Below are 57,671 nucleotides of genomic sequence, written 5' to 3' on the forward strand. Positions count from 1 at the left end.
TTTAGTAGTTGATGAGTAAATAAGGGAGAAGTTTGAGTATGAATCAAAATACGATTAATGCATACCAGAGAAATGCTATTCTGACGGCATCGCCGGCAGAACTTACACTGATGCTTTATGATGGGGCGATTAAATTCTGTAACATCGCAATTATGGCGATTGAAAAAAAGGATATGGAAAAGGCGCATGTGAATCTGAAAAAGGCACAGGCGATTATTTCCGAACTCCGTGTGACACTCGATCATAAGTACCCGGTGTGGGAAGATTTTGACCGGGTGTATGATTACATTTACAGACGTCTTGTAGAAGGAAACATGAGCAAGGAGATTGATGTAATTGAAGATGCTCTAAAGTATATTCGTGAGATGCGTGACACTTGGAAGGAAGTAATGAAGAAAGCTGCCGGTGCGAAGTAACCGGCAGGACAGATGTGAGGGGATGCCGATGAATTCAAACAATAGTGTCTATGTGAGAATGATGGTGGATGTGCTGAAAAGAAAAGAAAAAATTTTGCAACAGATTCTGGAACAGACGAAAGAACAGGAAGTAATTCTAAAACAGGAGGACGTCGATTACGACCGTTTTCAAGAACTTTTAGATGAAAAAGGAAGACAAATCGATGAACTGAATCAGATTGATGAAGGTTTTGATGCTCTGTTTAAGAAGGTTGAAAAAGAAATCACGGTTCACAAAAAAAACTATTTGACAGAGATTGTTACGATGCAGAAATTGATTTCTGCGGTATCAGATTTGGGTCTGCGGATTCAGGCACTGGAAGCGCAGAATAGTGAACGTTTCAAAATCTATCTTGCGTCAAAGCGCAAGCAGATACATGATTATCATGTGAACAGTCAGACGGCATCACGTTATTATCAGAATATGGCAAATTCACATCGACCGGAGCAGTCGTATTATTTCAATGAAAAGCAATAAGTTATTAGACAGACTAGGACAGGTCTTATTCACCTGTCCTAGATTGTTTTATGAAGGGAGAAAATAAATGGATATAAAGGGAACCATCCTGCGGGCAAAAGACGGTCATCCGGTTCCGGTTTTAGAAAGAGATGGACTTAAAAGACATCTTGGAAGTATGTATGATGGAGCGGTTGCGGCGTCATGCTGGTGCGAAAAAGTGGTGTCAAAACGGACGGAAAATATCATTTTGTTTGGCATGGGGGACTGCCGGATTGTGTTGGAACTTATCGAAAAGGTGCCGGGGCAGATATTAGTTTATGAGCCGGAAAACTTAGTGTTTTCACAGATGCGAACAAGTAATCTGTATAAAAAAGCGGTGAAATGCCGCCGTGTGAAAATTTTTCAGGCATCGGAGCATGCTAAATTTTCTTGTACTGCGAAAGATTTACTGGATGATGACTGGGTGGAGGAGACAATGCTTGCGGTGCATCCGGGTTATGTGGACTGGTATGAGGAAGAATTTTTGGAAGTGCAGGAAATCTGCCAGAAAATATGTGATGATATTACGTTTATGAGAGCACCGTTAAAGCGTTTTACGGTGGCGATGATACGAAACCAAATTGCGAATTTCCCGAACATGACAAAAGGAGTTCCATTAAGGCGTCTTTACCGAAAGGGAAATGCAGATATTCCGGTTATATTAGTGTCTGCGGGACCATCGTTAGAGAAGAATGTGGAAGATTTAAAAGAGGCGAAGGGACATGCACTGATTTGGTGTGCGGATGCTGCATTGCCGACGCTGCTTTCTCATCAGGTGATACCGGACTTGGTTGCAAGTGTGGATGCCGGAAAAGATTTATTTTGTTTTGAAGATGAGAGAAGTAACCTGATTCCCGTATTAGGGTCTTCCAATACAAGAACTGAATTTTTAAACCGTAATACCGCAAAGAAAATATGGGGATTTGACCATGAGCAGATTTTGATGATGCAGAAACGTGCAGGAATTGAGATATCACAGGTTCCATATTATCTTGGTGTTTCGACGGCGATGTTTTCCTCAGCCGTTGAATTTGGAGCAGAAAATATTATTTTTGTTGGTCAGGATTTAGCATATGCATCCGATGGTTCATCTCATACAAATGGGAAAAAAGAATATTATGTAGACGCGAGCGGAATTGAAACAGACGGTTATTATGGAGATAAAGTGTATTCCCGCATGGACTGGCTGGAATTTAAAGACTGGTTTGAGAAGATGATTGCCCTTTACCCATCGATTACTGTGACGAATGCAACCGAAGGCGGTGTACGGATTGAGGGAACGATTCAGAAACCGCTAAAAGAGGTCTGTCAAGAACTCGGGCAGAAGGCGGTTTGCTTTGAAGATTTTCTGGAGGCTGAGGACAATCAGATTACAGAAAAAGAGGCTGTTCTTATGAAGGAGCAGATGGTGCAGTGTGTCCGCGATTTAGAAGCAGTTCGCTTGTGGGGGTACGATGTGACATTCTTTGAAAAAGATTATCATCAGTTCCCGGTGATGAGCATGATTCTTTCGTATATGAAAATACTGGAAGGAGACCGAAGGGAGCGTTTTGAGACGGCGTTATCCTTTGTGTCGGATGAATTGGAAAAAGGAGGATGGGGCAGATGACGATTTGGCAGCAGATTGCGGTTTGCTTTTATCAGAATGAAATTGCAGACGGCATGGATTTGTTTATGGCAAATGCAGCAAAACTTGGTACAAACAAAAGCGCAGCTCCATTGATCAATCCAATTTTTGATGCAATTGAGCGGGCAGATTATACATATGCAGCGGATCTTTTGTACCATGAAATACAGGGTGAATAAAAAAATAAAAAGAAAAATCAAAAAAATTTAATTTAGGGGTTAAGTATTTTGATGCCTATCCGATATATATAGTGTCAGGAAGATAATACACTTCCAAACAGACGATAGTAACGAGCGGAGTGGGCGAGAAATCATGGCAGGGCCCGCTGTGATGGAAGCCACTCCTCTCGATATTATAACAAAAAATTAAAAACAACCCGTAAAAGGAATTGCGGTGTATTACAAGGAGGTAATCATTATGATCGTACAACACAACATTACATCAATGAACGCTAACAGACAGTTAGGAATCGTAGGAAACAACTTGGCTAAATCTACTGAGAAACTTTCCAGTGGTTACAGAATCAACCGTGCAGCTGATGATGCAGCAGGTCTTGCTATTTCTGAGAAAATGAGAGCTCAGGTTCGTGGCTTGAATCGTGCATCTGACAACGCACAGGATGGTATTTCTCTTATCCAGACAGCTGAGGGTGCTATGGATCAGCAGCATGCAATCTTACAGAGAGCTCGTGAGTTGGTAGTTCAGGCATCTAACTCCGGTGTATTGGATAAAGACAGTGATGACGATTTCCAGAAGATTCAGGACGAGTTGAATGAAATCGGTAAAGAGTTTGAGCGTATCAACTCTGATACTGAGTTCAACAAGAAAAAACTGTTGGATGGTAACTACACAAGCCAGTATTTCCAGGTTGGTGCAAACAAAGAGCAGGGTATCTCTGTTTCTATCGCTAAAACAACTTGGACTAATCCTGATATCACTGGTGGTGATGGTAAAGATAACTCTGCAGTTATCGATACAATCGATGACATGATTAAGAGTGTAACAACTGAGCGTTCTAAACTTGGTGCTGTTCAGAACCGTCTTGAGTACACTGTTAAAGTGGATGACAATACGGCTGAGAACATGCAGTCTGCTGAATCCCGTATCCGTGATACTGATATGGCAGATGAAATGACAAAATTCTCCAAGGAGAGCATCTTGCAGCAGGCAGCTACTTCTATGCTGGCTCAGGCAAACCAGGCAAATCAGGGAGTACTTTCTCTGTTACAGTAATCTCGGCTGGTTTGATGACTGCGTAAAGCAGTATCATAATGAATTGTACGAAAAGGGAGAGACCACTTGGTCTCTCTCTTTTTTTGTAGAAATCTAGTTTGCATTGTGATAAAATAAGACCATAGATTGTGAACTGCTACAAAGAAAAAGGTGTGTGAAAATTAGGATGAATCAGAGGAAAAAAATACTGTTTATTACTGGTACCAGAGCCGACTATGGAAAAATCAAACCGATTATGCAGAAGATGGAAAAAAAGCGTGAGGAATATGAGGTATTTGTCTATGTTTCCGGCATGCATCTTTTGCAGAAATACGGAAGCACTTACCGGGAAGTGCAGAAGGATGGTTATAGAAATACATATGTTGCCTTTGAGCAGGTGATGACGGATAACATGAGTTATAACTTAGGTGTTGTGCTTATGAATCTGGCACGTTATGCGGAACAGATTAAACCGGATATGATTGTTGTGCACGGAGACAGGATTGACGCCCTGGCGGGTGCAATTACCGGGGCACTGAATAATATTTTGGTGGCGCACATTGAGGGGGGCGAGATTTCCGGCACGATCGATGATTCGATCCGGCATGCGATTTCTAAGTTTGCCCATCTGCACTTTGTATGCAATGAGGAAGCAAAAAAAAGACTGCTTCAGATGGGTGAGCAGAAAGAGCGTATTTTTGTGATTGGTTCTCCGGATATTGATATTATGTTAAGTGATACCCTTCCGTCTTTGCAGCAGGCATATGAAAAGTATGAAGTGGAGTTTGATTCTTATTCCATTTTTATGTATCATCCGGTGACGACTGAAGTTGAAAAATTGCCGGAGCATATTGGAGAAGTAGTTGATGCCTTGCTTGCATCGGAGAAAAATTATATTGTGGTATATCCGAACAATGATAATGGAACGGAAATTATTTTAAATGAAATCGGGCGGCTGTACGGAAATAAAAGATTTCGTGTTTTTCCGTCCATTCGTTTTGAATATTTTCTGACTTTTTTGAAAAATGCGGATGCGATTATTGGAAATTCCAGTGCGGGAATACGGGAAAGCGGTATTTATGGAATTCCTGCTATTGATATCGGCAGCAGACAAAAAGGCAGATACAATGAAAAGATGTTAAAAAATATCCAGCATGCCAGAGAGGATAAGGCGGATATTTTAGATAAATTACAAAATATTTCATCCCACCGGATTCCATCGAGTGGATTTGGCGTGGGAAATAGTACCGAATTGTTTTTTGAAGTGTTAAAACGTGAGGATATCTGGAATTTGGATATCCAGAAGATTTTTGTGGACATACGGGGGCTGAAAAGATGAAAAAAACATTTTGCATTGGAGATATTTGCGTTGGAGATGACAAGCGTGCACTTGTGATTCCGGAGATTGGAATTAATCATGAGGGCAGTCTTTTGGTAGCGAAAGAAATGGTGTCGGCGGCATACCGTGCCGGCGCACGGCTGATTAAACACCAGACTCATGTGGTAGAAGATGAGATGTGTCAGGTGGCAAAGCAGGTCATTCCCGGAAACTCTTCGGATTCGATTTATGACATTATGGCGCATTGTGCGCTGAGTGAAGAAGACGAAAAAGAGTTAAAGGAATACACCGAGAGCCTTGGCATGGAATTTCTTAGTACGCCATTTTCCAGAGCAGCGGCGGAGCGGTTAGAGAGAATGGGTGTAAAAGCTTATAAGATTGGTTCCGGTGAATTAAACAATTATCCACTTGTGGAGCATATTGCTGAGTACGGAAAGCCGATGATTGTTTCAACCGGAATGAATGATATTAAAAGTGTGGCAAAAGCAGTGAATATTATGGAGAAGTATGGCGTTCCGTATGCACTGATGCACACGACAAATCTGTATCCGACCAAACCGGAGTGGGTTCGTCTCGGTGCAATGCAGGAGATGATGAGGGAGTTCCCGGATGTGCCGATTGGACTCTCTGACCACACGTTAAATAACAATGCGTGTATTGCGGCGCTGGCGCTTGGTGCGGATTTGGTAGAGCGTCACTTTACGGATGAAATGGCAAGAAGTGGACCGGACATAATATGCTCGATGGACGAGGCAGCTTGTGAGGAACTGATTCAAGCGGCAATTGAAGTTCCTATGATGCGCGGCGGAACGAAAGGGGCACTGCCGGAGGAACAGGTCACAATTGACTTTGCCTTTGCTACTGTGGTTACGATTGCACCGGTTAAAAAAGGTGAAGTTTTCACAAAAGAAAATATTTGGGTAAAGCGTCCGGGAACGGGTGAGATTTTAGCCAAAGATTTTACAAAAATACTTGGGAAAAAAGCGGTGGAGGATATTGCCGCAGATACGCAGTTGAAAAATGATATGGTAGAGTAAAGGAGACGAGGATGAAAAATTATAAGAGTCTTTCAGTGTATAAAGGCCGGGATGTTTATATTTTTGGAGCATCCGGAGGGGGAGAGATTGTAAAAGATTATTTGGAATGTCATGATGTGCCAATTCGTGCATTCGTGGATTCCAATGAGGAGAAGTGGGGCACTTCCTTCTTGGGGTACGAGGTAATTTCACCGAAAAAACTACAGGAAGAAGCGAAGGTAAATAGAAATGTGCTCGTTCAGATTGCAAGCAGTTATGAGAATGAAATCCGGGATGAGTTAAAGAAAATGAATATTACGGAGTATATAAGTTTTAGTGCATTTTTTATGATGAAAAATAGAAAGGTTTTTGAACTTTTTCAGCAGGATAAAGAGTTTTATGAGTATTATTTGGAACATATAGTTTCGTCCTTAAATACGACAAAAAATTTGTGGAATCAGTATTTTGATAAGGTCACAATGAATCAAAAAATAGATTCGGCAGTTGCCTTGTGTATGCCGCCTAAAACAGGTAATTTTACAGTTTCGGGTGCTTTTTCGCAAAATGCGTATGATTCTATGTTGTGTGTTGAAACGTGGCATACGTCCTTTTATCTTCCTAAATTTTTTGAGATGGTGAATGTTTTACACAATAAAATTATTACAGCAGTACGTGAACCAATTTCACAAAATATTTCACTATTATTTCAAATTGGAGATGGTGAGGGATATTTGATTGACCAGCCAGAATATTGGGAAAACGACTATTTTAAATTGTTACAGAAGGTAGAATGTATGGATTCGGGCAGTGTTGTGGCAGATTGTATTTTTCAGCGAACGATTCATTCGGATAACAAAACAATGTTTATTCAGAACTTTTTTGAGGAACAGTTTAAGAAACGTCTGGGAGTTGATTTGCTGGCAGAACCGTTTGATACAAAACGAGGATTTTCGATTGTAGAACAAAATGGTTTAGAAATATTTATTTTTCAATTGGAAAAAATTGATTCTATACAAAAGGAACTATTAGCATTTGCTGGTCTGGATTCGAAAATTGAATTTAAGAGGGCAAATGATGCGGCAGATAAATATTATGCACCGTTGTATCAGCAAGTAAAAGAAACAATTTCGATTACAAGACAGTATTTCGAGGATAGTTTTAATAACCCATATATCAAACATTTTTATTCGGAAGAAGATATTAAAAAATTCCGTATGAAATGGGAAAAACATGTGGTAGAGGAGGAAAAATTATGATTTTAGCAGTAATTCCGGCAAGAGGTGGAAGTAAAGGAATTCCGGGGAAAAATATAAAAGATTTGTATGGACAGCCGTTGATTTCTTATACGATTCAGGCTGCACTTGACTGTAAAAAAATTGACCGTGTGGTAGTGTCAACAGACAGCGAAGAGATTGCCGGCGTGGCAAAAAAGTATGAGGCGGATGTTCCATTTTTACGTCCGGCAGCACTGGCAATGGACACCTCGAAAACGATTGATGCGGTTATAGATGTATTGGAGCGGTTACAGGAAACGTATGAATATGTGGTCTTATTGCAGCCGACAAGCCCGCTTCGTACCGCGGAGGATATTGAAAAGGCAATTGATAAGGCGGTTACATCTGGCAAAGATGTGGCATCTGTTTCTCTAGTAAAAGAGCATCCGGTTTTGATGCGGGAGATTGGTACGGATGGCGTATTAGTGCCGTTACTGTCAGGAGGAAGTACCATCCGCAGACAGGATATGAAAGAAATTTATCGGGTAAATGGTGCGGTATATGTAAATCGTGTAGCAGACTTGACAAAGGATACCAGTTTTAATGACAATCCGGTTGGCTATGTGATGCCTGTGGAGCGCAGCATCGATATTGATGAGGAGAGCGATTTTTTGCTGGCAGAACATTTTATGCCGATACCGACGATTGAACTGTGAGGAGATATAGGAAGGAGGAGACTTTATGAGCGAACTGCAGATTGGAAAAAAGATGATAGGAAACGGCTACCCGGTTTATATTATTGCCGAGGGCTGTGATAATCATATGGGTGATGTGGAAGTGGCAAAGGAAATGTGTCGTCAGGCGAAACTTGCCGGAGCAGACTGCATTAAGTTTCAGCATCATCTGCCGGATGAAGAAATGCTTTCGGATGCTGTAATTGCGGGGAAAAATAATATTCCGCTGTATGAGTTTTTGAAGCGGCATGCACTTACACTGAAGCAGCACCGGGAGCTGATGGAATACTGCAAAAAGATTGGGATTCAATATCTTTGTACGCCATTTAGCCTGAAAGCGGCGTATGAACTGGATGCAATGGGAGTCGATGCCTTTAAGATTGGATCCGGCGAGATGACAGATATTCCAACTCTGGTACGGATTGCAAGACTGGGAAAGCCAATGATTGTATCTACCGGTATGAGTACAATTGAAGAAATTCGGCGAACTTATGATGTGTTGAACCAGACAGGAGTTTCTCTTGCTTTTACAAACTGTATCTCTGAATATCCGCCAAAGTATGAGGATATTAACCTTAAATTTATTCTTCAGATGGAAAAGCATTTTCCGGATGCAATTATCGGGCACTCGGATCACACACCGGATTTGTATACGAGTTTTGGTGCTGTGACTTTGGGAGCACGTATTATTGAGAAACATGTGATTTTGGATAAACGGACACCGGGGCCGGACCAATCGGTATCGATTGATTTTCAGGAGCTTCATCAATTAGTAGACGGTATCCGCAAATTGGAAGATGCTCTTGGTTCTGTCAAAAAAGTGCACCCGGGAGAGGAAGAAACGCGTTCGTGGGCTTTTCGCAGTCTGGTTACGAAGCGTCCGATCAAAAAGGGTCAGCGGATTGAAGAAGATATGATTTGGTCGAAGCGTCCGGGTACCGGAATTCCGGCGTATCGCATGAAGGAAATTATTGGTAAATACGCGGCAACGGATATTGATGAAAATGTGCTGCTAAAGGAAGATGATTTTTGTTAGCAGGTGGATTGGCTTGCACCAGCCAGATGCGATATGATATAATGATGCTTGTTGTGACACACTAAAGAAAAAGAGATATATAGTCGATAATAAATATGGTTGTATGAATAAATATTCCTATTTATCCTATGACCAAGGAGGAAAAAGATGAATTGTAATGCCCTGAAAGATAAAAATATATTAATAACAGGTGCTACTTCTGGTATTGGAAAGACAATAGCAGAGCAGTTTGCGAAGGAAGGCGCCCGTTTGGTTCTTGTGGGACGGCGCGAAGAAATTTTGCATCAATTACAGACGGCTTTTGGGCAGGATACAATAACGATTCCCTGTGATTTGAGTAAAACGGAGGATATTGAGAAAATATTTACCGTCTGCCGAGAGAATGCATGTAAATTAAATGGTCTCGTTCATTGTGCCGGAATTGCTGAAATGTGTGGAATCCGGATGTTTGAAACGGAAGATGCTATGAATATGATGAATGTAAATACATTCTCTTTTGTTGAATTGTGTAAACGTTTTTCGGCAAAAAAGAATTCCTATGATGAGTCTGGGATTGTGGCGATTTCGTCGATTAGTTCGATTCGAAATGATGCCGGGATGATTTTGTATTCCATGTCAAAGGCGGCGTTGAATTCAGCTGTCAAGACAATGTCAAAGGAATTTCTCAAGAGAAAAATCCGAGTAAATGGAATTTTACCTGCAAATGTTAAGACCGATATGTTTGTGAGTGGGGAAGATACCTTTGAAGATTTTATGGAAACGGCTCTTGAAAGGCAGCCGCTTGGTATTATTGATACGGAGCAGGTATCCTATCTGGCTGAATTTTTATTGTCGGATAATGCTAAATATATTACAGGAGAATTAATAGTAATGAGTGGAGGAATGACATATTAAAGATAACATCATTGTTCGAAAGGCAGGTATGGATGATATACCAGCCATTATGCAGTTTGTTGAAAAAAACTGGAAAGAAAATCACATTCTGGCAAGAGATGAGGAATTTTTTTATTGGATGTATACCGATGAAGAAGGCTGTAATGTTGTCCTTGCAGAAGATGAGCACAATGATATTTGTGGCATGATAGGTGTCATTAAATACAACTCCACAAAAAATCCGGATATTGTTGGTACGATGTGGAAAGTGTTACATACGAAAAATCCTCAGTTGGGATTGGATATTGGAAAAAAGATGTATGAAATATATAATCCACGATGTGATATAGGTCCGGGACTTAACAAGAGGGCTTTGAAAATAAATCAGATGTTGGGATACTTTGGTGCGGCAATGGGGCATTTGTATGTTTTAGGCGCCTGTATGGAATACCGGATTGCGAAAGTGATAAAAAAGCAGGAGAGAATTTCATGCATGTCAAAGAAACGTCTGTTTGAAATTCATACAAAGGATAAATTGAGAATGATATATAATGATGCTTTGCAAAGAAGACGGGTTCCTTACAAAGATTTTAATTATGTTGTTCATCGATTTATGCAGCATCCGATTTATACGTATCGTTTTATGGGAATTCAGAATGAAGAAGGTGTGATTAAGGCTTTTTTCGTTGTTCGAGAGGTTGAGCATGACGGTGCGAAAGCTTGTAAAATTGTAGACTATTACGGACCTTATGAAGAAATTATCGATACGGCATCAGAGGTGTACCGGTTTGTGGATGAAAATAACTATGAATATATGGATATTTATTGTTATGGAGTTCCGGAAGAATATTTATTTACTGCTGGTTTTTCATGGTGTACGAATGAGGAAGCAATAATTCCAAACTATTTTGCACCATTTGAACAAAAAAATACAGATATTTATTTTGCTACATCACTTTGGGGCGAATTTGATGTATTCCGTGGTGATGCAGATCAAGATAGACCAAGTTAAGGAGGATAATACAGTGAGTTTAGAAGAAAAACTGGATTTGTTAGAAGAAATTATGGATTATGAGGATTCGTTGGGAGTTGATATGGTACTTTCCGATTTGGAAGAATGGGATTCTTTGTCTACGTTAGCTCTTGCTGCGAAAGTCAAAGAGTTATATGGAGAAAATTTAACGAATGACGAAATACAGAATTTTAAAACGGTAAAAGATATTTGTGACTATTTAAAATAGTATAAAGGAGATTGCGCCATGTATGGTGAATTTGACAATATAAAGATTTGCGGAATTGCTTCTGCGGCTCCGAAAAGAGTTGTGGACAATGAAATTATAGCTGAGAAACTAGGAAACCGAAGAGCAAAAAAACAGGTTGCACTCACAGGAATTAAGCACAGGCATCTTATGGACAAGGGGCAATCGGCAGCAGACCTTAGTTGTGTGTGTGGCGAGAAATTATTAAATGAATTAGGCTGGAACCGTGATGAGATTCGAGTGATCGTAAATGTTACACAATCTCCTGATTTTCATACGCCATCAACGGCGATGCTGATTCAAAAGAGACTACATATTGGGCAGGATTGTCTGGCTTTTGATGTGAACCTTGGGTGTACCGGGTATGTCAGTGGATTGCAGATTATATCAGCACTGCTCCAAAATACCGGTGGAAAAGGCCTTTTGTTTGTAGGTGACGGACGATATCGAGAAATGATGGAGGTGCCAACAACGGATTCATTATTGTTTGGCGATGGCTCAAGTGCAACAGCAGTTGAAATAGAAAAGGGTAACCCATTATTTTATGCACAAAAAACAGATGGTGAGCGTTATCAGTTGATTAGCGTGGGTCTTGATGGTACGCTGACGATGGATGGCAACGCTGTGCTACTTTTTTCCTTAAATGAGGTGTGCCAGAGTATCCGTGATATGAGACAGCATTATTCTATTTTGGAAGATAGCATTGATTTTTATATTTTGCATCAGGCGCAGAAACTGATTTTAGATGGAATTGCCAGAGAGTGTGAAATTGATTTAAACAAAGTTCTTCGGTCATATGAAGAATATGGTAATACATCGACAGCAACCTTGCCATTTACCATATGTAATAATGTGGATGAGATAAAAAAGAAGGAACGGGTTCGTTTTTTTCTGTGTGGCTACGGTGTTGGATTGGCATGGTCAAATGTTGTTTTGGATATGGATACGAAACATATTTATCCGATTGAAGAAACCGACTTTTTCTATGAAGATTGATAGAAGGTGAATTATGCAGGGAAAAAATATATTGGTCACGGGAGCATCCTCAGGAATTGGTAAAGAAACGGCCTTGTACCTTGCCAAACAGGGAGCAACTGTAGTTTTAGTGGCAAGAAATGAGACAAGGCTGAAGGAAGTAAAGAATGCAATTGGTGAACATGTGTATTCCTACATTTGTGATTTGAACCAATTGAAAAGCATAAAAGGTATATTTGAATTTTGCAAAGAAAAAGGTTTGAAGTTAGATGGTATGGTTCATGCCGCAGGTATTTCGAATCCAATACCGGTACGTAGTGTTTCAGTAGAGAGTATGCAGGAGACAATGCGTGTGAACTGCATGTCGTTTGCAGAACTTGGGAAATATTTTTGTGGAAAAAAATACTCCAATGAAAATGCATCGATTGTTGCTATCTCTTCGCTGGCGGCAACACGACCGGTTATGGGGCAGTTGACATATGCAGCTTCAAAATCCGCCTTGAATTCGATGGTTGAAGTAATGGCGAAGGAATTTTTGAAACGAAAAATCCGAGTTAATGCAATTATGCCGTCGTATGTGGATACGCCTATGGTTGCGGAAGGCGGACGATTTGGAATGAATAACGGAATTGACGCAATGCCGTTAGGCGTGATTGAGCCGATTCAGATTGCTTATTTGGTAGAATTTTTGCTGTCTGATAAATCAAAGCACATTACAGGTGCTGCTATCCCGGTATCATCGGGAGTATAAAATAAATAAAGGAGAGAACGAAATGACAAGAGAAGAAAAAATTGAAATTATTGCTGATATTTTAGAGGTTGAACCGGATGAAGTGCAGGAAGATATGGTTTTAGAAGATTTTGAAACCTGGGATTCAGTAGCTGTACTGTCAGTTATTGCAATGATGGATGAACATTTTGGGAAATATCCGCATGCATCGGAAATTCGCTCTTATATTAAAGTGGGCGATTTAATGAAAAATATGGAGAAATAAGTATGATAAATCCAATGGAGTTAACAGGCAAAAGAATTATGGTGACAGGTGCCTCTTCCGGAATCGGCAGGGAGACAGCGATACTGCTTAGTAATCTTGGCGCACAGGTGGTTTTGTTAGGCAGAGATGAGCAGAGACTGGCTGAGACAAAAGATAATCTGAGTGGAGAGGGGCATGTGTCAATCTCTTTAGAATTGAGAGAGTTTGAAAAATATGCAGATGCTTTTAAACAAATAAAGGAAACAGGGAAAAAACTAGATGGTTTTGTTCATTGTGCAGGAATTGCTAAAGTAATACCGTTAAAAGTAGTGTCAGCAAATGTAATTCAGGATATATTTGCAGTCAATTATGTTTCTTTTATGGAGTTAATGAAACATTTTGCAAAAAAAACAAATTCCGATGGTGGAAGTGTGGTATGTTTATCCGCTATTAATGCTCATTACCCCCAGAAATGTATGAGCGTTTATGCGGCAACAAAAGGTGCTCTTGAGATGGCTGTTTCTTCACTGGCAGTGGAATTGTTTGAGAAAAAAATCCGCGTGAATGCAGTGGTTCCTGGACCGATTGCAACGCCGATGGCGGCATCCTTTTCGGAAGTAAGTGGAGAGGAAAGCAATATTGTTGGACAGCAGCTAATGGCACTTGGTGAACCGGCAGATATTGCAAATATGACAGCTTATTTACTGAGTGATGCATCCAAATTTATCACCGGAAGAAAATTTTATGTGGATGGAGGAAGATTGTAAGTGAAACGAGAAGAAAATCTAAAATTATTTCAAGATAGAGAAAAAAACTGGATTACCTATGGTGATTTGGTTCGTGCTATGAAAGAGGTAAAGGCAGATGACTGTGATGCTCTTCTTATCCACACGGATTTGTCTTTTGGTCTTCCGACAAGAGAATTAAAACGGAAGGAACTGGTAGAAGTTTTATATGACGCTATTTGTGAATTAGGGGTAAAAACACTAATTTTTCCTACCTTTACATTTAGTTATGGAAACCGTGAGGATTTTGATGTAAAAAACACAAAATGCAAAATGGGAATGTTGAATGAGTATGTGAGAAAAATGCCGGAGTCTGTGCGCTCAAAGGACCCGTTGATGTCTGTTTGTGTTATTGGAGAAAACAAAGAACTTGCGAAAGTTAGTGGAAATAAATCACTTGGTGAGGGAAGTTTTTTTGACCGCTTTCATCACACGAAAAATGCAAGAATTATGTTCTTTGGGGCACAGCTTCCACAGTGTCATACACAGATGCACTATGTAGAAGAGAAATTGCGTGTTCCATATCGATATGACATGAAGTTTGAAGGAAATATAATTGATGAAAATGGAGTATCCACACCGGATGCGCACATTTTGTATGTAAAATATAGAGATGTTCTGCCGTGTGTACCACCTTCGTTTGAGCAGGAATTAATTGATGAGGGACTGTTCTTAAAAAAGAAGGTTGGTAATTCATCAATTGCATGTTTTACGGAGCAGGCAGCTTACGATAAAGAGGTTGAGTGGCTTACGAGGGATGTGAATTGTTTTTTGGCAGAGCCATATGATACGAAACCACTTGTTAAAGAATATTCTTATGGGAATGTAACGACCGTGCAGTAAAAATACAAGGAGGTATAGTTATGTACAAATCGGTATTAGATTATTTCGAGGAAACGGTACAGCGAGTTCCTGAAAAAATGGCAGTCCGTCATAAGGAGGAAGAATGTACATTTGCCGGATTACAGGAAAAGGCACAAAAACTTGGTAGTTATATTATCAAGTTGGCAGGTTCTGTAAAAAATCGTCCGATTGTTGTTTTACTTCCAAAATCAATTGAAGCGGTTGTTTCTGATTTGGGCATATCATACAGCTGCAATATTTTTAATAATCTGGATATTAAAACGCCGGTTCACAGATTGGAGAATATTATAAAACTACTGAAACCGGTTATGGTGATTACAAAAGATGCCTATAAAGATATCATGGATTGGGAAAAACACGGTGTTACTTTGTTGAATCTTGATTGCATAGATGAATCTCAAATGTGTGTGAATCAGGAGAAATTACAAAAGAGAAGAAACCAATTAATTGACACCGACCCATTTTGTATTATTAATACGTCAGGCTCGACAGGAACGCCAAAAGGTGTTGTGTTAAATTACCGCAGTTTTTTTGATTTTGTCAAATGGGCGGATGAAACTTTTTCCTTTGATGGAGAGGAAATTATTGGTGCCCTGTCACCGATTGTTTTTGATATTTACGATTTTGAATTATGTCTTATGATGTTTAAAGGGGCAACCATTGTTTTACTGGATAGTTCGCTTGGTGTATTTCCGGCAAGATTGCTAGAGGAATTGCAAAACAAAGAAGTGAATTTTATTTTTTGGGTACCGACCATAATGGTAAATATAGCGAATATGGATTTACTGGCAAAACTTCCGCTTCCAAAATTGAAAACCGTATGGTTTGCGGGAGAGGTATTTCCGACAAAGCAGTTTAATTACTGGAAAAAGATGGTTCCACAAGCTGTGTTTGCAAATTTGTATGGTCCAATCGAAATTACGTTAGACTGCATCTACTATATTGTGGATAAAGAATATGCGGATGATGAACCGCTGCCAATTGGCATTCCTTGCAACAACACAGATATTTTGCTGTTAAATGAAGAGGATCAACCATGCGGGATTTCGGAGGAAGGCGAAATCTGTGTCCGAGGAACTTCTCTTGCCATGGGATATTATAATAATCAGGAGAAGACAAATGCAGTTTTTGTTCAAAATCCATTGAATCACTCCTACCCGGAACTTATTTATCGAACCGGTGATATTGCTAGTTTAGAGGAAGATGGATTGATTCATTTCAAAGGGAGAAAAGATAGCCTGATTAAACATCAGGGATATCGGATTGAACTTGGTGAAATTGAGCATGAGATTGTAAATAATTTAAAGCTGGCGCCTAATTGCTGCGTGGTCTATGATAAGGATAATAAGCAAATTGTTTTGTTTTATGAGAACAATGGAATTTCAGAGAAAGAAATTCGGAAGGCATTAGCAGTATCTTTTCCAAGATACATGATTCCAACAGAGTATCATGAGATGGAAGAACTTCCGAGAAACACAAATGGTAAGATTGATCGGCTTAAGTTGTCGACAATGATATAAATAAAGGAGTGAAAAAAATGGAAACAATTAAGAAGATTTTAGCAGATATCAGACCGGAATTTGATTTTGAAAGTAGTACGGATTTTATTGAGGATGGTTATTTGGATTCTTTTGATTTGGTTACTTTAGTAGCAGAATTGGATGAGACATATGGCATCTCCATTGATGGGCTGGATATTATACCGGAAAATTTTATGTCTGTCGAAACAATTGCTGAGGTTGTTAAGAAAAATGGAGGCTCATTATGATTGCTACATTTAAAGGAAAGAAAATTACCGGAATGCTTACGGTAATGCCTGAAAATGAATATGATTATGATGAAGAGACAAAAGAAATTGCTACTTTACAGACCAGACGGTTGAAAAAAATCATGGGATTTGGTAAAAGAAGAGCGGCAAAGGAGACGTCAACGAGTTCTGATTTTTGTGTCTATGGTTTAAATTATATGTTTGAACATGACATGATTAAACGGGAAGAAATTGGCGCTGTTGTTGTAACCGGGTTGACACCGGATTATTTCATTCCTCATATCAGCAATATCATTCATGGCGAATGTAAACTGCCAAAAGATGTGATTTGTATGGATATTCCGCAGGGATGTGTTGGTTTTGTGTTGGGTTCTCTGCAGGCACTCATGCTGCTTGATGTAGTTGGAAATAAAAAAGTGGTAGTTTTCAATACCGATGTTTTGTGCCGAAAAAAAAGAGAGACACCTCTTTCTTCTCCAAGTTTTGGCGGGGATGCCACGGCAATTACAGTATTTGAAAATGATGAAAAAGCAGCTGATATTTATATGAATTTATATAATGACGGAACGGAAAGAGATGCATTGATTATGCATGCGGGTGGTTACAAAATGCCACATAGTGAAGAGACCGTAAAGCTCGTTGATATTGGTGATGGCACAATGAAAAGTTATGAAGATTTGTGGATGGATGGTTCCAGAGTCTTTAATTTTGTGCAGAAAGAAGTACCACCGTTGATTGAAGAAATTTTGGAGTATTCTAAAAAATCAAAGGATGAAATTGAGTGGTATTTATTCCATCAGCCAAATAAGTTTATGCTGCAAAAACTGGCGGATAAAATGAATATTCCATGGGATAAAGTTCCGATGAATGTTGTTGAGAATTTCGGAAATTCCAGTGGCTCAACCATACCGGTGAATATAACATACAATTTAAAGGATAAATTAATCGATCATTCGTATACTTGTTGTTTGTCCGGTTTTGGTGCGGGATTATCCTGGGGATCAATGATTATGGAACTTGGAAATCTTGATTTTTGTGAAATGCTGATATCAAAATATTGAGAGGAGCAGACTTTGAAGATTAGAGAGATTGTAAAAAGGATTTCCGATTTAAGAAAAACGAGGAAACCATTTGTTTCAAATTATTACTTGTCACTGCAAAAGTCTGATAAGGATTTTGTAACATGGACAACGGATTCAAGTATTGTATTCTGTGATCAGGAAGAAAATCTATTGAGATGTTATTTTGCATCGGTAGATTTACAGGATTTAAATACTTTATTTGAAAAGGTTCCATCGGATGCAGTAATGGATTATATTGTGAAAGAGGAACTTTCAGAATTTTCCTGGGTGAATGATACATTGTTTCGTCATTATACAACATTAGCTCGACATACATATCTGGATTTGTGTGGTGAACATGAAAAATCCAAACATGAACTTTTTATGGAGCAGTTTTATGAAGAAAATTTTGGAGAATTTGCTACCGAAAAAGATGCAGTGGAATTGTATCAAATGTTGTACCAAATATTTGATTTTCGTGTAAGCAGGCTTCCGTCTATGGAGGAATTGCTGCAATTAATTCGAAAAAAATGGGTTTTATTATACCGGGAGAAGGGAGAAATTATTGCTTTTCTAATGTATCAGATAGAAGGGAAGAAATACTATGGGTATCAGATATATAACAGCGGTACGGCAGATATAACCTATAATTTGGAGCGAAGAGCCGTTGAGTATGCAAAAGAGCATTATGGAGTGAAGAGCAGCTATTCGTGGACAGAAATTGGAAACCTTGGGGCTAATAAAAGAGCCGGGGAAATCGACGGCACTTTTGATTATATATTTATAAAAAGATAAAAATGCAAGGAGGAACTGAACATGACAGTACAGGAAAAATTGGAAGTCTTAGAAGATATTTTGGAATTAGATGAGGGAACTTTAAAAGTAGAAGATTCACTGGAGGATATTGACGAGTGGGATTCTATGAGTAAATTATATTTAGTGACCTATGTAAAAAAAGAAATGCAGAAAAGACTGACGGTAGATGAAATTAAAAATTTTGAAACAGTACAGGACATTTGCGATTATTTAGATTAAGAGAACAATTTTAGGAGCAGACATGGAAGGATTAATTGAGAATATAAAAATTGCTGGAATTGCAAGCTGTGTCCCAAGACACACAGAAGACAATATGGATTATGGCAATGTGTTAGATGAAAAAAGAGTAAAAAGGCAAGTTAAACTTACTGGGATTCGAAAGAGACATACTAGCAGAATTGAACAGAGAGCATCGGATTTGGCAGTTTGTGCAGCCAATGATTTGCTTACAAAACTAGTTTGGGAAAAAGATGAAATTGGTGTACTTATTTATATGACCCAGAGTCCGGATTACTTAATTCCTTCTACGGCGATTGCATTGCAGGAGCGCATGGGTTTACCGAAAGAGGTAGTTGCTTTTGATGTAAATTTGGGATGTTCTTCTTTTGGATATGGTATTCATATTGCATCTTCTTTGATGAACACGATGCCTGCTTGTAAAAAGGCCCTTTGCTTGGTCGCTGACCGGGTAGAGAATATGGAGTCTAAAAGACTTTTAAATGCAGACACAGTTTCCTTTTCTTTATTGACCGGTTCGGCAGCTTCTGCGGTTGCAATAGAGAAAAAGCAGGGTGCTTGTATCACTTTTTCAGAATCCTGTGATGGTTCACACTATGATGCAATTTTAGCACGAAGTCCATGGACAGGAACATACATGCAGGGAAATATGGTATTTGAATATGCGATAAATGATGTCAGCAACCGAGTCAATCAGTTTATGGAAGAACATAAATTACAGGTAGAAGATATTGACTACTTTATCTTTCATCAGGCACAGAAATTGATTTTGGATAATATTTCTTTTGCCTGCAATATACCAAGTGAAAAGATGCTTACATCTCTTGAAGAATATGGAAATACATCGGGGGCTTCTGTGCCATTGACGTTATGTGCAAACGTAGAATTATTGCATAAAAAGGATTGCATTAAAGTGATTACCTGTGGTTATGGAGTTGGTTTGTCATGCAGTATTGATTATATGGAGTTGTCAACAGATACAATTCTGCCGATAACAGAGTCCGACTGGCATTATGACGAGGATAAAGAGCGCTGTGGTGAGTTATGGCAAAGTAAAATTATTGTAATGGATGCCGACACCTCATTAATGGAGTATGTTTCGGAAATATTGGATATGCAAACCGCTGAATTGATTCTTTGTGGAAAAAACCAGCAGAAATTAGAGAAAATTGCAAATAAGCATTTTTGGAATACCAAAATTGTTGTTGGTGAAAATGAAATGGAAATTGTAAATCAATTAACCGAAGAAGAAAATGTAACTGCAATTGTTGGACAAATATCGGAGGATTATGTAGATAAACTTTTACGGAATCATATTTTGCAGGAAGACGCATCCATTATTATTTTAGATAAAAAAGAATGCGAATTACCAGCAATTCATGAAGTGTATCCGTCAGTACGCATTTGTTCTCTTGTGTACAATGAAAAGTCATTAGATATCATAAATGACAATTGGACCTATGAATTTATGAAACGCAATTTGCCAATTGAGATGATTCGTCCAACGTATTTGGCGTTTGGAATTGGCTGGTGTTTAAGAAAAGAGTCAAAGCTGTTTACAAAAATGACTCTTTATTTAGACGAATCATTAGACAAATTTGTGTTATAATTGAATTGTTTTAAGGAGGTGGATACGATGGAGAATAAGTTGAAGAAGTTAGAGCAGTTATTTGAAATGCAGGAAGGGACGCTTAGACCGGATACATTGTTAAAAGATCTGGAAGAATGGGACTCGATAACCCGCTTGTCTTTTGTTGTGATGATGGAAGATGATTATGGGAAAAAGGTCACAAGAACAGAGGTTATGAACTACAAAACAGTTTCAGATATTCTTGATGGGATGGTGTAAATGTTGGAAAAACCGGAAGTACAGAGTTGTAACTTTTGCGAACTTCAGAAAAGGATTTCAAAAATTGTGAGAGCCGGTAGACCGGTTACCAATTTTTATGGTCAAAAGGAATTAGTAAATCAAAAATTTCAGGTGGTGCAGACGAATCAGACAATTGTATTCTGGTACTTGGATACTGTTGTTTGCCGGGTGTATTTTTATTCGTTCAATGAGCCTGAGATAAAAGAACTTTTGAAAATGGCACCACAGGATGCTGTTCTTGATATTCTTTCAAGAAAGCCTGGAGAAAAGGTTAAATGGGAATCTGTCACTGGATTCCCTGTGTATGCAGTGTATGGCAGAGTAGGGCATTCCATTGTGGGTGCGAAGGAAGAAAGAGAGCGTTTTTCACACAATCCATTGGATCGTTTTTATCGGGAAGAGTATGGGAGGCTTGCCGAAAAGGAACAGTTAGAGGAGATTCAAAAGATTTTGAGAGAACGTTTTGACAGGTATGCGGACCATCTCTATTCCGATGAAGAAATGGAAGAATTGATTGTGAATAACCAGGTGTGGATTCAGTGTGAGGATAACCAAATTACTACGATATTTGTGTATAAGATAGAAGGAAAAAAATTTTATTCCAATATATCGTTTAATGACTCAACTGCTGATGTGTTGTATAGTATACAAAAGAAGGTTTTGTTAAAGGCAGTAGAAGAGTATAACATAGCTTATTATTATGGCTGGATACGCATCAATAACCGGCAGGCTCTCAAGAAAAATCACTATCCGGATTTTGATGCTTACGATTATGTGATGTGTCATAGATGTTAGAGAGGGGAAAATTGATGGAAAACTGGAAAGGCAAACACATTTTAGTTGTTGGTGCGTCAGAGGGAATTGGGAAGGAGACAGCTCTTGAATGTGCCAGACGGGGTGCCAGGCTTTCTTTAGTGGCAAGAAGTGAGAAAGTGAAGGAGATAATACCTATATTAGAGGGGGAGGAACAGGAAGGATTTTGTTTTGATGTGTCTGAGATAAAAAAAATTGATGGGTTTGTCAGTGAACTTGTGAAAACGAGAGGAGCATTGGATGGTTTGGTTTATTGTGTAGGTCCACAGTGTGTGAGACCGCTGAAAATGCTTAAGCCGGAAACCGTAAACGAGACAATGACGGTTGGGTTTTCCGCCTATATTGAGTTTGTGAGAACTGCCACAAAGAAAGGAAATTATAAAAAACCAATGAGTATTGTTTCAATTTCCTCAATTGCTGCAAAGACAGGAAGTCCGGGAAAAACCGTTTATGGTGCAATGAAAGCAGCCGTGGATGCGGCGGTTCGCAGCCTTTCCGTAGAACTGGCACCGAAAGGCATCCGTTTGAACACGGTGACACCGGGGATGGTTGCTACGAAACGGCTGGAGAGGCTGCAACAGATGGTTGGCGGTGATGGGCAGTTAAAAGAGGTAGAGAAAAGACAATATCTTGGGGTGTCGGATGCTGCTGATATTGCAAAGACCATTTGCTTTTTGTTAGGTGAAGAGGCAAAAGCAATAACCGGAACGAGTATGGACGTTTCGGGTGGTTTTTTGACATCATGAGAATATGGAGGAATATACAATGAAACAAAAAATCGGAGAAATTGTTGAGAAAGCATTGGAAGAAGTAAATGAAGATGCAGATGAAAGAGTAGATTATGCAAAAGAGACAAAGTTGTTTGGAAAGGGAGGAGGGCTGGATTCCTTTTCTTTTGTTACTTTGATATCTTCTATTGAAGAGCAGATACAGGAGCAGTTTGGAAAAGAGGTATATTTAGTTTCTGATGAAGTGTATGAAAAGAAATACAATCCGTTTGCAACGATTGCATCTTTAGAAGAATATATCTTGGAACAAGTGCAGGAGGAAGTATAATTGGCATATATTCAACTAAGTGATATCGGCATAACAGGAGTTGTAACGGCTGTACCAAAAAACAAAATAAATAATAATGATTTGACAACAGAGTTTGGTGAAAAACATATTCATAAATTTATTAAGACGACAGGGGTGCAGACCAGAAGAGTCGCAGCAGAACATCAGACGGCAGCTGATCTGGGCGTGGCAGCGGCTTATGAATTGTTACAGCAAAAAGGTATTTCACAAGAGGAGATTGGTGCGCTGGTATTTGCTTCCCATGGTCCGGATTATAAAAGACCGGCAACGGCACATGTGTTGCAGAAGAGACTTTGTCTGCCGGAACATTGTGCCTGCTTTGATATTTCTCTCGGATGTTCTGCATTTGTGTATGGAACACAAATATTAGGTGGTTTGATGCAGACTTCGGATATTCAGAAAGCACTGTTGATAGTAGGCGATACTAATTCAAAACTGGTAAATCCAAAAGATGAATCGATGGTACTTTTGACTGGGGATGCCGGAAGTGCAATTTTACTCGAAAAGAAAAAAGGTTCAAAGATTTCAGCAGAATTAGTGAGCAACGGTGAAAAATATAAAACTGTCATTGTCCCGGCAGGTGGAATGAGAAATTTGCATGCCAAGGATCAAGAGATGACGTTTTCTGATGGATATGACCGAACTTTATACAATTTGTTTATGGATGGATTTGGAGTGTTTGAATATACCATTCGTGAGGTGCCTCGCATTTTAAAAGATTATATTGCCAGAGAAAACAAGAAAATAGGAGAATATGATTATTACGTGATGCACCAGGCAAACCAATATATATTACAGCAATTATCCAAAAGAGTGAAACTGGATCCGAAAAAAATGTTGTATTCCATTCAGGATTATGGGAATACTTCATCAGCCTCGGTTCCATTGACATTGTGCAAGTATTTTGGAAAAGAAGAGGAAGGAGAGGTGTCCGTGCTGATGAGTGGTTTTGGTGTGGGCTTATCTTGCGGTGTGATGAGTACTTGCCTGAATAAAAAGGATATTTTCCCGATTATAGAGTCAGATGATTACTTTAAAGAGGGAATCATAAATGGACCGGAGGACTGGCAGTTAGAACGAGAGGGGTAATGGATTATGTTATTAGGCAAAATTATGGAACGCATCAAAGCAAATAAGGAAAAAACAGCAATTATTACAGATGATAAACCCTTTACCTATGAGGATTTATTGTCTTGTTATGAGGATTATGCAGACATATTGCTTTCTGTGCCGGAAGGAAGCGTAGTGGCAATCCGTGGTGAATTTAACATTGAAACGATAGGTTTTATGATGGCGTTGATGGACAGACGGTGTATCTATGTTCCTATTTCAAAGGCAGTTGTGGATATCGACTATTATCAACAGACAGCACAGGTAGAGTTTTATATGGACATGGAGAATAAACAACTAATCCGGCTGTCAAGAGAAACAGAAAAACATCCGTTATATGAAAAACTACGCGGAATAGGGCATCCGGGAATTGTCTTTTTTTCCTCCGGAACAACGGGAAAACCAAAGGCTGCTGTTCATGATTTAATGCCATATATCCATCGTTTTGAAGAACCGGGAAAGACATTACGTTCAATGGCTTTTTTATTATTTGACCATGCCGGTGGTTTTAATACTGTAATGCATTCTATTTCCAATGCCGGTTTGATGGTTACTTTGTCAAAGAGGACACCGGATGAAGTGTGTCAGGCAATTGAAAGATATGAGCTGGAATTGCTTCCTACATCACCAACTTTTTTACAAATGCTGCTTATCGGACGTTATTATGAAAAGTATAATCTCAGCAGTTTAAAAATTATCTCATATGGAACTGAGCCGATGCCGGCATCAACGCTTGCCAGAATGCACAAGTTATTTCCGGATGTACGGATGAAACAGACATATGGGCTCACAGAATTAGGAGCGATTCGTACCAAATCTAAAGCTTCGGATTCACTCTGGATGAAAATGGGAGGAGATTCTCATCACCAGACCAAAGTAGTTGATGGTATATTATATGTGAAATCGGATATGGCAATGCTTGGTTATCTGAATGCTGAAGCACCTTTTGATGAGGATGGCTGGTATAATACCGGAGATCGCGTAGAAGTCGATGGGGAGTATTATTTAATTCAGGGAAGAGATTGTGAAAGGATTAATGTTGGGGGAGAAAAAGTGTACCCAGCAGAAGTTGAAAGCATTCTCCTTTCTATCGATGGTGTGGCTGATGCTGCAGTAGTCGGAGCTGAGAATTTGATTTTAGGTCAGGTTGTTGAGGCACATATTTATCCAGATGAAAACCAAGATAAGGCAGCTCTGACGAAACGGATTAAAGCAGTATGTAAAGAAAAATTGGAAAAATACAAGAGGCCTATGAAAATTGTGTATTCGGAGACTTCATTTCGTAGTGAGAGATTTAAGAAAAAAAGGAGTTGAATGAAAGTATGAACATAAAAAGTTATAGTTTTTATCCGATTGATGCAAAAATGTATCTTTTGGTGGAAAATCATAGAGCTGTTATTTTAGACCCTTGTGTATCAGAGGAGGCAAAGGAATATTTACAGTCGGAGAATGTAGAAGAAATTATTGTTTTACTGACACATGAACATTACGATCATATATCGGGAATTAACTGGCTGCGGGAGTCTTTCAAAAGAACGAAAGTAATTTGCTCTGAGGCATGTGGAGCAGCGCTTGGAAACCCCCATAAAAATTTGTCTGAATATTATGAGATTTTATTTTCGGGTAAGGATGAAAAAACACAGGAGTATGTAAAAAATATGAATATTCAGCCGTATTCCTGTGAAGCAGATGAGATTTTTAACGGAAAGAAAGAATGGAATTTTGAATCGCATAAAATTGTTATGCAGGAAACGCCCGGACACTCAAAGGGGAGTATTTGCATTTTAGTGGATGAAAAGATTCTCTTTTCCGGTGATACGCTGGTGACAGGCCACGAAACGATTCTTCGCCTGCCGGGTGGCAGTAAAAAAGATTTTGCCGGTATTACACTACCGTATCTGGAGTCACTTGACAGAGAAATTATGGTTTATCCCGGACATGGAGAACCGCAGAAATTAGCAGAGTTTATGAAATAGTAAAAGGGGAGAAGGTACAGTGTCCTACAAACTTGATTTTTTTGATTCTTTTGTCTGTTCTGGTTCAGCGTGCCAAAATACCTGCTGCAGTGGCTGGGATATTGCGTTAGACAAAGAAACCTATGATTTTTACGAGGCTTCTCATGGGGCATTTAGTAAATATGTAAAGAAGAATATCGGGCAGACGGATGGAAATTATTTTATAAAAATGACGGAAAAAAAAGAGTGTCCGTTTTTAGATGAAATGGGTCTTTGTAAGATTTATCAAGAATATGGTCCGGAGCACATGGGAAATACGTGTAAACTTTTTCCGAGGACCTGCCTGAATATTGAAGGAAAGACTGTTTTTTCTATGCTGAATCATTCGTGTGAAGAGGTACTTAAGAGAATTTTTGAGCATGAAGGTCCACTTTATCTGGTTGAGGAAGGAGAGAAAGAAACTCTTCCTTTTGAGGAGAAAATGGCTGAATTTATGAGTGTTAGTATGGATATTTTACAGGAAGAATCCATTCCGCTTGGAATTGGTCTGGGAGTAGTTTTATATCTATACATGGATGCGTTTTCTGAGGAAAAGAAAAAGGCTGGAGGTATTGAAATTCCGAATGAGGGGACGATTTCTTCTCTTTTACAGGAATTTGAATTGGTGAAAAACAGTATGTCAAAGGAAGACTTGGAAAATTCGGCATGGGAAGTGATTTCTTCTGTTGTGGATACGTTCTGTCATATTATCCGTCAGACAAATCTTCGGGTGAAAAATCGTATCCTATGGAATGAGGCGGTGTATGGATTGAGTGATGCCAAGCGGAAAAGGTATGTGCGTCTGCTTTGGGAGAAAAATAAAAATTGTTCGGATCAACAGTTTTCTGCAAAACGAAAGTTGTATGCCAGCTATCTTGCGAAATGTTTGTATCTTTGTAATGAAGCAGATTTTTTGCAGGTTTTGCTTAGTAGTGCATGTAATTATATAATCCTTTCGGAGGTTCTGCCGTGTATTTGGAAAGAGGATGGAAAAGATGATTATTTTCCACTTATGGCTGAGTTAGGGCGGATTTTTGAGCATACCAAGGTTATGGAAAAACATGTGTACCCGGCCATAGAAGAGTCGATTCATCCAGATGTATTGACTTATGCACTTGCGTTTATGGTGCTGTTTTAGATATATTTTTGTGTTGCAATCTATATTTAGTTGTGTTAAGATATGCACAAGCAGAAAGTCCAAACATTTTCAGAAAAAGTCAAATAGTATAGAGTATCGAGAAAAAACTTCACTGCTAAATCATAAAAAACAAAATTGAAAAAGCAGGGAGGTTAGCACATGGGACATCTCCCTGAGAGGGAGGCATGTCACATGAGAAGACACATTGATTTTGACAAAATCGGCATCACCGATGATGTAATGTTTTGCACAGTTTTAAGCAATTCTGAGGATTGCAGGGAATTTTTACAGAGAATTCTTGGAATTGAGATTGAGGAAATTGTCGTCGTGGGAACCCAGGTGAGCATGAAATCGAATTTTCATGCGAAGGGTGTCCGTCTTGATGTTTATGCAAAGGACAAAAAGGGAAACGCCTATGACATTGAGATGCAGACGACGAAGATGAGAGAACTGCCGCTGCGGAGCCGGTATTACCACAGCGAGATGGACAGTTACCAGATTGCCGAGGGAGAGAAGTATGGAAACTTAAAACATTCGATTGTTATTTTTGTTTGTAATTTTGACTTGTTTGCCAAAAATCGGAGTGTATATACATTTGAATCGATTTGCCGTGAGGATACAGAGATTCATTTGCAGGATAAAAGGAAAACGATTTTTATTAACATAAACGGAAGCAGAGAAGGTGTGCCGAAGGAACTTGCGCATCTTCTTGATTACCTGAAAACAAAGACTCCGACGGATGGGTTTACGGAGCGGCTGGAACAGCGCGTGCTGGAAATCCGGCGAGATACGGAATGGAGGGATGATTATATGACGCTGGAAATGAAGATGGATGAGAAGTATGAACAGGGGCGTGAGCAAGGATTGAAAGAAGGGATTACAAAGGGAATCGAGCAAGGGATTGAGCAGGGAATCGAATTAGGAATTGGTCAAGGTCTGCGTGTACAAATTCAGAAGAAATTAAATAAAGGAAAGTCAATTTCACAAATTGCTGACGAGTGTGAAGAATCGGAAGAAGAAATTTGGAAAATAATTAGAGAAAATGGTTGGAATGTGTAGAAAATTTATTAGCGGTTGGCATAGTGCCATTTAAAACCAGATGGTTAAAATTTGGAAAAATCAACAATAATTGACTAGTATAATAGATAAGCGTATAATACATACGGATGTGAAAAAAAACAGAAAGAAGAGTTTAAGAGATGAATCAAAAGAAACGAGTTGTTTTGACGGTATGCGCAGCAGCTATTGTTAGCATTGTGCCATTTCGGTCATTGCCGAGTGCTACGATGGTGAAGGGACAGGAGATGGCGACAGCATTGCCTGAGGTGACACCGGACGCAGGGGCAACGAGTACACCGGTGCCGACTGAAATTCCGGCAACACCGGCCGTACCGGTAAAGAAATTACCTTGTGTAAAAAAAGTAAAGGTAGTTCGTTTTTCTACCCATAGTGTAAAGCTGACATGGAAGAAACAAAAGAAGACAAAGTATTATCATGTTTTTGTTTCAACAAAGAAAGATGGAAAATATCGAAAGAAGCTTTCAACAAAAAATAATGTCTGCCTTGTGAAAAAACTGAAAAACAAAAAGAAATATTATTTTTACATAACGGCAGGAGAGAAAAAGCAGCTGTCGGAGACCGATAGCAATCCTTCTAAAGTTGTTTCTAAGAAGATGAAAACTTATGTGAGGACAACAGTGTTTGCCGGCGATTCGATTACGGAAGGCTTGACATACGAAGGTGGTTTCGCCCATATGCCGATTGGTGGTAAAAAGAGGACGATTGCATACCGGGGACTGAATACGGTGACATTCCATACAAAGAGAGTGTTTCATGGAAGAACCGGACTTCAGAAGCTGATTGCTGCCAAACCATACCGCGTGTATATGATGCTTGGTATGAACGAGATTCATTATCAGAAGATTAGTAATATGTTAAGTGAGTACCGTGACATGTTAGAGGCAATTAAGCAGTCTTGTCCGGATACGGATATTATTGTGTGTGCAATTTCACCGGTGACGCGTGCAGAAAAAGCAAGACATCCGGGATTCTGGCAGCGACCGGTCTTTAATCGAAAGTTAAAGAAACTGGCGAAGAAGATGAGCGTTACCTATTTGGATTATACCGATTTTTTGAAAGATTCAAAAGGGTATTTGAAGGCGGCTTATGCAACAGGAGATGGATATCACTGGAAACCGCCGGCATATGCTAAGTTCGGAAAGATACTGGCAAAATACGACAGACAGAGAGATGGTCGAGGAGGAAAATAAAGATGAAAAAATACGGCATGAGAATAGTAGCAGTTGTATGCATGGTAATTATGTGTATCAGTCTGTTTCCACAGATGGGACAGGCGGCAAAGAAAAAGGGAAGCTGCAAGACACTTTGCGGTTATGCTTTAAAAGCAACCGGTGGTGCAAAGAAATTGAAATATTCTTCGGCGGCTACACTGGACTTTGGAGCGCTTACTCACTCAGTTCGCAGCCAGGTGAAAACGATTCAGTATGTATGTGATTCAAAAGAGGCGTACAGCCTTTGTGTGATGGAAGCAAAAAATGGAAAAGGTGCGAAAAAATTATATAATGCTTTGAAAAAGTACCAGAAGGCAAATAGCAAGAGTGATTATTTAAGTGATTATTCTAAAACTGAGCAGAAAGTATTTAAGAATGCAATTTATGGGAAAAAAGGAACTTTTGTCTGGTATATTGCAATGTCTCCGTCAAAAGCTGTCAACAAAAAAGGACAGGCGGCATTGAAGAAGAAATTGTAGGAGAGGCTGCCTCATGGTATTTAGTAGTTTATTGTTTTTGTTTCGGTTTTTGCCGATTATGTTAGTTGTTTATTACTGCACCCCAAGGAGATTCCGCAATGCGGTTCTTTTTGGGGGCAGTTTGGTTTTCTATGCATGGGGAGAGCCGGTTTATATTGTCTTGATTCTGTTCTCTACACTTGTAGCATATTGCGCCGGACTTCGTCTTTCTTATTATCAGAAAAGAGAAAATAAACGAGGACAGATTTGTTCCTTAACAATTGCCTGCGTAGTCAGTCTGCTTTTGTTAGGGTTCTTTAAGTATGCGGACTTTTTTTTGCGGATGGCCGGATATATGGCAGGTGTAGAAATGCCGCAGTTAAATCTTCCTCTGCCGATTGGTATTTCTTTTTACACTTTTCAGACGATGTCCTATGTGATTGATGTGTACCGGAAAGAAGTGAAGGTGCAGAAAAACTTTGTGACGTTTGGAACCTATGTTGCGTTGTTCCCACAATTGATTGCCGGACCGATTATCCGCTATCAGACAGTGGAAGAACAGATGGTAAAACGGAAAGAAACAATTGATTTATTTAGTAAGGGAATTGTTCGATTTATGATAGGTCTCGGGAAAAAAGTGTTGATTGCCAATCCGATTGGCGATCTCTTTCGTGAAATTGCCGGCATGGGGGCGGCGGATTTGACAACGGTTTCTGCATGGCTTGGTGTGATTGCATTTACGTTACAAATATATTTTGATTTCTCCGGTTATTCAGATATGGCAATCGGACTTGGCTCGATGTTTGGATTTTCTTTTCCTGAAAACTTTAAGCATCCGTATGAATCGAGAAGTATTACCGAGTTTTGGCGCAGATGGCACATTTCTCTTGGTACATGGTTTAAGGAATATGTTTATATCCCGTTAGGTGGCAATCGAAAGGGATTTGGCAGACAAATTTTAAATATTTCTATTGTATGGCTTTTGACCGGATTGTGGCATGGGGCTTATGGAAACTTTGTTGTATGGGGAATTTACTACGGAATTCTTCTTATGATTGAAAAATTGTTGTGGAAGCCGGTATTTAGCCGTCTGCCATCTTTTTTCATGCATTTATATACGATGTTTTTTGTGATTCTTGGCTGGGGAATTTTTTCGTGGCAGGATATGGCAGATGGAACAAATTATTTCAAAACATTATTTGGTATGAGTGGAACTTTTGTTAATCGAGAGGCAATGTATCTGCTTTCCTCTTACCTGATTTTACTTGTGATTGCCATTATTGGTTCGGTTTCGCTGCTTCGCACCTGTATAAACCGATTCTTTTTGCCGGAGAAGACCATGCGTCGAGAAGTGTGTGGTATGTTGTTTGTCGTTGTTGTTTTTATACTGAGTGTTGCACTGTTAGTCAATTCCTCGTATAATCCTTTTTTATATTTTCGATTTTAGGAGGTGTGGTGGATGAGAAAAATGAAACTGGCAATGCTCATTGTTTTTTGTGTCATGCTTTTTGGTGGTACGGTGGTTTCTTTTGTTCTGCCGGACCGGGAGTTTTCGGATGTGGAGAATCGTGAACTGGCTAAGAAACCAAAAATCACGGCAAAGCGTATTTTATCGGGAGAATATCAAAAGGAATATGATACATATTTAAGTGACCAGTTTTTTTTCCGTGACAAATGGGTGGATTTGGCGGTGCGAGAGCAGATTGCCCTTGGAAAAAAAGACTTTAATGGCGTTTATCTTGGAAAAAATAATTACCTGCTTGAAAAATACGAAAAGGCGGATTTTGATTCAGGGCAGATAAAGGAAAATGAAACATATCTGACAACGTTTCTCAATGAAACGGAAAAAAGATATGGCAGGAAGCATGTGAGGGCAATGTTTGTTCCATCGAAAACGACAGCGCTTACAAATGTTTTGCCGGCTTACGCAGACACGATAGACTGGCAGTCTATGATTCGGGATTTGCAGACAAAAGTTGATGAGCCTAACTTGATATACGATTTAACGAAAACGATGCAGTCGCATAATGAGGAATATATTTACTATCGGACGGATCATCATTGGACAAGTCTTGGGGCTTATTATGCATATCGTGCATGGGCACTTCAAACCGGACGGAAAGCAAAAGATTTATCCGATTTCAAGCGCGTATCTGTATTTGATGATTTTTATGGGACTACCTATAATAAGATTCATGCCGGTGGCGCGGCGGATGTGGGGGAAAAATTTGAAAGCAAAAATCCGGTGAAAACAAAAGTAGTGTTTGATGATGAAGAGAAAACCTATTCTTCTTTATATTTCCCTAATGAGGCGAAAAAAGGGTTTAATCGTTATCAGTATTTTATGAAGAAAAATTCGTTTCAAGTGGAAATTACGACGAAAGCCCATACGGGTAAAACGCTTCTTTTGGTAAAAGATTCATTCGCTAACTGCTTTGTTCCATTTTTGACGGAACATTTTGATAAGATAATTATGATTGATTATCGTTACGGGAAAATGGCAATGGGAAATCTTTTGTTGTCAAATTCGGATATTACGGATGTGCTTGTTTTATATAATACAGAAAAATTTTTGCAAAATAAAAAACTGGAAAAACTTGCGGATATCCGTAAAGGAGAAAGTACCATGAAAGAATTTGACATGAATGACTTACTTGGATAGGAGGCAATTAAAGTGGAAAAAACAGTACATTTTATTATGTATCATTACGTGCGTGATTTAAAAAACAGCGAGTATCCGACCATTAAGGGACTTGACAAAGAATTGTTTGAGAAACAGCTTGCATATCTTTTGGAGCATTATACACCGGTGCGAATGGATGAGATTCTTGCAGCATATCAGAAAAATGATTTTTCAGACATTCCGGAAAATGGTTTTGTTCTGACGTTTGATGATGGGTATATTGATCATTATGAGGTTGTTTATCCGATTTTGAAAAAGGTCGGAGTGCAGGGAGTTTTCTTTCCAAATACAATGGCATGGAAGGAAAACAAATTATTGACGGTAAACCGGATTCATTTTATTCTGGCGGCTGTAGAGTTGAAGGGGAGCTTGGCAATGAAACAGCTGGTAGCCGATTGTTTTGAAGAGATGGATTTTTATCGAAATCAGGGTGTAACTCTTTTGTCCAATGAGGAATTATATCAAAATCTTGCGGTTGCTAATCGCTGGGATCCGGGTGAGGTTATTTTTGTAAAGCGGCTATTGCAAAATGCTCTGCCTGAAGAAATCCGGACGGAAATCGCAAAGCACCTGTTTCAAAAATATGTGGGATGTGAGGAGAGCACTTTTGCAGAGAAATTATATATGAATTTTTCACAGATGAAAGAAATGAAGAAAAATGGCATGTTCTTTGGAATTCATGGTTATGACCATTACTGGCTTGCCAAACTTCCGAAAGAGCAGATGGAAAAAGATATTGATATGGCATTGGAGGCAATGGACGAAATTATCGATAAAGAGTGTTTTGTTATGAATTATCCATATGGAAATTACAGTGAGGAAGTGATTTCTTATGTGAAACAAAAGGGCTGTGGCCTGGGTGTTTCAGTTGAAGTAAGGGGGGCACAATTAGGCGTTGATAACCGGTTTGCACTTCCACGCTGGGATTGCAATGATGTGTATCCGAAGGGGGAGAAAGTGTAATAATAGCTGCCTCGTAAAGGGGCAGCTATTATTTTAGAATTCGCTTGGTTTTATCTATTATCACAGAAATATGACTGAAACGGGAATAAACACCGATAAAATGGTGGATAATACCGAACAGATATATGCGATTTATTGCTATCATTTAAGAAAAGAGCAAAGGAGCATATTTATGAGTGATATCAGCCGTGAAGACGAGATTATTGGGGCGAATGTGAAAAAGTTTCGTGAATCACAGGGGATTAGCCGCAAGGATTTGGCACATATCTTTCACATTTCAGAAGATGGAGTATATCGTATTGAACGTGGTGAGACAGGGTTATCCAGCGCATATGCCTATATACTGGCAAACCAGTTACATTGTGATATGAATTTTATTTATGGTTTGACAACAGACCCGATATGTTTGAATATGGAGTGCATGGATAAAGAACAATTGACACCGGAAAATGCAATTAGCAAGATTCGGTGGTATACGGATATGCTGGAAAAAGTGTTGAAGGGATGATGAGATAGGTTATGCTGACGGCGATAAATACCATATTGGAAATGGCGGCTACACTTATTTGTGTGAATTATTTATTTGGAAAGAGGTATTATTTTAGCATCTATGATGCGGTTTTTATGGTAGCAGAGGTTACTTTAATTGAATCGGCAAATTATTTTGGGCTGTCCAAGGGGATGGCTTTATTTGGGTATGTGGGAATTTACATATATGAATTACTGAAATTTAAGTGTTCGATACGAAAAGCAAATGTGAATTTAGTGCTTGTAGCAATTTATTGTATATTTGCACAAGTGATTTGTTCCATGCCGGTATTTGCATTAGAAAATTGGGTATCGGTTGACTGGGTGATGTTAGGAATTAATTTTTTAGTATTAGTCCTTAGCGTGGTAATTAGCAAGACCGGATATTTTTATAAGGTATCACAAGGAATTGATAACTACACAATGTTAAGCAAAATTGCCGCCGGAATATGTCTCATTGGGGGAATCTATCTTTTAATTATCTATAAAATGGAGGAGTATTTAAGGAGAACGGATTATATAATATTTGGTATTTGGACGATACTGATTGGTGTTTTGATTTTTAGTTGGCAGAGGGAGCGGTATGAAAAGATAGCGAAGGAGAAAGAACTGGAACTTGAGCAAGCTTATGAGGTTGTTTATGAGCAATTACTAGAGTCTATTCGGCGTAAACAACATGATTTTCATAATCAGATAAATGCAATTTATAGTCATCATTTAATTGCAAAGGACTACGATACACTTGTTTCCCTGCAAAAGGAATACTGCTCTGAAATATTAAATGAGAACCGATATGCACGTTTAGTATCGAATGGTTCGCCAACAATTATTGCCTTTTTGTATTCCAAATTTGTTGAGGCGGAGACAAAAGGGTGTCATATTGCATATGACATAAAAATAGATGATATGCAGGGTTATCTTCCAAAGTATAAAATGATAGAAATTTTAGGTGTTCTTTTGGATAATGCAATGGAAGCAGTTGAACAAAGAGATTCAAAGAATATTACAGTGAAAATGTTGGAACAGCCAGAACAATTGAGTGTTGCCATTAAAAATGATTCCATGCACTATGAGAGAGAAGAAATAATGCGATTTTTTGAACCTGGTTACTCAAAAAAAGGTGAGGGAAGAGGTATTGGATTATCGAAAGTTCGAGAGATATTATTGAAATACCATGCAGGAATAAAAGTTTCCTGTGAAAAGGAAGAGTTTGTATTTGGATTTATCCTTCCAAAAATAAAGGACAGCCATGCTGCTGTCCTCTAATAGAAAATGGTAAAAGGATATGTGTTATTTGCTAGAATCTTCTGGATAAGGCTGTTCGCCAAATAACCACAAACTCATCTTTGTCCAATGAAGGATTCCTGCAAAGGCAATGCAAAAATTACAAGCCTTAAATATCCATGATTTCGATAGACGCTTCATGAGGCACCTCCTTTCTCACAATTTTTGCTGCAAGCAGTTGAAAAGATTGCAGCATAATTATCCAAAAACCAGTGATGATATACTGGTTTGGCGGAACGATGTACATGATAAGCGCGTAGATGGTAATGATGTGAAAAGCCTGACGTTTGGCTTTTCGTATCTGAATACCGTTTGGAATAGGACGGTACGAAGAGACAATTGGTGCAAACAAATAATTGATGAGTATACATAGTAAAAGCAGGACAAAGTAGAGGGGACGGGGAAGCAATATTTTTGGGAGTTGGCATATGCCTATATATAAAAGAAAAAAAGACAATGCCAAACAACTGAAGTAATGCTTAAAATGCAGTCCACCGGTACATGTCCGAAGTACAAGTAAAGTAGCAATGGCTGCCAGATATTGAAAAAAGTAATCGGTCAGAATAAAGAAAATACCCATTATGATAAGTTTACTTACGTCTGAAAGAATACTAATTATCGTATAGCGTATTTGTCCGATTTGAAAATCAGAATAACCGTAATTATTTTTTAAGTAGTCATGTATTTTCATTGCTTCGCCCCCTCGCGAATAGTATAAGGGCAAACTTAAGACGAAACGGATATATTTACCGAACTAGGTGATTTCATAAACAAAATACCAAAAGACGAAACAAAGGAGAGGATGAAAATGAAAGAGGTACTGATTTTAGAAGACAAAAGTGAGACCAGAAAGGTGCTTGCCGGTCTGGTAAAGGAAGTGCATTCGGATGCCGTAATTTATGAGGCTGCAGATGAAAAGACGGCGTATGATATTGCAATGAAGAGAACAATTGACTTGTTTTTGGTAGATATTATTTTACATCCACAACAGCACGATGATGTATCCGGTGGGGAATTTGCTCAGAATATAAGAAAAGTTGATAAATATTTGTTTACGCCAATTCTTATCATTACTTCCATGTATGATCCGAAAATGTGTATGTATTCGTCTGTTCACTGTTACCAATTTATCGAAAAACCGTTTGATTTTGAAAAAGTAAAGCAAACAATTCAAGAGGCAATTCGCTATGAAACGGTACAGGAAAAGGACCGGTCACTGATGTTTCGGACAGAAGGAATGTTAGAAATGATTGCCGTTTCGGAAATTGTATATGTAGAAAGTGTAAACCATCGTTTAGAGATTGTAACAACGTCGGGTCGGATTGAGATTCCGTATAAAACTTGCAACAGTCTGTTAAAGGAGTTAGACAGCGATAATTTTGTATTGTGCAAGCGTGGCGTGATTGTGAATTTGGAATTCGTGAAAAAAGTGGATACGGTAAACCGTTACATATTGTTAGCAGATGATTTTGGCAGTTTGGAAATTGGACCGATTTTGAAAAATGACTTTATAAAGAAAATGAAAGCGCGGGGAATCTTTTGAGTAAGAAAAAAATGCTGTTTGGTAAATTGGGCAAAATCTTTTCTCCAAACATTGAAAATCTTTCCTATTCATGGTATAATAACACGAATATATTGAAAACATGTTAGGAGGATGAACAATGAAAAAGTTAATAGCAATGGGTCTTACCGTAATTATGACGGCGGTGGCTGTATGCGGATGTGGCAGTTCCGATAGCGGAAATGATGCAAAGAAGAGCGACAACCAGACAAAACAGCAGGCTGTTAAGGTGATTGATGTAGACTTGACTAGTGAAGAGTATGCGTTTGGTGTAGATAAAAACAAACCGGAACTTTTGACACAGGTCAATGATTTTATCAAAGAGATTAAAGATAATGGAACGTTTGATGAAATCTGTAACAAATATTTTGGTGGCGGAAATCCAACACCGGTAAAATCCGAGAAACTTGATACATCGAAAGACCAGCTTTTGGTTGCAACGAATGCTTCTTTTGAGCCATTTGAATACATGAAGGGCGACAGTTACTATGGTATTGATATGGAAATTGCGGCAGCACTTGCAAAAAAATTGAACAAAGAACTGGTAATCCAGAACATGGAATTTGATTCCGTCTGCTTGTCAGTTGGACAGCATAAGAGTGATATTGCCATGACAGGTCTTACGATTAAAGAAGACAGAAAGAAATATGTAAACTTTACGGATCCTTATTATAATGCAGCACAGAGACTGATTGTCAAAGGTGACAGCACAGAGTTTGATAACTGTAAAGATAAGGCAGCAATTGAAAAGATTTTGAAAACAAAAGATAAGAGTGTAACGATTGGTGTGCAGAACGGTACAACCGGTCAGTTCTACTGCGAGGGCGACAAGAGCTGGGGCTTTGAAGGTTACAAAGTAACTACAACCGGTTATAAAAATGGTTCTTTAGCAGTACAGGATTTGATTAATGGTAACATCAATTATGTAGTCATCGATTCTGCACCGGCTAAGTGCATTACAGAAGCAATTAACAAAATGCAGTAATAGTCAGCAGGTTCGTGACCTACACGGACCTGCTTTTTACGAGGTAGATATGGATAATTTTGGATTAAAAATAGAAGCGTTTAAGCAAATTTTCTTTGAGCAGAACGGATATCAGAAGGTAATAGAAGGCTTGCAGAATACATTGATTATTGCAATTGCCGGTCTTTTGATTGGTATTATTATAGGTATTTTGATTGCGACTGTACGTGTTGTGCCAAAATACAAGTTACTGCCAAGAATTTTGAATGGTTTTTGTTCTTTTTATGTTGGCTTGTTCCGTGGAACACCGATGGTAGTGCAGTTGCTTGTGTGCTATTATGTATTGCTTCCGATTATCGGAGTAAAACTTACGGGTGTGCAGGTGTCTGTGCTTGTGTTTGGTTTGAATAGTGGTGCCTATATTTCAGAAATGATGCGTGCCGGTATTTTGTCCGTAGACGGCGGACAGATGGAGGCTGGACGTGCGATGGGACTTAGTTTTGCGACGACAATGCGTAAAATTGTGATTCCACAGGCAGTAAAAAATATTCTGCCAACACTCGGAAATGAGTTTATTGCCTTGATTAAAGAGACTTCCGTTGTAAGTTTTGTTGGTGCGGCTGACCTTTATGTGGCATTTAACTATATTGGCAGTAACAGCTATGAGTTTATGGTTCCTTATCTGGTGATGGCAGTGATTTACATTGCACTAGTACTGCTTATTTCACTCGGAATCAAATGCATGGAAAGGAGCCTGAGAAAAAGTGATAGACGTAATTAATTTGAAAAAAAGTTTTGGCAGTCATGATGTATTAAACGGAATTGATATTACCATCAACAAGGGCGATATCGTGGTTGTCATCGGACCAAGTGGTTCAGGAAAAAGTACGTTTCTTCGATGCTTAAACTGTATGGAAGACCCTACAGGTGGGCAGATTATTTTTAATGATGTAGATATTGCAGATCCGCATGTAGATATTAATGTGCATCGACGCCATATGGGTATGGTTTTCCAGCATTTTAATCTGTTTAATAATAAAACGGTGTTAGAAAATATTATGCTGGCGCCGGTTCATGTCCGCTGCAAGGGACTGCACGGTGCAAAGCGCAAAGAAGAGGTTAAAAAGATTCGCGAGCAGGCGATGGCACTTCTTGCACGTATCAATATGCAGGACAAAGCAGATGTGTATCCTTCTACCTTATCCGGTGGACAAAAGCAGCGTGTAGCGATTGTACGTTCACTGGCAATGAATCCGGATGTGATTTTGTTTGATGAACCAACAAGTGCACTGGACCCGGAGATGGTTGGTGAAGTTTTGGATTTGATGAAGAGTCTTGCAGATGAAGGAATGACAATGGTGATTGTCACTCATGAGATGGGATTTGCCAAGGAAGTAGCAAACCGGGTAATCTTTATTGACGATGGAAAAATCTTAGAGGAAGCTACGCCGGAGGAGTTTTTTAATCATCCAAAGAATCCGAGACTGAAAGATTTTCTTTCAAAAGTGTTGGTATAGATTTTATAAGATTGCATAAAGAAAAAGTAGAAATCTTCTTGTGTCAGAGAAGATTTCTACTTTTTTGTTTTTATAAGTTAGCAAGTGTTGGCCAGTTTTCGTCGCGTTCTAAGATGTTTAACGGTGTGCCATCACTCATGTGGTAACCGGAAGAAGAGCCATTGCCCGGATATTCTCCTGTGACGTCCGGCCATGTGATACCGATTGCAGGATCATTCCAAACAAGTCCGCCATCATCCCCCGGATGATAGAAGTCGGTACATTTATAACAAAATTCAGCCCATTCACTAAGAACGAGATAACCATGGGCAAATCCCTTTGGAATATAAAACTGTTTTTTGTTTTCCTCTGATAATTCAAGTCCATACCATTTGCCGTAGGTTTCACTGCCTTTTCGTAAATCGACGGCAACATCGAATACCGAGCCACGGATAACACGGACGAGTTTTCCCTGTGGAAAATTTTTCTGATAATGAAGTCCGCGCAGAACACCCTTGCCGGAACTTGACTGATTATCCTGAACAAAGTCCAAATCAAGTCCTGCCTCTTTCATATCATTTAAGTTATAGGTTTCCATGAAATATCCGCGGTCATCACCGTGTACAGTTGGTGTGATGACACAGAGTCCCTCGATTCCACCTGCATTTTTTTCTACTTGTATCTGTCCCATGAGAAGACCTCCTAAATATTTGTTTGTTTTAAGTATCTATTAAGTGCATCTTTCCAATCCGGAAGCGGCACAAAACCATGTGCAGCAAGTTTGCTTTTGTCAAGACGGCTGTTGAATGGACGGACTGCTTTCGATATACCGTATTCTTTGGTTGTCACCGGTTTTACAGTCAGATGATTTTCATCATAGCAGTCATATCCAAGTGCAGAAGCCTGACGAAAGATTTCACATGCAAAATCATACCAGCTGATATAGCCGCCCTCATTTGTTGCGTGATAAATTCCGTATTCTCTGGTTTCTATCATATCAACAAGGAGCCTTGCCAAGTCAAAGGTGTAAGTTGGCGTACCAATCTGGTCGTCTACTACGGTTAGTGTGTCATGTGTTTTGCCGACATTCAACATAGTTTTAATGAAATTGTTTCCATGAGTGCCAAAAACCCATGCAATGCGGACAATGAAATAATCGGAGAGGAGTTCTTTTACTGCCTGTTCACCGGCAAGTTTTGATGCACCGTATACATTTAACGGTGCGTAATTTTGCTGGTCTGGTGTCCAAGGTGTTTTGCCTTGTCCATCAAAGATATAATCGGTGGAAATATACATTATAGGGATGGCTAAATCTTTGCATACTTCTGCGATATAGCGTGTGCCGGATGCATTGACTGCCATGACTTTTTCTTTGTTTTCTTCCTCTTCGGCAGCATCCACCGCAGTCCAGGCAGCGCAGTGAATCACGCCGTCCGGGTTTGCACTATGGATTACGGTATTTACACTTTTCTTATTGGTAATATCCATTTCTTCAATGTCAACGCCGATGGCAGTGTGTCCTCTTTTTTCTAACTCATTTATGACATCAAAGCCAAGTTGTCCTTTTACTCCCGTGACAAGAATTTTCATTGAAAAACCTCCTATCGATTGCCATACATTTTTTCATAATAATTCTGGTATTCGCCGGAAATAATTTCTTCCCACCAGTCTTTGTTATCAAGATACCACTGAATGGTCTTTTTAATTCCATCGGCAAATTTTGTTTCCGGAAGCCAGCCAAGTTCGTTGTGTATTTTTGTCGGGTCGATGGCGTAGCGCATGTCGTGTCCTTTGCGGTCCGTGACATAGGTAATCAGACTTTCCGGCTTGTGTAACTCTTTGCATATAATTTTTACAATGTCAATATTTTTCATTTCATTGTGGCCGCCAATGTTATAAACCTCACCAACTCTTCCTTTGTGGATAATCAAATCGATGGCTTTGCAGTGGTCCTCCACATAGAGCCAGTCACGGACATTTTCGCCTTTGCCATAAACCGGGAGAGGTTTGTCGTTTAGCGCATTGGCAATCATAAGAGGAATCAGCTTTTCCGGGAAATGATAAGGTCCATAGTTGTTCGAGCAGCGGCTGATGGTAACCGGCAAATCGTAGGTGCGGTGGTAAGCTAAAACCAAAAGGTCAGCGGCTGCTTTTGAGGAACTGTACGGACTGCTCGTGTGAATAGGAGTTTCCTCCGTGAAAAATAAGTCCGGTCTGTCGAGTGGTAAATCACCGTAAACCTCATCGGTGGAAACCTGATGATATCGGGTAATGCCATATTTGCGACAGGCATCCATTAAAACGGCGGTTCCTTTGATGTTGGTATCCAAAAAGACCTCCGGATTTTCAATGGAGCGGTCCACATGGCTTTCTGCAGCAAAGTTTACGACAATATCTGGTTTTTCTTCCTCAAATAACCGATAAACACCCTCGCGGTTTGTAATATCCTCTTTTACAAAACGAAAATTTTTGTTATCCATTACAGGGGCGAGTGTGGAAAGATTTCCCGCATAAGTCAAGCAGTCTAAACAGATGATGCGGTAATCCGGGTACTTCTTTAGCATATGAAAAATAAAATTGCTTCCAATAAATCCGGCACCGCCGGTAACGATAATAGTCATAATGTTCTCCTTTTCTCTAGCGCAGTACATCAAGATATTTTCCGTCTAATACATCTTTTAAATACTGTCCATATTGATTTTTCTTTAATACTTCATAGACTGCCATTACATCTTCTTTGCTTATCCAGCCGTTTAAGTATGCAATTTCTTCCAGACATGCAATTTTTCTGTGCTGGTGGGTTTCTACGGTTTTTACAAAATTTGTTGCATCTACAAGACTTTCGTGGGTTCCCGTATCAAGCCAGGTAAAGCCCTGTCCGAGTAATTCCACATTCAAAGCATTGTTTTCCAGATAAATGCGGTTTAAGTCTGTGATTTCAAGTTCGCCTCTGGCACTTGGTGTTAGACCTTTTGCGTATTCCACAACTTTATTATCGTAGAAATAAAGTCCGGTTACACAGTAATTGCTTTTAGGCACTTCCGGTTTTTCTTCAATCGAAACAGCTTTTCCATCTTTGTCAAATTCCACAATACCAAAACGCTCCGGATCATCTACATAATAGCCGAATACGGTTGCACCTTTTCCGGTTTCCGCATTTTCTACGGCTGCCGTTAACCGCTTTTTCAAACCATGTCCGGCAAAAATATTATCACCGAGAACCATAGCTACGCTGTCATCGCCAATGAAATCTGCTCCGATGATAAAAGCTTGTGCAAGACCATCCGGACTTGGCTGTACGGCATAGGATAAATGGATGCCAAAGGAGGAACCATCCTTTAAGAGTTCTTCAAATCGCGGTGTATCCTGTGGCGTGGAAATAATGAGAATATCCCGGATGCCGGCGTTCATAAGCACGGAAAGCGGGTAATAAATCATTGGTTTATCATAAATTGGTAAAAGCTGTTTGCTTGTTACAGTTGTGAGAGGATAGAGGCGAGTGCCGGAACCTCCTGCTAAAATAATCCCTTTCATAGTAACCTCCGTTTTATTTGATATCTATATCATATAACATGACGTAACGTCACCTGCAAGAACTTTTTTGAAAAAAATGAAAAAAATAGATAAATCAGCAGTCTGAATCCATTTTTACGGCACGAAACAGACCGGCATCTTTAGTAATTGAGAATCCACCAGCAACCTGTTTTTCAATATAAGAGGCGAAATCACGGTAACGCGATGCCAAATACCGGTTCTGGTTTCCGTGGCAGGATAATATATAAGAAATCAAAGGAGCTGCCTCTGTGACAAACAGAGAATCTTCATAGTTAGTCCATGTTACATTTTGAAAGCAGGAAGATAGAATTGCGGCACCATTTTCCTTTCCAAAATGAAGGTATAAATTGTCCGCAGACAGGGTGATTCTTTCGTCAAATCCTCTGGCAAGGCTTGTGACTTCTTCCATATGATGTTCGCCGTATGTGCTGGCAATAAGCACGCCGTTTGGTTTTAAGACGCGTTTGATTTCTTTTAGTGCATCCATCGGATTGTCTAAATAGAATAACACATGGTTGGCAAGTATGAGATCAAACCGGCTGTCAGCAAATGGCAGATGGGCAGCATCTGCCACAACATAGGTAAAATCTCTGTTGGAGCATGATTTGAGATTTCTTCTGGCGTCGCGGAGCATTCCCTCTGAAATATCGGTAAGGGTAACTGAAAGCCGACGGGGAAGTTTATCCTCGTTGGTTGTCCAGAAAGTGCCATCGCCGCAGCCAATTTCTAAAATACTCATATCGTTTTTAATATGACATTGTTCAAAAATCCAAGGGAACCATCCTTTTTTATTCGTGCTGTATAATTCATGCAGATGAATTCTGGCGTTAATGTTCGAGGCATCCATATATTGGTTTTTTAAACTTTTTTCCATGGAGGTCATATGAATCAAATCCATCATCTGTTTCCAGTCCACCTCTTTTTTCTGGCGGATGGTGTCGGCGGTTGTCTGGATGGTCTGCTCCATCAACTGTAATTGCTCTCTGCGGTCTTTTACCAGTTTGAGCTGGATATCAAGAGAGTCCAAAAGAACGTGCCGGTCCGGGTGGTTTAATGTCATGTCGCGGATTTCGGACAGAGAAAATCCAAGGAACTTAAATAGAAGGATTTGCTGCAGTTTCACAAAATCCGAGTCAGTATAAAATCTTGCCCCGTGTTCATTTACATAAGAGGGTTTTAAAAGATTCTGTCTGTCGTAATAGCGGATGGTCCGCAGTGTTACGTCTGCCATTTTGGCAAACTCACCGGATGAATAGTAGCCGTCTTTTTTCATACAAAAACCCCCTGTTTCAATCATTAATAATATTATAGCGAAAGAAACAAGGGGGTGCAACCTTCGTATTATACTAATTCGGCAATGCGGCTTACACCGACATAAATTTCAGAAATTTTATACCACGTGCGGAATCCGACAATGCCATCCTGTGTCAGACCGAAAATCCTCTGAAAGGTTTTAACCGCTTCTTCTGTGGCTGGACCAAATACGCCATCCTCTGCAATTTTTGGAATGAGCGGATAGGCGTTCGATATAACATTTAACTGGCGCTGCATCTGGCGTACTTTTTCACCGGAATCGCCCACACGGAGCGGCGAGCCGGGATAAGAGGATGGGATACCGGAGATTTCATCGGTAGAATTAATATAAATGGAATCGCCGTAGTAGTTGCGGAGAATTTCGATGGCAGTGTATCCCTGGTCACCAAGTGCCTTGGATCCCCACTGGCTTAACCAGTTTGGACAGCTGACATTTTTTCCATCACAGTACTGAGTAAGAATTGGCTGCTCTACATTTGGTCTTGAAAGATATTCGCTGAAAATTTCATCCACAATAGCGGATATACTTTCAAAAATATTGCGCCCCGGAACAAATTTGTGGTCGTAGGCGGTGGAGGAAGTGATTGTGAAATCTTTTCCCTTATTTCGATACCATTCGGTGTAAACACGGTTTAAGGTAAATGACTGGATAGCAAGGATATTGGCGCGGATGGTTGCTTCCGGCCAGGTGGAATAAATTTCACTGCTTGCAACATTTTTGATGTAGTCACGATACCGGACATAATAATCTTTGGCACGGGTGTCTGATGGGGGGCCATCATGAACAACAACATACTCCGGGATGACAACACGGCTTAATACAATTTCTCCGGTTCCTTCCACCGTTTTGATTTCACTTTCCGGTATTTTTGGCGGGTAATCGCCCCATAGTGTATGGTCGGGAATGACAAAAAGTTCCGCACTGTCGGTTTCGCCTGTGGCAAGAGGAAGCAGAGAAGCGTTCTGAATGGCTGTCTCACCGGAAAAAATTTCTGCTCCATTAATTTCGACCGATTCAAAACCGGAAGCGGAGATCGTGATGGTGTATTCCGAATACGGTTTGTTTGCAGAAGGGGTCATGCTGTAATCCACCGGCGGTGCGGTAAGTTCAATGTCATTTAATTGTCCCACGTTATTGGTGACAGCTTCCTCTATAATGCTTTCCGGTTCGTTTTCTGAGGTAATCTGCACGGTGGCATCAGGAATCGGAAAGCCTGAGTTATCTGACACAACGTGTATATTTAATTTGCCATAATCCATAAAAAATCCTCGTTAGACATAGATTAGTATATTTTATGAACAATATGTGAAAAGTTTCATTTGTTATTGACATTGGCACAAAAATCTGGTATAAACATTAAGATGCTAACAGTTTGCATGCTAATGATTAAATGGCTATTGATTAGATATAGAATGATTTGGAGGTGAAAAACTTTGCAGGAACAGAAAAAAAAGAAGATTCGTTCCCGTGATATTACGCACCGCATGATTGTGATGAATCAGATGCATCGCAGGATGCTGGAGTGTAATCTGGAAGGAACCGGGATTCACAGAGCACAACATCGTCTTCTGATGACGCTTGCGAAACATTCATTTGCATCGCAGGTAGAACTTGCTAAATTTTTAGAAATTTCACCGGCGACAGTTGCCGTTGCACTGAAGGCGCTGAAAAAGTCCGAATACATTACACAAAAGATGCGTGAAGAAGATAACCGCCGTAATTTTGTGGAATTGACAGAAAAGGGGCGGAAATTGGTAGAAGAAAGCTGTGACTTTTTTGATATGTTAGATGAACAGATGTATGTGGGATTCTCGGAAAGCGAAAAAGAACAGTTATGTGATTACTTTGACCGTATTTACGAAAATATGGAACGATTAAAAAATGCAGCGATGGAGGGACAAAATGAAACAGTATAAAAAATATGTAATTCCGTATAAGTCAGCATTTATCCTTGGACCAATCTTTATGATTGTGGAAGTGCTTGGCGAAATTATTCTGCCGAAATTAATGTCTATGATTATTAACTATGGATGTGGGCAGGATGTTACGGTGGCAGCAAAAGGACCTGCTTACATTATCGGGATAGGAGCGGCTATGATTGGAACGGCTCTTCTTATGATGATGGGGGGCGTGCTTGGTGCTTATTTTGCGGTAAAGGCATCTGTAAATTTTGCCGGTGATTTGCGAAGAGATGTTTTTGCCAAAGTGCAGAAATTTTCCTTTGCCAATATCGAAAAATTTTCAACCGGTTCTTTAGTGACGCGATTAACAAATGATATTACGAACATTCAGAATGTCTTGAGCATGGGACTTCGTATGCTTTTGCGTGCACCTGGTATGTTAATTGGTGGTTTGATTATGGCATTTCTTATGAATGCGAAACTGGCACTGGTTTTCTGTGTCGTAATTCCGGTTTTGATTATTGCACTTGCGTTTGTTATGAAGACCGCATTTCCGCGGTTTGACGTGATGCAGACAAAGATTGATGGACTCAATTCAAGAATCCAGGAAAATATCACAAACCAGCGTGTTGTAAAATCTTTTGTGCGTGATGATTTTGAAAAAGAGACCTTTGACCGTGCGAACAACGAATTAAAAGATAAAACACTTCGTGCGATGAAGGTTGTTATTCTCACAATGCCGATTATGACATTAGCAATGAACCTTACGGTCATGGCAGTTGTCTGGTTTGGCGGTCAGCAGATTTTGATTGGCGATATGCCGGTTGGAAACCTTACAGCATTTACTACTTATGTAACGCAGATTCTGATGTCGCTTATGATGGTTTCCATGATTATGATTCAGGGTTCTCGTGCGATGGCATCTTCTCATCGTATTTTGGAAGTGCTAGATACGGACATTGACTTAAATGATGACAATGCATCTGAGAAAGACCGCTTGGTAACATCCGGTGAAATCGAATTTAAAAATGTCTGCTTCCGTTATTATAAAAAACATAAGAAAAATGTTTTGCAGAGTATTAATTTTACAGCGAAACCGGGCGAAGTGATTGGTATTATCGGCTCGACAGGTTCCGGAAAAAGTTCTCTTGTGCAGCTGATTCCACGTCTGTATGACTGTGATGAAGGGGAAGTGTTAGTAGATGGCGTGAATGTAAAAGAGTATTCACTGAATCATCTGCGTGACGGCGTTGCGATGGTGCTTCAGAAAAATACGCTGTTTTCCGGCAGTATTATGGAAAATCTCCGCTGGGGCGATGAAGAGGCAACGGATGAACAGGTGAAAGAGGCAGCAAAGGCAGCACAGGCAGATGGCTTTGTTAGTGAGTTCGCAGATGGATATGACCGTGAACTTGGACAGGGCGGTGTCAATGTTTCCGGTGGACAAAAACAACGTCTTTGTATTGCGAGAGCACTGCTTAAGAAACCGAAAATCCTTATTTTGGATGACAGTACCAGTGCGGTAGATACAGCGACTGAGGCGCAGATTCGAAAGAGTTTTTCAACGACTTTGAAGGACACAACAAAATTGATTATTGCGCAGCGTATTTCTTCTGTTGAGGATGCTGACCGGATTCTTGTTATGGATGAAGGACAAATTGTTGGACAGGGAACGCACAAAGAATTATTAGAATCCTGTGAAACATATCAGGAAATTTATTATTCACAGAGAAGTAAAGAGGAGGTGGCAGGATGAGTCAGGCAAAAAATCAGCCGCATGGCGGCATGGGACCGGGGCCAAAACATGGACCGGGCGGCTCGAGACATATGATGGGTGGCAAGCCAAAAGAATCGCGTGCTACCATTAAAAGACTTCTTGAATATATGGGTAAAGATAAAATGCTTGTTGTACTCGCACTTGGCTTTGTACTTGTGTTCAGTGGGGCAACATTAGCCGGTTCTTATATGTTAAAACCGATTGTCGACCAGCTTGGTAAAACGGCGTTACAAGTTGCTTCTTTAAAAAATAAAAATTTGGATTTTAGTACGGTGCTGGCAGATGGTACATGGACACTTTTGAAAGGTGTACTTACCATGTTGGTTATTTACGGCGTCGGAGTGCTTGCAAACTATTTGCAGCAGCGTATTATGATTGGTGTTTCCCAGCGTGCGCTGATTCGTATCCGTAAAGATTTGTTCGACCATTTGCAGGATATGCCGGTTCGCTATTTTGACACAAATGCAACCGGAGATATTATGAGCCGGTTTACCAATGATATTGATATGATTGGTGAATTATTAAATAATACGGTTATTCAGTTGATTTCCGGTGCAATCAGTATTATCGGAACAACCATTATCATGATATGCTTAAATGTCTGGCTTGCTCTTCTTACCATTGTCATGGTTCCTGTTATGGTTAAGGCAGGTGGAAGTATTGCCAAAAGAAGTTCCCGTTATTACCGTGAACAGCAGAGTGCGCTTGGTGATTTGAATGGTTACATTGAAGAGACTGTTACCGGTCAGAAGGTTGTAAAAGTTTTCTGCCACGAGGACAAGGCAGTGGAAGAATTTGTAGATTTAAACAATGACCTTCGTGAAAAACAGATTAAAGCACAGTTTTTTGGCGGCATTATGGGACCGGTTATGGGAAATATCGGTCAGGTCTGCTATGGTCTGACGGCAGCAATTGGTGGTCTGCTTTGTTATTTTGGAAGACTTTCTATCGGTGGTCTGACGGTGTTTGTTAATTATTCCAGACAGTTCAGCCGCCCGATTAATGAAATTTCCATGCAGGTAAATACGATTTTCTCGGCACTTGCCGGTGCAGAGCGTGTATTTACGGTAATGGATGCGGATGTGGAACAAGCCGATGATGAAGATGCCGTTGAAATGAAAGATGTCAAGGGCGAAGTGATTATGGAGCACGTAAACTTTGGCTATGATGAAAATAAAGTTATTTTAAAAGATATCAACTTGTATGCTCATGCCGGACAGAAAGTGGCATTTGTTGGTTCTACCGGTGCCGGAAAGACGACCATTACAAACTTACTGAATCGTTTTTATGATATTCAGGAAGGAACAATTACGATTGACGGCATTGATGTGAAAAAATATAAACGCCGTTCGCTCCGTGAAAATATTGCGATGGTTTTACAGGATACGCATTTGTTCAGTGGAACCGTGCGTGAAAATATCCGCTACGGAAGACCGGATGCAACGGATGAGGAAGTAGAACAGGCTGCGAAAACGGCAAGTGCTCATTCGTTTATCATGCGTCTTGAGGACGGCTACGATACCGTACTTGAGGGAGATGGAACAAACTTAAGTCAGGGGCAGCGCCAACTTTTGAATATTGCCCGTGCAGCTCTGTCACTGGCACCGATTCTTGTGCTGGATGAGGCAACAAGTTCTGTCGATACCCGTACCGAAATGCATATCGACCACGGAATGGAGCGCTTGATGAAAAACCGTACAACATTTGTAATTGCCCACCGATTATCTACCGTTCGTAATGCTGACTGCATTATGGTATTGGAGCAGGGCGAGATTATTGAGCGTGGAACACACGAAGAACTGCTGGCAAAAAGAGGAAGATATTATCAGCTTTATACCGGTGCTGTAGAGTTAGACTAGATATTGCAGAACTAAATTTTGTGTTGGAATACATTTGACACAGTTTTCAATTATGATACAATGATAAGGATAAAATAAAAATCGTAGAATTGGAAAGGGGCAAAAGACAATGCAAAAGAGTAGAAAAAGAATTGTAAGCGCAATCGTAAGTGCATCTTTAGTGCTTGGATTGTGGACAGGATATGCCATTCCTGCCCGTGCGGAGGAAAATGGAAGTGGACAAACTCCACCGACCGAAATTGGCGAACCAACACCGACACCTACGGTGACACCATCCGCATCTCCAAGTGTTGAACCAAGTACAGAGCCAAGTGCGGAGCCAACGGTTACGCCGGAGCCGGTAGATGTGACCCAAATTGCGATAAGCAGAAAATCAGCGGTTTTGATGGCAGGAAAAACATTAAAGCCTGTGATAACGGGAACGACTTCAACAGTTACCTGGACAAGTGCCAATGAAAAAATTGCTAAGGTGGATGAAACCGGAAAAATTAAAGCACTCAAAAAAGGTAAAACGGTAATTACGGCAGCAGTTGACGGCATCACAAAAACCTGCGAAATTACGGTTGTTGCAAAAATGGCAAAGAAAGATTTCAGTAAATTTAATTCAGAGAACTTTGTGAATTTCTGTCAGCGTTATGGCTACAGCCATGGTTATGCATGGAATGGACAGTGGAAGGGCGGAAGTAAGAAAAAAGCAACAGCCCGCGGTATTAAAATTGGTGCATCCAAGACAAAGGTTCAAAAAGCCTATGGAGAACTGACTTGGAAAAAATGTACATCAAAAGACCCATTTAGCAAAATGAAAGGTCTTAAGAAAAACAAAGTAAAAACTTATGGAGATGCAGTTTATGGCAAGTATCGAATCCGTTTTTACTTAAACAGCAAGAAAAAAGTTGTTGCGATTATATTTGCCTGCAACATCTCAAAGATTAAGAAAAAACATTTGAAGAAATATATGTAGAAAATTTCTGAAATTGCTGCAAAACAACGAAAAAGGAACGGCACAGCTGATTATTTGGCTGCCGTTCCTTCATTTGTTTCTGCCGTTGCGGTTTCTTCCGTGTCGTTCTCGGATTCTTCTGTTTCCTCTTCATTTTCTTTTTTCGGCGGCTGAGAAAGTAAGGTCAGTATAATCATCAGAATACTTAATACAATTGGCGCAGCGTAAACGACTGCTTTGCCGGCGGCACTAATTGTAACAGGCTCTGTGTTAAACCAAATCAGTACACCAAAGTGAACGATAAAAACCAGTGTGCCGAGGATGGCACTAATTACTCTGGCAAGCATACTTTTTTCGCCCCCGAATTTCGCACGGGATACGAAGAAAACAAGGAGAAAGGCAATTGATGAATCCAACAGACAGAAAATTAACATTCCTGGATTGATTGTCATAGTCTTTCCTTTCTGTATATGTAGGAACCAAGGTCCGTTTATTTGATTGATATTAGTATAGCATATTGTGGGGGATTTGTGCAAAGAATTTGTTGATATTCCTTTGGGTTCCGTAATTTATCACGAAAAGTTTGCAGGTAGTGGGCGCTCCCGCTTGGACAAATCCGCAGAAGTATCGGCATGTAAAAGACACATGCCTGATACTTGCGCATTTGTACCCACTTCCTGCAAAACTTTTCCGGATAAATTACTGGAAGTCCAAATTGATTAGCATCAAGCACACGAAAATGAAACTTCCGAACAATATGTGAAACAAAACTCTGGTTTTTATTGTAAGATTGCGGAGGTGTGGAGAGAGCTGTCTTTTTGGTGGGCAGCACTGTTTTTTCGGATGTATGTGCCAAATATTTGCTGTTAGTTCTTTGGGTTCCAGTAATTCCGTAGAAAAACTTTGTGACTCGTGGGTTTGAGTACGTCGGTATGTGGCACTGGTAGTTTCAGTGCCCATACCGCTACGCACTCAACGAGCGAGAGTGCCCACGAGACGCAAAGCTTTTCTACGGAATTACGGAAAACAAAAAAAGTGCCAACGAACACTTGACACAAACAACCGAAAAAAAAGTAATTGACATTTTCCCCTACATTTGATAATATATCATTTGTTCGCAGGAGTGGCGGAATTGGCAGACGCGCAGGCTTCAGGTGCCTGTGGTAGCAATATCGTGTGGGTTCAAGTCCCATCTCCTGCATTTCATACAAAACTGTTGATCTTAATGGGTCAGCAGTTTTTTTTATTTCAATATGTGAAATGTTTGTGGTACTTATTGCGAACCTTGTTTTTTTATGGTAAAATACAAGAATATTGGGGTCAAATCTCTTTGCCCCCTTTGCATTACTAATCTATGGAGGCTGAAAGAAAATGAATAGCGCAAAGAAAATTATGAAAAATGGTGGGGAAAATGCTACACAGTCCACAGTGAAACAGAGCAGAGGACTGAGTAAGAATATGATTTTGATTCTTGTTGGCATCATCCTTGTAGCAGTGCTTGGCGGCGGGGTATGTTATGTGAATCTTCGTCCGAGAGCAATTTTGACAGTAGAAGGAAAAGATGCGGATGGGAAGACAGTAACACATACGATAAATTATCCGGAAGCAATGTATGATATTTACCAGGCAGAAGCAATGGCAAGTATGTACCAGATGTATGGTATGTCTTTTGACTGGTCCGATACGACAGAAGATGGTGACACCTATGCAGCACTTTACAAAAAGCAAATTATGCAGGCGTTAAAAAAACGTGAAATTTTGTATATGTGCGCACAGAAAAAGGGTATGACTTTAACAGATGAAGAGAAAAAGACAATTAAAGAAGATGTCAAGAACGCAAGAAAGAATATGACAGATTCCCAGAAAGCGATGAAAGGTCTGGATGAGGCAACGATTACAACTGTAAAAGAGAAAGATAAACTTGGTGAGAAATATAAAGATTCTATTGTTTCCACTTTGAAAATCGACAAGGACAAGTTAAAGAAATCTGTCGATAAAAAATCTTATCGTCAGTATACTTTGCAGTATTATACATTTGCCAAGACTGAAACCGGCAGTGATAATAAGACAAAGGATAAAGATGCAAAGACACTTGAACAGGGTAAGAAAGATATGATTGCTTTGCAGAAAAAAGCAGCAAGCGCAAAAGATTTTACAAAAGATGTTATTACGGACAAAGACAATGACAAAGTCGATGATAACAACAAAGGAATTTCTTATTCGACAAAAGATTTGATTGAAACCGATACGGATTTTCTGGACAATGCTACTCGTAAGACTGTGAAAGCAATGAAAAATGGTGCAGTATCCGGTTTGATTGAGACAAAAGATGCTTATTATGTGATTAAGATGGTAAATAACAATGACCCGGCTGCTTACAACAAGCAGTGCGAGACTGTTATTTCTCAGGAAGAAGATACACAGTTTGATGCGGTTTACAAAAACACAATTAAAGCAGAGTATACCGCAACAACACAGAGTTACTGGAAGGGCAGAGTTACAATTGGTTATCTGACAACAGATAGTTCGGCACAGCAGTAATTAAAGTAATTTATAATATCATTTAATACAGCAGAAAATGGAGGATGTCATGGCAGACGTAAAACGGATTTATGTTGAAAAAAAAGAACCTTATGCCGTAGCGGCAAAGGAGTTGAAACAGGAGCTTAAGAGTTATCTTGGAATTGATACGCTCAGTGAAGTGCGTGTGTTGATTCGTTATGATGTGGAATCAATTTCCGAAGATGTATACAAAAAAGCACTTGTTACAGTGTTTTCAGAACCACCGGTAGATGATATTTATGAGGGGAGTTTCCCGAAAAAAGAGAATGACAAAGTGTTCTCTGTGGAATATTTACCGGGACAGTTCGACCAGCGTGCCGATTCGGCAGAACAGTGTGTGAAACTGTTAAATGAAAAGGAAGAACCGATTATCCGGTCTGCGACAACATATGTGTTATCCGGTGATATTTCCGAGGATGAATTAGCACGTATCAAATCGTATTGTATTAATCCGGTAGATTCCCGTGAAACAGATGAAGTAGTTCCTGAAACTTTGGTAACTGTTTTTGAGGAGCCGGCAGATGTTAAGATTTTTGATGGCTTTAAGGATATGCCGGAGGATGAGTTAAAGGCATTGTACGATTCACTTGGCTTGGCAATGACGTTTAAAGATTTTCTTCATATCCAGAAGTATTTTCATGGAGAAGAAAAAAGAGACCCGTCGATGACGGAAATCCGCGTGTTGGATACATACTGGTCGGATCACTGCCGTCATACGACGTTCCTCACAGAGTTAAAAAATGTAACGTTTGAAGATGGTGATTACAAAGCACCGGTTGAAAAGACATACAATGAATACAAAAAAGCACATGATGAAATGTATCAGGGCAGAGATGACAAATTTGTTTCTCTGATGGATATCGCGCTTCTTGGTATGAAGAAACTTCGTGCAGAAGGTAAATTGGAAGACATGGAAGTGTCGGATGAGATTAATGCCTGCTCGATTGTTGTACCAGTTGAAATCGATCATGGAAATGGTCCGGAAACAGAAGAGTGGCTTGTATTCTTTAAGAATGAAACACATAACCACCCAACAGAAATTGAGCCGTTTGGTGGAGCTGCTACCTGTCTTGGCGGTGCAATTCGTGATCCGTTGTCAGGACGTGGCTATGTTTATCAGGCAATGCGCGTGACAGGTGCGGCTGACCCGACAAAATCTCAGAAAGAGACGATGGAAGGAAAGCTTTCCCAGCGTAAGATTGTGACAGGAGCTGCCAAAGGTTACAGCTCATATGGTAACCAGATTGGTTTGGCAACCGGACTTGTGGATGAAGTATATCATCCAAATTATGTTGCAAAACGTTTGGAGATTGGTGCCGTTATGGGTGCTGCTCCAAGAAAAAATGTAATTCGTGAGAACTCTGATCCGGATGACATCATTATTCTTCTTGGCGGACGTACCGGTCGTGACGGATGTGGTGGTGCAACCGGTTCTTCAAAAGCACATAACACAGCATCGATTGATACCTGCGGTGCAGAGGTGCAGAAAGGTAATGCGCCGACTGAGCGTAAGATTCAGAGACTTTTCCGCCGCGAAGAAGTCAGCCGTCTGATTAAGAAATGTAATGACTTTGGTGCCGGTGGTGTTTCCGTAGCGATTGGTGAACTTGCAGATGGTTTGACCGTAGATTTGGACAAGGTACCAAAGAAATATGCCGGTCTCGACGGAACAGAACTTGCTATTTCTGAGTCTCAGGAGCGTATGGCAATCGTTGTTGACCCGAAAGATGTTGATAAGATGCTTGCCTATGCAGAGGAAGAAAACTTAGAGGCAGTCTGCGTAGCGACTGTTACCAAATCTCCTCGTCTTGTGTTGAAATGGCGTGGTAAAGAAATTGTAAATATTTCTCGTGCTTTCTTAGATACAAACGGTGCTCATCAGGAGACAGACGTTGTTGTAGAAAGCCCGAAAAAAGCAGATAATTATTTGACAAAGACAGAAAAAGTAGACAGTTTCAAAGATGCTTTCTTGAAAAAACTTAGCAGTTTAAATGCATGTTCAAAGAAAGGTCTTGTGGAAATGTTTGACAGTTCCATTGGTGCCTGCACGGTCAATATGCCATATGGTGGTAAATATCAGTTAACACCAACGCAGACTATGATTGCTAAACTTCCGGTACTTGACGGTAAATGTGATACGGTCACGATGATGAGTTATGGCATGGATCCGTATTTGATGAGCTGGAGCCCATATCATGGAGCAGAATATGCAGTGCTTACTTCGGTTGCTAAGATTGTGTCAGCCGGTGGTGATTTCCGCAAAATCCGTTTTACATTCCAGGAATATTTCAAACGTATGACAGAGGATGCAAAACGCTGGGGCGAGCCGATGGCAGCTCTGTTAGGTGCATATGATGCACAGATTAAACTAGGTCTTCCATCTATTGGTGGTAAGGATAGTATGTCCGGTACCTTTAACGACATTGATGTACCGCCTACCCTTTGCTCCTTTGCCGTTGATGTGGCAGAGATTTCGGATGTTGTAACAAACGAACTGAAAAAAGCAGGAAGCCGTCTTGTGAAATTCACAATTCAGAAGGATGAGTATGATCTTCCGGATTTTGCATTTATTATGAGTCAGTATGAGAAGATTACGAAACTGATGCGTGATGGTGTAATTCTTTCCGCACAGGCAGTTGATGGCAACGGTGTTGCCGATGCCGTTGCGAAGATGGCATTTGGTAATAAGATTGGTGCTAAATTCTGCAAACATAAACCAAAAGAATATTTCTTTACACCGGGTTATGGTGAAATTGTAGCAGAGATTGATGAAGAGGATTTGGCTGTGTTGGATGCTGCCGGTGTTTCTTATGATAAGATTGGTAAGACATTGGATAAACCGCAGTTTGAGTGTGATGATGAAGTGATTTCCATGGAGGAAGCACTTTCGGCTTGGAGTGGCACTTTGGAAAAAGTATTCCCTACCCGTTCCGGTGTGGAAGACAAAGAAATCAATACCGGACTTTACGATACGAAAGACATTTATGTATGCAAACATAAAGTAGCAAAACCTTCCGTATTTATTCCGGTATTCCCGGGAACAAACTGTGAGTATGATACCGCTCTTTCGTTCCAGGCAGCAGGTGCTGATACAAAGAGCATTGTATTTAAAAATATGACGGAGCAGAACATCACGGACAGTGTAGATGCTTTTGAAAAGGCAATCCGTGAGTCCCAGATTTTGATGTTTGCCGGCGGATTTAGTGCCGGTGATGAGCCGGATGGCTCGGCAAAATTCATTACCTCCATTTTCCGTAATGAAAAGATTAAAGATGCCGTTCATGAACTGTTAGATGAGAGAGACGGTTTGGTACTTGGTATTTGTAACGGATTCCAGGCGTTGATTAAACTTGGTTTGGTTCCTTACGGTAAGATTGCGACACAGCTTTCCGACTCGCCGACATTGACGACAAACAGTATTGGACGTCATGTGTCGAAGACCGTTTATACAAAAGTGGTTACGAATAAATCGCCATGGCTTCAGGAGGCAGAACTTGGCGGAGTATATTCGATTCCGGCTTCTCATGGTGAGGGACGTTTTGTGGCAAGTGATGAGTGGATTCAGAAATTGTTTGCAAACGGACAGGTTGCGACACAGTATGTAGATATTGATGGAAATCCAACCATGGATGAAGACTTTAACCCGAATGGTTCTTATTGTGCAATTGAAGGTATTACCAGTCCGGATGGACGTGTTCTTGGTAAGATGGCACATTCCGAGCGCCGCGGTGATGGTGTTGCCATAAATATTTATGGCGACCAGGATCAGAAGATTTTCAAGAGCGGTGTAAAATATTTTGCATAAGTGCATGATTTTGTATGTAACGCGCTGTTCCCTAAACGATAGGGAGCAGCGTTTGTTTTAGTAGAAAGGAAGAAAAATGAAACGAATGATTTTGGCATCCGGCTCTCCGAGACGGAAAGAATTGCTTCAGATGTTGGAGGTTCCTTTTGAGGTGCTTGTATCGGACACCAAAGAAGTAATCACAAAAAATGAGCCGGCAGAAGTGACGAAAGAATTGTCATATCAAAAAGCGATGGCAGTTGCCGGGCAGGTAGAAGAAGGAATCATTATTGGTGCGGATACGGTTGTTTCGATTGATGGAAAAATTCTTGGAAAACCGGCAGATAAAGAAGAAGCGAGAGAAATGATTTATAAATTACAGGGAAAAAGTCATATGGTGTATACCGGTGTTACGGTGATTGCAAAATCAGATGATATGGTATCTGCGTCATCATTTGCTGAGGGAACGAAGGTGAATGTAGCGCCGATGACAGAAAATGAGATTGAGGCTTATATTTCGACCGAAGAACCATATGATAAAGCCGGAGCATATGGCATTCAAGGCTTGTTTGGCAAGTTTATTGAAGGAATTGAGGGGGACTACTTCAATGTGGTTGGTCTTCCCGTTCACAGGCTGTATGAAGAATTAAAAAAATTTGATTAGTTACTATTCCGTGTGATGTGGTATGCCTGATTCCATTTGACATAGTTTTTGACATTCTGCAATAAATAATCACGGTAGGAATGACTAAGCAGTGTTTTCTTCTGCGACTGATTATACAATTCCAATAAAATCTGCAGGGTATATACATTATTCGTTTGTTCATCATGGTAAATAAAATTCGCATTATTAAGCTCCAAAAAGGCATTATGGATGCGGTTTGGGGAGGATATTTGCCCCTGCTTAGGAAGAAAAATAACCGGTTCGTCTTTAAATCCGAAAAATAAGCAGTCAAAATGAAGCCAGTAGAAGGTGCAGAGGGATGGGGCAAAACCAAATTGCT

General features: G+C 39.9%; 61 protein-coding genes and 1 tRNA gene (2 of these 62 cut by a window edge). 53 read left to right on the forward strand and 9 right to left on the reverse strand.

Annotated features, from left to right (window positions below; genetic code table 11):
- From fliD to DW005_RS01630, 41 genes are all read left to right on the forward strand, one after another.
- On the forward strand, positions 1-12 hold the 3' end of the coding sequence (gene fliD / locus DW005_RS01430; RefSeq protein ID WP_117477873.1) for a flagellar filament capping protein FliD. The gene continues 2,139 nt to the left of window position 1, outside the view; the window shows 12 of its 2,151 coding nt (coding positions 2,140-2,151); the start codon falls outside the window, past its left edge; it ends in the stop codon at positions 10-12.
- 26 nt (positions 13-38) lie between these two features.
- A complete protein-coding gene (fliS, locus tag DW005_RS01435) occupies positions 39-416 on the forward strand; it encodes a flagellar export chaperone FliS (RefSeq protein WP_117477874.1) in 378 nt (125 codons plus the stop codon).
- 28 nt (positions 417-444) lie between these two features.
- Positions 445-933: a flagellar export chaperone FlgN gene (locus DW005_RS01440; protein ID WP_181974907.1), complete on the forward strand. Its 489-nt coding sequence runs from the start codon at positions 445-447 to the stop codon at positions 931-933.
- Positions 934-1,000: 67 nt separating this feature from the next.
- Entirely contained in the window at positions 1,001-2,563 is a 1,563-nt protein-coding gene (locus DW005_RS01445; RefSeq protein WP_117477876.1) for a 6-hydroxymethylpterin diphosphokinase MptE-like protein, read from the forward strand.
- Positions 2,560-2,760, forward strand: coding sequence for a hypothetical protein (locus DW005_RS01450; protein WP_022377328.1), 201 nt, complete (start codon positions 2,560-2,562; stop codon positions 2,758-2,760). Before DW005_RS01445 ends, DW005_RS01450 begins: the two co-directional genes overlap by 4 nt.
- Before the next feature lie 238 nt (positions 2,761-2,998).
- Complete coding sequence (locus DW005_RS01455) at positions 2,999-3,814, forward strand: flagellin (RefSeq protein ID WP_117477877.1); 816 nt, start codon at positions 2,999-3,001, stop codon at positions 3,812-3,814.
- 166 nt (positions 3,815-3,980) lie between these two features.
- Positions 3,981-5,132 carry a UDP-N-acetylglucosamine 2-epimerase gene (neuC, locus tag DW005_RS01460; RefSeq protein ID WP_117477878.1) on the forward strand — a complete coding sequence of 384 codons (1,152 nt, stop codon included), beginning with the start codon at positions 3,981-3,983 and terminating at the stop codon, positions 5,130-5,132.
- Positions 5,129-6,169 (forward strand): N-acetylneuraminate synthase family protein, encoded by a 1,041-nt coding sequence (locus tag DW005_RS01465; RefSeq protein ID WP_117477879.1) that lies wholly within the window; start codon positions 5,129-5,131, stop codon positions 6,167-6,169. Before neuC ends, DW005_RS01465 begins: the two co-directional genes overlap by 4 nt.
- Positions 6,170-6,180: 11 nt before the next feature.
- Entirely contained in the window at positions 6,181-7,404 is a 1,224-nt protein-coding gene (locus DW005_RS01470) for a putative capsular polysaccharide synthesis family protein (RefSeq protein ID WP_117477880.1), read from the forward strand.
- Complete coding sequence (locus tag DW005_RS01475) at positions 7,401-8,078, forward strand: acylneuraminate cytidylyltransferase family protein (protein WP_117477881.1); 678 nt, start codon at positions 7,401-7,403, stop codon at positions 8,076-8,078. The genes DW005_RS01470 and DW005_RS01475 overlap by 4 nt, the downstream gene beginning before the upstream one ends.
- 25 nt (positions 8,079-8,103) lie before the next feature.
- Positions 8,104-9,132, forward strand: coding sequence for an N-acetylneuraminate synthase family protein (locus tag DW005_RS01480; RefSeq protein WP_117477882.1), 1,029 nt, complete (start codon positions 8,104-8,106; stop codon positions 9,130-9,132).
- Between the two features lie 147 nt (positions 9,133-9,279).
- Positions 9,280-10,026: an SDR family oxidoreductase gene (locus DW005_RS01485; RefSeq protein ID WP_117477883.1), complete on the forward strand. Its 747-nt coding sequence runs from the start codon at positions 9,280-9,282 to the stop codon at positions 10,024-10,026.
- 28 nt (positions 10,027-10,054) lie between these two features.
- On the forward strand, positions 10,055-11,017 hold the full coding sequence (locus tag DW005_RS01490) for a hypothetical protein (protein ID WP_117477884.1): 963 nt from the start codon (positions 10,055-10,057) through the stop codon (positions 11,015-11,017).
- Positions 11,018-11,030: 13 nt separating this feature from the next.
- Positions 11,031-11,246 carry a phosphopantetheine-binding protein gene (locus DW005_RS01495; RefSeq protein ID WP_181974908.1) on the forward strand — a complete coding sequence of 72 codons (216 nt, stop codon included), beginning with the start codon at positions 11,031-11,033 and terminating at the stop codon, positions 11,244-11,246.
- Positions 11,247-11,264: 18 nt separating this feature from the next.
- Positions 11,265-12,260 carry a ketoacyl-ACP synthase III gene (locus DW005_RS01500; protein ID WP_117477886.1) on the forward strand — a complete coding sequence of 332 codons (996 nt, stop codon included), beginning with the start codon at positions 11,265-11,267 and terminating at the stop codon, positions 12,258-12,260.
- Between the two features lie 13 nt (positions 12,261-12,273).
- Positions 12,274-12,990 carry an SDR family oxidoreductase gene (locus tag DW005_RS01505; RefSeq protein ID WP_117477887.1) on the forward strand — a complete coding sequence of 239 codons (717 nt, stop codon included), beginning with the start codon at positions 12,274-12,276 and terminating at the stop codon, positions 12,988-12,990.
- Between the two features lie 22 nt (positions 12,991-13,012).
- The gene (locus DW005_RS01510) at positions 13,013-13,234 is read left to right on the forward strand and encodes an acyl carrier protein (RefSeq protein ID WP_022376500.1); all 222 of its coding nucleotides are present in this window, start codon (positions 13,013-13,015) and stop codon (positions 13,232-13,234) included.
- Positions 13,235-13,236: 2 nt separating this feature from the next.
- On the forward strand, positions 13,237-13,980 hold the full coding sequence (locus DW005_RS01515; protein ID WP_117477888.1) for an SDR family oxidoreductase: 744 nt from the start codon (positions 13,237-13,239) through the stop codon (positions 13,978-13,980).
- On the forward strand, positions 13,981-14,841 hold the full coding sequence (locus tag DW005_RS01520; RefSeq protein ID WP_117477889.1) for an AAC(3) family N-acetyltransferase: 861 nt from the start codon (positions 13,981-13,983) through the stop codon (positions 14,839-14,841).
- Between the two features lie 20 nt (positions 14,842-14,861).
- Positions 14,862-16,382: an AMP-binding protein gene (locus tag DW005_RS01525; protein WP_117477890.1), complete on the forward strand. Its 1,521-nt coding sequence runs from the start codon at positions 14,862-14,864 to the stop codon at positions 16,380-16,382.
- Between the two features lie 17 nt (positions 16,383-16,399).
- Positions 16,400-16,630: an acyl carrier protein gene (locus DW005_RS01530; protein WP_022376496.1), complete on the forward strand. Its 231-nt coding sequence runs from the start codon at positions 16,400-16,402 to the stop codon at positions 16,628-16,630.
- Positions 16,627-17,691 carry a 3-oxoacyl-[acyl-carrier-protein] synthase III C-terminal domain-containing protein gene (locus DW005_RS01535; RefSeq protein WP_117477891.1) on the forward strand — a complete coding sequence of 355 codons (1,065 nt, stop codon included), beginning with the start codon at positions 16,627-16,629 and terminating at the stop codon, positions 17,689-17,691. The genes DW005_RS01530 and DW005_RS01535 overlap by 4 nt, the downstream gene beginning before the upstream one ends.
- 12 nt (positions 17,692-17,703) lie before the next feature.
- The gene (locus DW005_RS01540; RefSeq protein ID WP_117477892.1) at positions 17,704-18,486 is read left to right on the forward strand and encodes a hypothetical protein; all 783 of its coding nucleotides are present in this window, start codon (positions 17,704-17,706) and stop codon (positions 18,484-18,486) included.
- A 21-nt stretch (positions 18,487-18,507) separates the two neighbouring features.
- Complete coding sequence (locus tag DW005_RS01545) at positions 18,508-18,726, forward strand: acyl carrier protein (RefSeq protein ID WP_117477893.1); 219 nt, start codon at positions 18,508-18,510, stop codon at positions 18,724-18,726.
- 22 nt (positions 18,727-18,748) lie between these two features.
- Positions 18,749-20,353, forward strand: a complete 1,605-nt coding sequence (locus DW005_RS01550) for a ketoacyl-ACP synthase III (RefSeq protein ID WP_117477894.1) — start codon at positions 18,749-18,751, stop codon at positions 20,351-20,353.
- Positions 20,354-20,380: 27 nt separating this feature from the next.
- Positions 20,381-20,593, forward strand: a complete 213-nt coding sequence (locus tag DW005_RS01555; RefSeq protein ID WP_022376491.1) for an acyl carrier protein — start codon at positions 20,381-20,383, stop codon at positions 20,591-20,593.
- Entirely contained in the window at positions 20,594-21,409 is an 816-nt protein-coding gene (locus DW005_RS01560; RefSeq protein WP_117477895.1) for a hypothetical protein, read from the forward strand.
- 14 nt (positions 21,410-21,423) lie between these two features.
- Entirely contained in the window at positions 21,424-22,173 is a 750-nt protein-coding gene (locus DW005_RS01565; protein WP_022376489.1) for an SDR family oxidoreductase, read from the forward strand.
- Positions 22,174-22,192: 19 nt separating this feature from the next.
- Positions 22,193-22,483 (forward strand): hypothetical protein, encoded by a 291-nt coding sequence (locus DW005_RS01570; protein WP_022376488.1) that lies wholly within the window; start codon positions 22,193-22,195, stop codon positions 22,481-22,483.
- Positions 22,484-23,593, forward strand: coding sequence for a ketoacyl-ACP synthase III (locus DW005_RS01575; protein ID WP_022376487.1), 1,110 nt, complete (start codon positions 22,484-22,486; stop codon positions 23,591-23,593).
- 6 nt (positions 23,594-23,599) lie between these two features.
- Positions 23,600-24,928: a fatty acid--CoA ligase family protein gene (locus DW005_RS01580; RefSeq protein WP_117477897.1), complete on the forward strand. Its 1,329-nt coding sequence runs from the start codon at positions 23,600-23,602 to the stop codon at positions 24,926-24,928.
- An 8-nt stretch (positions 24,929-24,936) separates the two neighbouring features.
- Positions 24,937-25,590 carry an MBL fold metallo-hydrolase gene (locus DW005_RS01585; protein ID WP_117477898.1) on the forward strand — a complete coding sequence of 218 codons (654 nt, stop codon included), beginning with the start codon at positions 24,937-24,939 and terminating at the stop codon, positions 25,588-25,590.
- A 19-nt stretch (positions 25,591-25,609) separates the two neighbouring features.
- A complete protein-coding gene (fliB, locus tag DW005_RS01590; protein ID WP_117477899.1) occupies positions 25,610-26,746 on the forward strand; it encodes a flagellin lysine-N-methylase in 1,137 nt (378 codons plus the stop codon).
- A gap of 192 nt (positions 26,747-26,938) precedes the next feature.
- Positions 26,939-27,805 carry an Rpn family recombination-promoting nuclease/putative transposase gene (locus DW005_RS01595; RefSeq protein ID WP_181974909.1) on the forward strand — a complete coding sequence of 289 codons (867 nt, stop codon included), beginning with the start codon at positions 26,939-26,941 and terminating at the stop codon, positions 27,803-27,805.
- Between the two features lie 140 nt (positions 27,806-27,945).
- Entirely contained in the window at positions 27,946-29,016 is a 1,071-nt protein-coding gene (locus tag DW005_RS01600; RefSeq protein WP_117477901.1) for a GDSL-type esterase/lipase family protein, read from the forward strand.
- A gap of 2 nt (positions 29,017-29,018) precedes the next feature.
- Positions 29,019-29,516: a DUF4358 domain-containing protein gene (locus DW005_RS01605; RefSeq protein ID WP_117477902.1), complete on the forward strand. Its 498-nt coding sequence runs from the start codon at positions 29,019-29,021 to the stop codon at positions 29,514-29,516.
- A 13-nt stretch (positions 29,517-29,529) separates the two neighbouring features.
- Positions 29,530-30,942 (forward strand): MBOAT family O-acyltransferase, encoded by a 1,413-nt coding sequence (locus DW005_RS01610; RefSeq protein ID WP_117477903.1) that lies wholly within the window; start codon positions 29,530-29,532, stop codon positions 30,940-30,942.
- Between the two features lie 12 nt (positions 30,943-30,954).
- Complete coding sequence (locus DW005_RS01615) at positions 30,955-32,157, forward strand: DHHW family protein (protein ID WP_117477904.1); 1,203 nt, start codon at positions 30,955-30,957, stop codon at positions 32,155-32,157.
- 12 nt (positions 32,158-32,169) lie between these two features.
- Positions 32,170-33,141, forward strand: a complete 972-nt coding sequence (locus DW005_RS01620) for a polysaccharide deacetylase family protein (RefSeq protein WP_117477905.1) — start codon at positions 32,170-32,172, stop codon at positions 33,139-33,141.
- A 172-nt stretch (positions 33,142-33,313) separates the two neighbouring features.
- Entirely contained in the window at positions 33,314-33,649 is a 336-nt protein-coding gene (locus DW005_RS01625; protein ID WP_022375981.1) for a helix-turn-helix transcriptional regulator, read from the forward strand.
- A gap of 11 nt (positions 33,650-33,660) precedes the next feature.
- Positions 33,661-34,935: a GHKL domain-containing protein gene (locus DW005_RS01630; RefSeq protein WP_117477907.1), complete on the forward strand. Its 1,275-nt coding sequence runs from the start codon at positions 33,661-33,663 to the stop codon at positions 34,933-34,935.
- 127 nt (positions 34,936-35,062) lie between these two features.
- Here DW005_RS01630 and DW005_RS01635 read toward each other — a convergent pair whose 3' ends face one another.
- Positions 35,063-35,644, reverse strand: coding sequence for an accessory gene regulator B family protein (locus tag DW005_RS01635; RefSeq protein WP_117477908.1), 582 nt, complete (start codon positions 35,642-35,644; stop codon positions 35,063-35,065).
- A gap of 117 nt (positions 35,645-35,761) precedes the next feature.
- Between DW005_RS01635 and DW005_RS01640 the strand changes: the two genes are divergently transcribed.
- From DW005_RS01640 to DW005_RS01655, 4 genes are all read left to right on the forward strand, one after another.
- Positions 35,762-36,496 carry a LytTR family DNA-binding domain-containing protein gene (locus tag DW005_RS01640; RefSeq protein WP_181974910.1) on the forward strand — a complete coding sequence of 245 codons (735 nt, stop codon included), beginning with the start codon at positions 35,762-35,764 and terminating at the stop codon, positions 36,494-36,496.
- A gap of 118 nt (positions 36,497-36,614) precedes the next feature.
- Positions 36,615-37,499 carry a transporter substrate-binding domain-containing protein gene (locus tag DW005_RS01645; protein WP_117477910.1) on the forward strand — a complete coding sequence of 295 codons (885 nt, stop codon included), beginning with the start codon at positions 36,615-36,617 and terminating at the stop codon, positions 37,497-37,499.
- 49 nt (positions 37,500-37,548) lie between these two features.
- On the forward strand, positions 37,549-38,259 hold the full coding sequence (locus DW005_RS01650) for an amino acid ABC transporter permease (protein ID WP_117477911.1): 711 nt from the start codon (positions 37,549-37,551) through the stop codon (positions 38,257-38,259).
- The gene (locus tag DW005_RS01655) at positions 38,243-38,995 is read left to right on the forward strand and encodes an amino acid ABC transporter ATP-binding protein (RefSeq protein ID WP_022375975.1); all 753 of its coding nucleotides are present in this window, start codon (positions 38,243-38,245) and stop codon (positions 38,993-38,995) included. The genes DW005_RS01650 and DW005_RS01655 overlap by 17 nt, the downstream gene beginning before the upstream one ends.
- Before the next feature lie 70 nt (positions 38,996-39,065).
- Here DW005_RS01655 and rfbC read toward each other — a convergent pair whose 3' ends face one another.
- The 6 genes from rfbC to DW005_RS01685 form a co-directional block, all read right to left on the reverse strand.
- Positions 39,066-39,665: a dTDP-4-dehydrorhamnose 3,5-epimerase gene (rfbC, locus tag DW005_RS01660; protein WP_117477912.1), complete on the reverse strand. Its 600-nt coding sequence runs from the start codon at positions 39,663-39,665 to the stop codon at positions 39,066-39,068.
- 11 nt (positions 39,666-39,676) lie between these two features.
- Positions 39,677-40,564, reverse strand: a complete 888-nt coding sequence (rfbD, locus tag DW005_RS01665) for a dTDP-4-dehydrorhamnose reductase (protein ID WP_117477913.1) — start codon at positions 40,562-40,564, stop codon at positions 39,677-39,679.
- Between the two features lie 11 nt (positions 40,565-40,575).
- A complete protein-coding gene (rfbB, locus tag DW005_RS01670; RefSeq protein ID WP_117477914.1) occupies positions 40,576-41,595 on the reverse strand; it encodes a dTDP-glucose 4,6-dehydratase in 1,020 nt (339 codons plus the stop codon).
- 16 nt (positions 41,596-41,611) lie between these two features.
- Complete coding sequence (gene rfbA, locus DW005_RS01675) at positions 41,612-42,508, reverse strand: glucose-1-phosphate thymidylyltransferase RfbA (protein WP_117477915.1); 897 nt, start codon at positions 42,506-42,508, stop codon at positions 41,612-41,614.
- Between the two features lie 94 nt (positions 42,509-42,602).
- Complete coding sequence (locus DW005_RS01680; protein WP_117477916.1) at positions 42,603-43,802, reverse strand: MerR family transcriptional regulator; 1,200 nt, start codon at positions 43,800-43,802, stop codon at positions 42,603-42,605.
- Between the two features lie 68 nt (positions 43,803-43,870).
- Positions 43,871-45,103 carry a peptidoglycan-binding protein gene (locus DW005_RS01685; protein WP_117477917.1) on the reverse strand — a complete coding sequence of 411 codons (1,233 nt, stop codon included), beginning with the start codon at positions 45,101-45,103 and terminating at the stop codon, positions 43,871-43,873.
- Positions 45,104-45,277: 174 nt separating this feature from the next.
- On the opposite strand from DW005_RS01685, the gene DW005_RS01690 reads away from it, so the two are divergent.
- The 4 genes from DW005_RS01690 to DW005_RS01705 all read left to right on the forward strand — a co-directional run bounded on the left by DW005_RS01690 (position 45,278) and on the right by DW005_RS01705 (position 50,342).
- On the forward strand, positions 45,278-45,760 hold the full coding sequence (locus tag DW005_RS01690; RefSeq protein WP_022375968.1) for a MarR family winged helix-turn-helix transcriptional regulator: 483 nt from the start codon (positions 45,278-45,280) through the stop codon (positions 45,758-45,760).
- On the forward strand, positions 45,747-47,501 hold the full coding sequence (locus tag DW005_RS01695) for an ABC transporter ATP-binding protein (RefSeq protein ID WP_117477918.1): 1,755 nt from the start codon (positions 45,747-45,749) through the stop codon (positions 47,499-47,501). Before DW005_RS01690 ends, DW005_RS01695 begins: the two co-directional genes overlap by 14 nt.
- A gap of 29 nt (positions 47,502-47,530) precedes the next feature.
- Entirely contained in the window at positions 47,531-49,381 is a 1,851-nt protein-coding gene (locus DW005_RS01700) for an ABC transporter ATP-binding protein (RefSeq protein WP_242989336.1), read from the forward strand.
- A 109-nt stretch (positions 49,382-49,490) separates the two neighbouring features.
- Positions 49,491-50,342 carry an Ig-like domain-containing protein gene (locus tag DW005_RS01705; protein WP_117477920.1) on the forward strand — a complete coding sequence of 284 codons (852 nt, stop codon included), beginning with the start codon at positions 49,491-49,493 and terminating at the stop codon, positions 50,340-50,342.
- Between the two features lie 50 nt (positions 50,343-50,392).
- Here DW005_RS01705 and DW005_RS01710 read toward each other — a convergent pair whose 3' ends face one another.
- Positions 50,393-50,773 carry a hypothetical protein gene (locus tag DW005_RS01710; RefSeq protein WP_117477921.1) on the reverse strand — a complete coding sequence of 127 codons (381 nt, stop codon included), beginning with the start codon at positions 50,771-50,773 and terminating at the stop codon, positions 50,393-50,395.
- A gap of 665 nt (positions 50,774-51,438) precedes the next feature.
- Here DW005_RS01710 and DW005_RS01715 point away from each other — a divergent pair.
- The 4 genes from DW005_RS01715 to DW005_RS01730 all read left to right on the forward strand — a co-directional run bounded on the left by DW005_RS01715 (position 51,439) and on the right by DW005_RS01730 (position 57,331).
- Positions 51,439-51,522: transfer RNA gene (locus DW005_RS01715), tRNA-Leu, on the forward strand.
- A 170-nt stretch (positions 51,523-51,692) separates the two neighbouring features.
- Positions 51,693-52,862, forward strand: coding sequence for a hypothetical protein (locus tag DW005_RS01720; RefSeq protein WP_117477922.1), 1,170 nt, complete (start codon positions 51,693-51,695; stop codon positions 52,860-52,862).
- A 49-nt stretch (positions 52,863-52,911) separates the two neighbouring features.
- Complete coding sequence (locus DW005_RS01725; RefSeq protein ID WP_117477923.1) at positions 52,912-56,688, forward strand: phosphoribosylformylglycinamidine synthase; 3,777 nt, start codon at positions 52,912-52,914, stop codon at positions 56,686-56,688.
- A gap of 76 nt (positions 56,689-56,764) precedes the next feature.
- Positions 56,765-57,331 carry a Maf family protein gene (locus DW005_RS01730; RefSeq protein ID WP_117477924.1) on the forward strand — a complete coding sequence of 189 codons (567 nt, stop codon included), beginning with the start codon at positions 56,765-56,767 and terminating at the stop codon, positions 57,329-57,331.
- Here DW005_RS01730 and DW005_RS01735 read toward each other — a convergent pair.
- Positions 57,328-57,671 carry the 3' portion of a hypothetical protein gene (locus tag DW005_RS01735; protein ID WP_117477925.1) on the reverse strand. Its footprint extends 208 nt past the window's final position, so 344 of the gene's 552 nt are visible here — the last part of the coding sequence; its start codon lies off the right edge, out of view; it ends in the stop codon at positions 57,328-57,330. The two genes, DW005_RS01730 and DW005_RS01735, sit on opposite strands and share 4 nt — an antisense overlap.

The organism is Clostridium sp. AF36-4 (genome assembly GCF_003435975.1).
Lineage (GTDB): Bacteria > Bacillota > Clostridia > Lachnospirales > Lachnospiraceae > Eubacterium_F.

Coding starts and splice junctions, on each gene's coding strand:
- DW005_RS01560 (WP_117477895.1), top strand. CDS start 20,594: ATGTTGGAAAAACCGGAAGTACAGAGTTGTAACTTTTGCGAACTTCAG.
- rfbD (WP_117477913.1), bottom strand. CDS start 40,564: ATGAAAATTCTTGTCACGGGAGTAAAAGGACAACTTGGCTTTGATGTC.
- DW005_RS01510 (WP_022376500.1), top strand. CDS start 13,013: ATGACAAGAGAAGAAAAAATTGAAATTATTGCTGATATTTTAGAGGTT.
- DW005_RS01680 (WP_117477916.1), bottom strand. CDS start 43,802: ATGAAAAAAGACGGCTACTATTCATCCGGTGAGTTTGCCAAAATGGCA.
- DW005_RS01555 (WP_022376491.1), top strand. CDS start 20,381: ATGGAGAATAAGTTGAAGAAGTTAGAGCAGTTATTTGAAATGCAGGAA.
- DW005_RS01645 (WP_117477910.1), top strand. CDS start 36,615: ATGAAAAAGTTAATAGCAATGGGTCTTACCGTAATTATGACGGCGGTG.
- DW005_RS01725 (WP_117477923.1), top strand. CDS start 52,912: ATGGCAGACGTAAAACGGATTTATGTTGAAAAAAAAGAACCTTATGCC.
- DW005_RS01505 (WP_117477887.1), top strand. CDS start 12,274: ATGCAGGGAAAAAATATATTGGTCACGGGAGCATCCTCAGGAATTGGT.
- DW005_RS01695 (WP_117477918.1), top strand. CDS start 45,747: ATGAAACAGTATAAAAAATATGTAATTCCGTATAAGTCAGCATTTATC.
- DW005_RS01650 (WP_117477911.1), top strand. CDS start 37,549: ATGGATAATTTTGGATTAAAAATAGAAGCGTTTAAGCAAATTTTCTTT.
- DW005_RS01630 (WP_117477907.1), top strand. CDS start 33,661: ATGCTGACGGCGATAAATACCATATTGGAAATGGCGGCTACACTTATT.
- DW005_RS01475 (WP_117477881.1), top strand. CDS start 7,401: ATGATTTTAGCAGTAATTCCGGCAAGAGGTGGAAGTAAAGGAATTCCG.
- DW005_RS01485 (WP_117477883.1), top strand. CDS start 9,280: ATGAATTGTAATGCCCTGAAAGATAAAAATATATTAATAACAGGTGCT.
- DW005_RS01730 (WP_117477924.1), top strand. CDS start 56,765: ATGAAACGAATGATTTTGGCATCCGGCTCTCCGAGACGGAAAGAATTG.
- DW005_RS01450 (WP_022377328.1), top strand. CDS start 2,560: ATGACGATTTGGCAGCAGATTGCGGTTTGCTTTTATCAGAATGAAATT.
- rfbC (WP_117477912.1), bottom strand. CDS start 39,665: ATGGGACAGATACAAGTAGAAAAAAATGCAGGTGGAATCGAGGGACTC.
- rfbA (WP_117477915.1), bottom strand. CDS start 42,508: ATGAAAGGGATTATTTTAGCAGGAGGTTCCGGCACTCGCCTCTATCCT.
- DW005_RS01500 (WP_117477886.1), top strand. CDS start 11,265: ATGTATGGTGAATTTGACAATATAAAGATTTGCGGAATTGCTTCTGCG.
- DW005_RS01440 (WP_181974907.1), top strand. CDS start 445: ATGAATTCAAACAATAGTGTCTATGTGAGAATGATGGTGGATGTGCTG.
- DW005_RS01535 (WP_117477891.1), top strand. CDS start 16,627: ATGATTGCTACATTTAAAGGAAAGAAAATTACCGGAATGCTTACGGTA.
- DW005_RS01595 (WP_181974909.1), top strand. CDS start 26,939: ATGAGAAGACACATTGATTTTGACAAAATCGGCATCACCGATGATGTA.
- DW005_RS01640 (WP_181974910.1), top strand. CDS start 35,762: ATGAAAGAGGTACTGATTTTAGAAGACAAAAGTGAGACCAGAAAGGTG.
- DW005_RS01565 (WP_022376489.1), top strand. CDS start 21,424: ATGGAAAACTGGAAAGGCAAACACATTTTAGTTGTTGGTGCGTCAGAG.
- DW005_RS01515 (WP_117477888.1), top strand. CDS start 13,237: ATGATAAATCCAATGGAGTTAACAGGCAAAAGAATTATGGTGACAGGT.
- DW005_RS01635 (WP_117477908.1), bottom strand. CDS start 35,644: ATGAAAATACATGACTACTTAAAAAATAATTACGGTTATTCTGATTTT.
- DW005_RS01600 (WP_117477901.1), top strand. CDS start 27,946: ATGAATCAAAAGAAACGAGTTGTTTTGACGGTATGCGCAGCAGCTATT.
- DW005_RS01605 (WP_117477902.1), top strand. CDS start 29,019: ATGAAAAAATACGGCATGAGAATAGTAGCAGTTGTATGCATGGTAATT.
- DW005_RS01490 (WP_117477884.1), top strand. CDS start 10,055: ATGGATGATATACCAGCCATTATGCAGTTTGTTGAAAAAAACTGGAAA.
- DW005_RS01585 (WP_117477898.1), top strand. CDS start 24,937: ATGAACATAAAAAGTTATAGTTTTTATCCGATTGATGCAAAAATGTAT.
- DW005_RS01550 (WP_117477894.1), top strand. CDS start 18,749: ATGGAAGGATTAATTGAGAATATAAAAATTGCTGGAATTGCAAGCTGT.
- DW005_RS01470 (WP_117477880.1), top strand. CDS start 6,181: ATGAAAAATTATAAGAGTCTTTCAGTGTATAAAGGCCGGGATGTTTAT.
- DW005_RS01685 (WP_117477917.1), bottom strand. CDS start 45,103: ATGGATTATGGCAAATTAAATATACACGTTGTGTCAGATAACTCAGGC.
- DW005_RS01580 (WP_117477897.1), top strand. CDS start 23,600: ATGTTATTAGGCAAAATTATGGAACGCATCAAAGCAAATAAGGAAAAA.
- DW005_RS01610 (WP_117477903.1), top strand. CDS start 29,530: ATGGTATTTAGTAGTTTATTGTTTTTGTTTCGGTTTTTGCCGATTATG.
- DW005_RS01530 (WP_022376496.1), top strand. CDS start 16,400: ATGGAAACAATTAAGAAGATTTTAGCAGATATCAGACCGGAATTTGAT.
- DW005_RS01445 (WP_117477876.1), top strand. CDS start 1,001: ATGGATATAAAGGGAACCATCCTGCGGGCAAAAGACGGTCATCCGGTT.
- DW005_RS01705 (WP_117477920.1), top strand. CDS start 49,491: ATGCAAAAGAGTAGAAAAAGAATTGTAAGCGCAATCGTAAGTGCATCT.
- DW005_RS01720 (WP_117477922.1), top strand. CDS start 51,693: ATGAATAGCGCAAAGAAAATTATGAAAAATGGTGGGGAAAATGCTACA.
- DW005_RS01625 (WP_022375981.1), top strand. CDS start 33,314: ATGAGTGATATCAGCCGTGAAGACGAGATTATTGGGGCGAATGTGAAA.
- DW005_RS01465 (WP_117477879.1), top strand. CDS start 5,129: ATGAAAAAAACATTTTGCATTGGAGATATTTGCGTTGGAGATGACAAG.
- DW005_RS01525 (WP_117477890.1), top strand. CDS start 14,862: ATGTACAAATCGGTATTAGATTATTTCGAGGAAACGGTACAGCGAGTT.
- DW005_RS01615 (WP_117477904.1), top strand. CDS start 30,955: ATGAGAAAAATGAAACTGGCAATGCTCATTGTTTTTTGTGTCATGCTT.
- DW005_RS01480 (WP_117477882.1), top strand. CDS start 8,104: ATGAGCGAACTGCAGATTGGAAAAAAGATGATAGGAAACGGCTACCCG.
- DW005_RS01545 (WP_117477893.1), top strand. CDS start 18,508: ATGACAGTACAGGAAAAATTGGAAGTCTTAGAAGATATTTTGGAATTA.
- fliS (WP_117477874.1), top strand. CDS start 39: ATGAATCAAAATACGATTAATGCATACCAGAGAAATGCTATTCTGACG.
- DW005_RS01570 (WP_022376488.1), top strand. CDS start 22,193: ATGAAACAAAAAATCGGAGAAATTGTTGAGAAAGCATTGGAAGAAGTA.
- DW005_RS01700 (WP_242989336.1), top strand. CDS start 47,531: ATGGGACCGGGGCCAAAACATGGACCGGGCGGCTCGAGACATATGATG.
- DW005_RS01710 (WP_117477921.1), bottom strand. CDS start 50,773: ATGACAATCAATCCAGGAATGTTAATTTTCTGTCTGTTGGATTCATCA.
- rfbB (WP_117477914.1), bottom strand. CDS start 41,595: ATGACTATTATCGTTACCGGCGGTGCCGGATTTATTGGAAGCAATTTT.
- neuC (WP_117477878.1), top strand. CDS start 3,981: ATGAATCAGAGGAAAAAAATACTGTTTATTACTGGTACCAGAGCCGAC.
- DW005_RS01455 (WP_117477877.1), top strand. CDS start 2,999: ATGATCGTACAACACAACATTACATCAATGAACGCTAACAGACAGTTA.